The organism is Cellulomonas sp. C5510 (assembly GCF_019797765.1).
GTDB lineage: Bacteria > Actinomycetota > Actinomycetes > Actinomycetales > Cellulomonadaceae > Cellulomonas.
In genome coordinates this window covers 115,344-172,664 of sequence record NZ_CP081862.1, presented here as the reverse complement: position 1 = coordinate 172,664, position 57,321 = coordinate 115,344, and the positions used below count along the sequence as shown (strand labels likewise).

Sequence of the window (57,321 nt, the reverse complement as noted above, 5' to 3'; positions counted from 1 at the left end):
CTCCCCGTCACCACCATCACCTCGGTGCCCGTCGGGTCGGGTTCCGTGGAGCTGCGCGTCGTCCTCGACCGCCTGCCCGAGGGGTTCGTCGGGGTCTGGGACGACGTCACCGCCCAGCACGTGCAGCAGCGCACCACCGTCGAGGTCGCCGACGAGCTCACCGGGTCGGCGTCGACGCTGACCGCGCTCGCCCAGCGCCTCGCCGACGACGCCGACGGGGTGTCCGACCGCGCCGCGTCGGCGGCCGCCGCGTCGGAGCAGATGTCCGCGAGCATCCACGAGATCGCGTCGGGCTCGACCGCCGCGTCCGCCGGGACGGCCCGGGCGGTCGAGTCCGCGTCCACCGCCAGCGATCGGCTCGCGGCGCTCACCGAGGTGGTCGAGCGGATCGGCACGGTGAGCCGCCTCATCACCTCCATCGCCGAGCAGACCCACCTGCTGGCGCTCAACGCCACCATCGAGGCCGCACGCGCCGGCGAGTCGGGCCGCGGCTTCGCGGTGGTGGCCGGGGAGGTGAAGTCCCTCGCCGACCGCACCCACGAGGCCACCGACGAGATCACCGGCATGGTCGACGCGATCACCGAGACGACCGCGCACGCCACCCAGGCGATCGGCGAGATCGTCACGCAGATCGAGGACGTCCGGGAGCGGCAGGCCGGCATCGCCGCCGCCGTCCAGGAGCAGTCGGCGGTGGCCGACGGGATGAGCCGGGACGTCGGCACCGTCGCGGAGGCCGCCGCGGCCACGGCGCGCGCGGTCGACGGGCTGCGGTCCTCGGCGGACTTCGTCGCCGGCCGCGCCACCCGGCTCGAGGAGCTGTTCCAGGCCTGAGCCCCGCACGGGCGCGGAACCGTCGAGATTGCCGTAGCTGCGGGCTTCGCGGGCCGGAACCCCGCATCTGCTGCAACCTCGACGGCGGCCGAGCGGGCTCGGTGTAGCCCCAGCCGAACACCGCGGCGGCGGCGAGGGCCGGTGCTGTCGCGCCCGGGACGAGGGCGAACCCGGCCGTGGCGGCGGCGACCGCGAGCACCGTGACCCCCCACGCGGTGCGCGGTCCGGCGGCGGTGAGCAGGCGGGCGGTGCCGATGACCGCCGCACCTCCGCCGCCGACGGCGATCCACGCCGCGCGGGACGTCGATGCTCTTCGTCGTCCTCGTGCTCGGCCAGGGCGCCGGCTCGGCGCTCGCCGGTGCGCTCGTCGACGGGTGGGGCTACCGCGCGACGTTCCTCGCGTCCGCCGCCGTCGTCGCCGGGGCGGCCCTCGTCGCGGCCCCGGCACGGTCCGGCGGCGGCAGGGCGCCCGGTGACCGGCCCGGGGACCCCGTCAGTGCTCGACCACGACCTCCGCGAGCGGTGCCCCCGGCAGCACCAGCTCGCAGAACGTGACGAGCCCGTCGGTGGTGAACACCTCCACGACGCCGCCGTCCACCACCGCGCGCAGCGCGACCGGGTCGTCACCGGGCAGCGGCGCCACGGCCGGGACGGTGAAGTGCGGGTCGAGCCCGGCGGCCGGCGCCGGCCGCGTCACGACGAGACCCTCGGCGTCGGACGCGACCGTCAGGACCGCGGCCCCGGTCTCGTCCCGCACCGCCAGGCGGGCGCCGCGCGGCAGCACCACGTCGACCACCGCCGGCCCGTCCAGCGCGACCGCGCCGGGCCCGGGACCGACGGCGTGCACCGGCGCACCGGCGGGCAGCACCGGGCGCTGCGCCAGCACGAGCGCGCCGTCCGCGCCGCGCACCAGCCGGAGCTCGCGGGCCAGCGACATCGCCGACCGCCACGGCGCCGTCGGGACCTGCGCGGCGTACTGCCACGACGAGGCCCACCCGATGGTCAGCGCCCGGCGGTCCGGCGCGTCGCTCCATGCCACCGCGGCGTAGTAGTCGTGGCCGTGGTCGAGCCACCGCGGCTCGCCGTCCCGCAGGGGCGCCGGCGTGAACGTCGTCCCGTCGAAGTCGCCGACCAGGTACTGCATGCCGGAGCCGCCGGTCGGCCCCCCGGGGTTGAGCGACAGCAGCAGCACCCAGGCCCGCTCGCCGGGCGCGCCGTCCGCGACCGGGACCTCGAGCAGCGCCGGGCACTCCCAGACGCCGCCGACCGCGCCGACAGGACCGACGTGCGAGGCGAACGTCCAGCCCCGCAGGTCGGGCGAGGTGTAGAGCGCGACGCGCTGCCGGTCGGCCTCCACCACGGCCATGACCCAGTGGGCGCCGTACCGCAGCACGTACGGGTCGCGGAACTCCGCCGACCCGATGTCGAGCACCGGGTTGCCGTCGAACCGGGTGAACGTCCGCCCGCCGTCCGCCGACCAGGCGAGCGCCTGCGACTGGTTGCCCGGCCGGGCCGCGGTCCACACGGCGACCAGCGCGCCCGGGCCGAAGCCCGCGGTGCCGTCGTGGTCGACCACCGCGGAGCCGGAGAACACCAGCTCGCCGTCCCGCGCGGGGATCGCGGTCGGGTGCTCGGTCCAGTGCACGAGGTCCGTCGACGTCGCGTGGCCCCAGGAGATGTCACCCCACGTCGTGCCGTGCGGGTTGGTCTGGAAGAACAGGTGGTAGACGCCGTCGGCGTGGACCAGACCGTTCGGGTCGTTGAGCCACCGGTCGGCGGTCGTGAAGTGCCACGCGGGGCGCAGGTGCGGGGTCGGGGCGGGCGGCGCGTCGGCGACGGTGGCGCCGGAGGATGCGGGAAGAGTCATGTCAGCCCTTCACCCCCGAGGACGCGATGGACCCGATGAACGCCTTCTGGAACGCCAGGAACAGCGCCAGGACCGGCAGGGTGATCATCGACGCGTACGCCATGATCTGGCCCCACGACACGTTGAGCTGGAAGAAGTACTGGATGCCGATCATCACGGGACGCAGCTCCTCGGACTGCACGACCATCAGGGGCCACAGGTAGGAGTTCCAGGCGGGCAGGAACGTCAGGATCGCGACGGTCGCGATGGCAGGACCGGACAGGGGCATCACCACGCGGCGGTAGATGCGGAACCACCCGGCGCCGTCCATCCGCGCCGCCTCGTCGAGCTCCGTCGGGATGGACGTGAAGTACTGGTAGAAGAGGTAGATCGAGAACGCGTTGGCGAGGAACGGGACCACCTGCACCTGGTAGGTGTCGAGCCACCCCTGGGTCAGCTCCAGGTGGAAGCCCTCCGCACGCAGGTTCGGCAGCTTGTTCACCCACCACACCAGCGGCAGCGCCAGGGTCTCGAACGGCACGATCAGCGTCGCGATGATCGCCGTCAGCACGAGCTGCTTGCCGCGCCACCGCAGCCGGGCCAGCCCGAACGCCGCGAGGGAGTTGATGACGAGCCCGAGCGCCACGGTGACCGCGGAGATGCCGATCGAGTTGAGCAGCAACCGGGCGAACGGCACCCGGTCGAACACCGCCGTGTAGTTGTCCAGGGAGATGTCCCCGACGGGCAGGAACGCCCGCCACGACCCGAGGTCCTTGAAGATCTGCAGGTCGGGCTTCAGCGACGACACGAACAGGAACAGCAGCGGCCCGACGAACACCAGGCCGAGCAGCACCCGCCCGGTCTGCGTGAGCCAGGCGGCGCGGCGGCGGCCGGCCTGCCGGCCCGTGCGGGCGGTCGGCGCTGCGTGCGGGGCGGTCGCTGCGCGGTCGTCGGCGGTGGGCGACGGCGACGGGCCGGCGTGCGGGGGCGTGACGGTGGCCATGTCAGTCCTTGTCCCGGGTGAGGAAGCGCTGGACGCCCGACACGACGAGCACCAGCACGAAGAAGACGAGGGAGATCGCGGAGGCGTAGCCCGTCGCGAGCTGCTGGTAGCCGGTGCGCACGGCCATGTAGACGACCGTCGTCGTGGAGTCCAGCGGCCCGCCCTGGGTCATCACGTTGATCTGCGTGAACAGGCTCAGCGCGGCGATCGTGATGGTGATGAGGATGAACGTCCGGGTCGCCGCGAGGCACGGCCACGTGATGTACCGGAACCGCTTCCAGCCCGTGGCGCCGTCCAGGTCACCGGCCTCGTAGAGCTCGCCGGGGATGGTCTGCAGGCCGGACAGCCAGATGATCATGTGGAAGCCGACGGCCTGCCAGATGGACATGAGGATGATCGCGGGCAGCGCGGTGCGCGTGTCGTTGAGCCAGTCGATCGGCTGGTACGACGGGTGGACCACCGCGATCATCGCGTTGAGCAGCCCGTCCTCCTGGTACAGGAACCGCCACAGCAGCGACACCACGACCATCGACGTCACGACGGGCACGAAGTACAGCGTCCGGAAGATGTTCGTGCCGCGGACCTTCGCGTTGACCAGCAGCGCGAGCACCAGGGCCAGTCCGGCCTGCACGGGCACCACCACCGCGGCGAACACCACGGTGTTGCGCAGCGAGGCCCAGAACACCGGGTCGCCCCAGAGGGTCGTGAAGTTGTGCAGCCCGACGAACGACGCGGGCCGCGGGGAGATCAGGCGGGCGTTGGTGAACGCGAGGACGAACGCGAGCACCACGGGGACGACGAGGAACACCACCAGCAGGGTGGCGGCGGGCGCCACCATCCAGGCTGCGGTGCGCGCCTCGTGCCCGCGGCTGGTGCGCACGCCGCCGCGGGACGGGCGGCGCGCGGTGGACCGCGGTCGGAGGCGCGCGGCTCCGGTGGCGAGGGCCATGGCGGGACCTTTCGGGGTGGGCCGCGGCGGCGCGGAGGCCGGGCGCGGGGTCGGGGCATCCGGGGACGCGGGCGCGGACGGTGCGGGACGACGGGGTGCGGCCGGCGCCCCGGCGGTCCGGGACGACGGGGTGCCGGGCGACGGGCGCCGGCCGCGGGGCGTCAGAAGGCGTAGTCGCCGTTCTGCGCGATGTCGTTGTCGATGTCGGAGACGGCCTTGTCGAGGATCGTCGCCGGGTCGCCGCCGGACAGGATGTCCTGCGTCGCCTTCTGGAACACCGACGTGATGTACGGGTACGCGGGCGTCACGGGCCGCACCACCGCGTAGTCCTGCGAGAACGTCCGGAACACCTCCTTGGCGCCGCCGGCGGCGTAGTCCGTCATCGCCGCGGCCGCCTCGTCGGTGGCGGGGATGGTGCCCGTCGCCTCCGCGAGCGCCTGCACGTACTCGGCCTGGTGGCTGAACTCGAGGTAGGCGCGCGCGCCGTCGACGTCCTCGCACTGCGCGCTCATCGCCCACTGCCACGAGCCGCCGCCGATGGTGGGGCCCTCGCCCAGGTCGACCGGCGGGATGACGACCGCGTCCTCGCCGAACGCGTCGGTGACCGTGTCGTACGCCCACGAGCCGCTGTAGAGGATCGCGGACTTCCCGTTGACGAAGTCGGCCGTGGCGTCCTCGCCGGAGCGGGCGGCGATGTGGCCGTCCGCGACGAGGCCCTGCATCCAGCCCGCCCAGTCGAGCGCGGCGTCGCCGTTCAGCACGCCGTCGGCCGTCGTGTAGCCGTCCCGGTCGACGAGGTCGCCGCCGGCGGACTGCAGGAACGGCGAGTACGCGTAGGTGATCCACTCGCCGGTGCCCCCGGTGCCGAGGTCCAGCGGGTAGTCGTACTGCCCCGTCGCCTGGAGGTCGTCGAGCACGGTCTCCAGCTCGTCGCGCGTCCACGGGTCCTCGGGGGTGGGCACGCGGGCGCCGACCGCCTCGAGCGCCGACGTCCGCGTGAAGAACGCCAGCGCGACGTCGTAGTGGCCGAACGCGTACACGTCCCCGTCGACCTCGCCGATCGTGCTGGGCAGCTGGCCGTCGAACTCGTCGTCGGGCAGCCCGAGCGGCTGGATGTAGCCGGCCCACGCCCAGTTCGGGACGTTGGGCGCGTCGATGTCGAGCACGCACGGCAGCTTCCGGGCCGACGCGGCAGCCACGACGGCGTCGTTGTAGGACGCCTGCGGGAACGCCTCGAGCTCCACGCGGTAGTCGGACTGGCTCGCGTTGAAGTCGTCGACGATCTGCTGGTTCACGGCGAGCTCGGCGTCGTTGCCGCCGTTGTGGGTCCACAGGGCGATCGTCGTGGGGCCGTCGCTGCCGCCGGACGAGCCGGAGGAGCAGGCGGTCAGGGCGACGAGGGAGCAGGCGGCTACGCTGGCGGCTGCGAGGCGCCGGACGGTGTGACGAGACACGGAATGGTCCTCCGGATCACTGGATGGTCGTTCATCTGGTGTGCCGCGACGCGCTGCAACGCGTCGCTGGGGCGCCGCCCCGGGCTCATTCCCGGGGCGGCGTTCCGACGGAGGCCCGGTGCACGACCGGACCCCGGAGCCGGACCGTGCGCACCTCGGGCTCGTGGCCCTCGTCACGCGCGGAGATCTGCTGGTACAGCTGCTGCGCCGCCCACGCGCCCATCTCCCGGTGCGGGAGGGCGACGGAGGTCAGCGGCGGGTCGATCGCCTCGGTGAGGATCCGCATGTCGTCGAACCCGACGACCGACACGTCCACGCCGACGCGCAGCCCGAGGGCGTGCGCCGCGAGGTACGCGCCCATCGCCATGCGGTCGTTGAAGCAGAACAGCCCGGTGGGGCGGTCGGGGCCGGCGAGCAGCGCGGTCGCGGTGCGCCGCGCGGCCTCGGTGGTCGGCTCGCTGGGGACGACGACCACGTCCTGCGCGGGGCGGCCGGCCTCGGCGCACGCGGCGCGGAAACCCGCGGGCCGCCCGTGCGAGGCGGGGATGTCGTCGGCGTCGTTGATCATGGCCAGCCGGCGGTGCCCGGCGTCGAGCAGCACCGCGGCGGCGTCCCGGCCGCCGGCGACCTCGTCCGGCGTGACCCACGAGTGCGTGCTCCCGGCGGCCTCCGCGTTGAGCACCACGACCGGCACGTCCGCGAGACCCTCCGGCACCTGGACCACCCGGTGGTACATCGCGGCGTACAGCACTCCGTCGACCTCCCGGTCCAGCAGCTCGCGGACCTCGCGGGCCTCGAGCTCGGGGTCGTACTCGGTGTTCGTCACCAGCAGGACGCCGTCGTGCGCGCGGATGACCTCCTGCGCCCCGGCGATGAGCTCCCCGGCGTACGGGGTGGTCGCGATCTCGTCGCCGACGAAGCCCACGGAGTCGGACCGCCGGGTGCGCAGCGTGCGCGCGACGGCGTTGGCGGAGTAGCCGAGCTCCTCGGCGGCGCGGCGGACGCGCTCCTGCGTGCCGGCCGACGTGCGGGTGCCGGGCGTGCGGTTGAGCACGTGCGAGACCGTCGTCGCGGACACCCCGGCGCGGGCGGCGACGTCCCGGATGCTCACGCGTGCTGCCACGGGCCGCTCACCGCCACTTCGTCGTGTCCGTGGCTGCCAAACCGTTTTGTCAGCCGAGTGCCAAAACGATGAACCACGGGGCGGGTCGGTGTCAACCCCCGGCCCCGCGCGCGGCGTCGGCGCGGGGCCGGGGACGGTTCAGGGCCGCGTGGGTGCGGCGTCGGCGCCGCGTCGGCCGGGCGTCAGCGCAGCGGGCGTCCGTACTGGTCGCGGCCGCCGGAGGCCAGCAGGACGATCCCGTCGACGACGGCCCACAGCCACACGGCCGGGGCGATGACGAACCCGATCAGCACCACCATGAGCAGCCCGCCGAGGAAGAAGCCCAGCAGCTGCATCAGGCCGATCGCCGTCTGCCCCGCGTAGAGCCGACCCACGCCGCACACGCCGACCAGCGGCAGCAGCAGCTGGAGCAGGCCCGCGGTGGAGCGGCTCTTGTCCGACCACGGCAGCCCGGTCGCGGGGTCCACCCCGTACGGCGCGGTCGGGCTCGCGTACAGCGGCGCCACGGGCGGCGGGTACGCGGCGGCGTACGCCTGCACGGCGCCCGGGTACGGCTGCTGCGCGGCGTAGGGGTCCTGCGCGGCGTACGGGTCCTGCGCGGCGTACGGGTCCTGCGCGGCGTACGGGTCCTGCGCGGCGTACGGGTCCTGCCCCGGGTACGGCTGCTGCCCCGGGTACGCCTCGGGTCCCGGGTACGGCGGCTGGTCCTGCGACGCCGGGTACGGGTCGCCCACGGGCTGTGCGCCCTCGGCCTGCTGCGGGGGCTGCTGCTCGTCCGTCATGCGCCGGACACTAGCGCGACGCGCGCCGCCCGCGGACGGGATTCCCGGGCCGTCGTGGGCGCCGGCGGTCAGAACGCGTAGAGGCTCACCACGTCCGGGCGGATCACCAGGCGGACCTGCTCCTCGGCGAGCAGCCCCTCGAGCTCCCGCGCGCGCACCGGGTTCCCGGCACCGCGCCGCGGATCCTGGCCCCGCGCACCCCCGGGCGGCGCGCACGGATTCCTCGCCGGCGGGTGTCGATCCGGGGCCTTCCCGTTCGACCTGGGAGGTGAGAGGGTCCGCGGGAGGCGGGCCACCGACACCGAGGGAGACGACGATGGCCAAGTACATGCTGATCATGCGGGGCACCGACGAGGGCGTCGCGGCCTTCCGGGAGCTGGACGTCCGGGAGGTCATCGCCGCGATGGGCCGGTACAACGAGTCGATGATGCAGGCCGGCGTGCTCGTCGGCGGCGAGGGGCTCAGCGACGCGGACGAGGGCGCGGTCGTCGACTTCTCCGCCGAGACCCCCGTCGTCACCGACGGCCCCTACGGCGAGACGAAGGAGCTCTTCAACGGCTTCTGGATCCTCGACGTGCCCACCCGCGACGACGCCGTCGAGTGGGCCAAGCGCGCCCCGCTGCACGGCGCGGGCAACAAGATCGAGGTCCGCCGCGTCAACGGCCCCGAGGACTTCCCGCAGGACGACGAGTGGATCCAGAAGGAGGCCGTGTGGCGGGAGCAGCTCGGGACGAACTGAGCGCCGCCGACACCGGGCGGCGCGCCGTCGAGGCGGTCTGGCGGATCGAGTCCGCGCGGATCGTCGGCGCGCTCGCCCGGTACACCGGCGACTTCCCGCTGGCCGAGGACGTGGCGTCCGAGGCGCTGGCGGAGGCTCTCGTCGCGTGGCCGCGCGACGGCGTCCCCCGCGACCCCGTCGCGTGGCTGCTGCACGTCGGCCGACTGCGGGCCGTCGACGCGTTCCGGCGCCGGTCCGGCCGGGACGCCCGGTACGCGGCCCTGGGGCGGGAGCTGCCCGAGGGCGGCGCGCACGCGGGGGCCGCACCCGCCCTCCCGGACGACCCCGACGTGCTGTGGGACCCCGACCGGATCGACGACGACCGTCTCGCGCTGCTGTTCGTCGCCTGCCACCCCGTGCTGCCGCGCGAGGCCCGGCTGGCGCTCACGCTGCGCGTGGTCGGCGGGCTCACCAGCGAGCAGGTCGCGGCGGCGCTGCTCGTCCCCGTGCCGACCGTCCAGGCGCGCATCACCCGCGCCAAGAAGACCCTCGCCGCCGCGGGCGTGCGGTTCGAGGTCCCGCCCGCGGCGGAGCGGGCCGAGCGCCTCGGGTCCGTGCTGAACGTCGTCTACGTCCTGTTCACCGAGGGGTCGTCGGCGTCCACCGGAGACTCCTGGATCCGCCTGGACCTCGCGCACGAGGCCGTCCGGCTCGCGCGCGTCCTCGTGCGGCTGGTGCCCGACGAGCCGGAGGCGCAGGGCCTGCTCGCCCTGCTGGAGCTCACCGCCGCCCGCTTCCCCGCCCGGACCGGCCCCGACGGCGAGCCCGTGCTGCTCGCCGACCAGGACCGCCGCCGCTGGGACCGGTCCGCGATCCGCCGCGGCCGTGCCGCCCTCGCCCGCGCCCGCGCCGCCGGCCGGGGACTCGGGCCGTACGGGCTCCAGGCCGCGATCGCCGAGCAGCACGACCTCGCGCCCTCCGTGCCCGGCACCGACTGGGCGCGCATCGTCGAGCTGTACGGGGCGCTCGCGCGGGTCGCCCCGTCGCCGGTCGTCGACCTCAACCGGGCCGTCGCGGTCTCCCAGGCGTCCGGCCCCGCGGCCGCGCTGCCCCTGGTCGACGCCCTCGCCGACGCCGGCGCCCTGCGCGGGACGTACCTGGTGCCGAGCGTCCGCGGCGAGCTGCTCGCCCGCCTCGGCCGCACCGACGAGGCCCGGGCGGAGCTCCTGCGCGCGGCGACCCTGTGCGGCAACGCCCGCGAACGCGCGGTCCTGGAACGCAAGGCGGCGGACCTCCGGGACGCCTGACCGCGCTCCTCCCGCTGACCCCGCCGGTTCCCCCTTCGGAGGCTCCGACCAGTCATCGGAGGAAGGGACGCGGGCTGGGAGGTCTCCGCGGGCACCTCCGATCCCGCGCGGACCTCTCCGATCACGGTGGGAGCCTCCAACGGTGACCACGAGGGAGTGTGTCCCGGACGCCTGCGCCGCATCCGGCTCCGTGCGACGCACCGGCCAGGCTGTCGGTGCGCGCGTGTAGCATCGGTGCTGCAGGACGCTCCACAGCCTCCCGCATCGCCTTGAGCCCCGCACCCCGTGGTGCGGGGCTCTCGTGCTGCTACGGCTCCCAGCACAGCTCGTGCACGATGGCGGGGGCGACTCTGCCCCAGATCTCGTCGTTGGCCCGCTGCGCACGCGGATCCGCTTCTGCGTGGGTGCACCTCCGCCGGTGCAGGAACGTCACGAGGTCGGCGGCTTGCAGGAGCCGCGAGTGCTCCGAGGGCGCGAAGTGGATCGTGTCGATCAGCCGGTACAGCGTCGTACTGCGGTACCCGGGGGTGTCGCCGACCGGGAACTGACAGAAGCCAGTGCCGTGACAGGCGGGGGTTGTGCATCTCACCCGGTGCGAGTTCGAGGTAGTTCCCTCGTTGGGCCCGATGAGTCCAGCAGCCGTCGACCGCCATCCCGAGACACGGCCCTTGTCCTGCCTACACGGCCCTCCTACTCAATCCGACACCCTCATAGCTCCAGATGCGCTATAAAGGCTCCTGAGAGCGTCGAACAAGGAGTTGTACATGTCTCCCGTTGGAGCCGACCATATCAGACTGGCCGCAAGGTCCATCGCACACTTCGGGGACACAGACATATTTCCGTTCCCCTTCGAGAATCACGTGATCAACGACGATCCCGAGGGCCTGATTGGAGTCCTTCAGGGCATCGGCTCAGACTTCGGCGGCAGCCTCTCGTCAAGTCCAGTGCAGGCATACTCGACACTGTCTCCCGTGACTCACACAGGGTTTAGGTGGGCCACCCAGATCGATCCTTTCTGGAATGCATACCTCTTGTCACTGTGCATCTCCCTCGGCGATAACATCGAGGCGGCCCGGGTGACCGTCGACGCGCGGCAGGTGTTCTCCTACCGATATTCGGGCGGCCGGTCTGATCCGAATCGAATCTTTGAGAACGACGGATGGTCGAAGTTCCAGGCAGAGACTCGCGCCCGGGCGGCGAACTGCCAGCACGTCGTATCGCTTGACATATCCGACTTCTACTCCCGCATCTATCACCATCGACTCGAGAACGCCCTGAACGTCGTCGACCCCGACCGAGGCGCGACGAAGCAGATCATGAAGATCCTCTCGGTCCTTTCAAACAACACTTCATACGGCCTACCCGTGGGCGGCGCTGCATCCAGGCTTCTCGCCGAACTAGTGCTGAATCGTGTCGACCGGCTCCTTGGTTACGACGAAGTTACTCGCGACTACTGTCGATATGCTGACGACTACCGATTCTTTGTCGACTCAGTTCCCGATGCATATCGCGTGATCGGCTCCCTCTCCGAGAAGCTACAGCGAAATGAGGGCCTTGCGCTTCAAAAAGGCAAGACGCGAATAATGACGGCGGCCGAGTATCTGGCCATGCTCAGCCCGGAGGACCCGGTTGCAGGTTCCGCGGATGCCTTCATGGCGTTTCACATCCACTATGACCCCTACTCGGCCAACGCAGAGCAGGAGTTCGAAGAACTCAAGGCTTCAATAAGGGAGTTCGATGTATTTGGCCTGCTCAGGGCCGAACTCAGAAAGGGGCAGGTGCACACGACGTTGACCCGACGTCTCGTCCGAGCACTGAAGTTTCTCGAGCCCGACCAGCGCGGCCCGGCGATCCTCTCAGTCATGGACAACATCGAGGCCCTAGCACCGGTACTGCCGCAGACTCTCCTCGCCGTCCCAGAGTCGCTCGACGGCCTTGACGGAGCTTTGGTTGACCGCGTACACGATCGGATTCGCACCATGATCGCGAACGAGCACTATCTTGCCCAGGTAGAGCTAAATCGTTGGTACATGCTGAGAGTCCTTGCAACGCGCCACACGGTCGAGAATGAGATCGCTATTGCGAGACACTACGAGGCCGCACCACCGGGAATCCAGAGGGATATCGTCCTTACACTGGCACGATGGGGTGCCCTGCACTGGCTGAGCGACCTGAAGAATCGCATAGGGCAGGCACACCCATGGGTGCGGCGCGCCTTCATTGTTGCGTCGTACCGATTGGGCGACGAGGGCCAGCATTGGCGGGCCGCGACGAAATCGACCATGTCGCCCATGGAGAAGTTGGTTCGAGACTGGGCCGCAGCCCGAGTGAACCGTTCCGGATGGGAGATACCGCTGTGATCTCCGCCCGCACGTTCGCGCGCCAGTCTGCCGTCTGGTCAGACGTGACGCCACTATTGGAGAACTTCGTTCGGTGGGCCAACCTCAACGAGGGCGCCTACGCCAAGCGCGTTCCGGGGCCCTCGAGCGGGCGGCTCGCAGCGGTGATCTCCGAGCTCGGCTTCGAGTACTCGTGCCTGCACACCGGCCGCACTGCCCACGCCGACCCCTTGGGCTTCGTAGTACAGGCGATGAACCAGCTGCCTGGTGGTAGACAGCTCAGGCGCCCTCACCTCTCAGTTGCACAAGAGGCCGAAGCCAGGGCCCTTGCACGGAATATAGACGCGTTCTGTGTGGACAAGAACGTTCAGTTCCGACCGATCATCCCGGGTTGCGGGGTTGTTGACGTCGCTTCGGCAGACCTCGTAGTCAATGACACACTCATCGAAGTGAAGTCAGTCACACGTGGATTTAGGAGTTCCGATTTCCGGCAGATTCTCACTTACCTAGCGATGAAGCACGCCAGCGGCGACTTTCTGCCACGGGTAACCGTGCTTAACCCCCGATCGGGGGTCCACTGTTCGGTGACGACCGAGTTCCTCGCTCAGAACGCAGCTGGGGCCTCGGCGATCGAGCTTCTCGACGCGGTCGTCGGGTGGATGTCTGAGATGCAGGTATCCGCTTAGGATCGTACTCATGCGCTACTCGCCGTGGCCTCCAGAGAGCGGCGCCCTCAGCGCCAGAGGGAGCACACCGATAATGCGATCCCCTAGACTGCCCAGCGAGGCACAGTTAGCGCCGTCCGGCCGGGGAGGGCCGCGGATTTCCGGGCGGCAACTCGTTCGCGTGAGCGCGCGCGGTCGGTCCAAACCCGGCTAGCGACCAGCACCGAGCGGTTCGCTCAGTCGTGTCTGCGCACATGCGCGTCCAGACCTCCGGTCACAGTTCGACTACCGGCGCACTTGCCCGTCAACGGCACGGTGTCTCGCGACCGGCCGATTGCCACAAGGGCCCCGTCCAGAGCTACGCACCCTCGGAGCGCCCCTCGCGCCAGTAGCCCATGAACGCCACCGCCTTGCGGTCCACCCCGCAGCCGCCGACGAGGTGCCGGCGCAGCGTCTTGATCGCCCCGGCCTCCCCGGCGAGCCAGGCGTAGAGCGCGGCGGACTGCCGCAGGGGCTCGCCGGTGGCGTGGTCGACGGGGACCTCCCAGAGGATGCCGCCGTCGATGTCGACGTCCTCCAGGTCGAGGCCGTCGGGGACGGGTGCCTCGTGCGGCATGAGGCGGGCGCACGCCGCCTGGACGGCGGGGACCAGTAGCGAGCCGTGCGGGGCGCCGTCGCGCGGGAGCCAGCGGACGGTGACGCCGGCGGGGGCGTCGAGGGCCAGCTCGTCGCCGGTGACGGGGACCTCGAGCAGGGCCTCGCCGCGGGCGTCGCGGGGCAGGCGCTCGAGGATGCCGGCGACGGCGGGGACGGCGGTCTCGTCACCCGCGACGAGCAGGCGGTCGGCGTGGGCGGGTGGGACGAAGTCGACGCCGCCGGACGGTCCGGGGTGCGCGCGGTTCGGCCCGAGGACGACCAGGGAGTCCCCGACGCCGGCGGACGCGGCCCAGCGGGAGGCGGGGCCGGCGTCGCCGTGCAGGACGACGTCGACGTCGAGCTCGCGGGCGTCCTGCCGGACGGCGCGCGCCGTGTAGGTGCGGATCGGGTGGCGGAGCTCCTCGGGGAGGTCGCGCCACTGCAGGTACCAGGACTCGCCCTGCGGGACGGTGTCGTAGCCGCACGGCAGCGGGAGCAGCAGCTTGATGCGCTGGTCGTAGCCGTTGTCGGCGAACTGGTCGAGGTCGTCGCCGGTGAACGTGAAGCGGCGGAACGACGGGCTGAGGTCCACGACGCGTGCGACCCGCACGTCGAAGAACCGGAACGGCGTGGTGACGGCCGGCGCGGTGGTCGTGGTCATGGCGCCACCGTAACCCGAAGGCAAGCCTTACCTCACCCCCTGTGTGACACATCCCACTGGGTGGACGGCGATCACGCCACGGACGTCCCGAACGCGAGCCCCAGCAGGTACGTCGCGGCGGCCGCGCCGAAGCCGATCGCCAGCTGCCGCAGAGCGCGCTTCATCGGCGAGGACCCGGACAGCACGCCGACCGTGGCGCCCGTGCCGAGCAGCGCCAGGCCGACGAGCCCGCTCGCGAGGGCGACCGCCGGCCAGCCCTCCATGCCGAACAGGTACGGCACGACGGGCACCAGGGCGCCGGTGGCGAAGAAGCAGAAGCTCGCCGCCGCCGCGCCGACCGCGGAGCCGACGGTCTCGTGCTCGTCGACGACCTCGGCGGGCTCAGCGGGGGCAGCGGCGTCGGTCGACCCGGCCCCGTCGGACGCGCCCGGGTCGGCGGGCGCGACCTCGCCGACCGCCCCCTCGCCCGGCGTGAGCGCGGACGCCGGCGCGGCCCCCTCCAGCACGGCGAGCCCGGCCAGCACGGTGCCGGCGCGCTCCCGCGCGGCGTCGGGCGTCATCCCCCGCGCCCGGTAGACCAGGGCCAGCTCGTTGGCGTCGAGGTCCAGGTGCGGCAGCGCCTCGCGGGCCTGCCGGCTGGGACGCGACGCCTCGAGCAGCTCGCGCTGCGACCGCACGGAGACGTACTCCCCGGCGCCCATGGACAGCGCCCCGGCGAGCAGGCCGGCCAGTCCGGTGAGGAGCACGGTGGACGTGGCGACGCCGCTCGCGCCGATGCCGAGCACGAGCGCGAGGTTGCTCACCAGGCCGTCGTTCGCGCCGAACACCGCGGCGCGGAACGTGCCCGAGATGCGGTTGCGGCCGCGCATCGCGAGGCTGCGGACGACCTCCTCGTGGATGCGCTCGTCGGCGGCCATCGTCGGGGTCGCGTCGGCGTCGTCCGCGTACGCGGAGCGGGACTCGGCGCGCTGCGCGAGCGCGAGCACGAACACGCCGCCGAACCGCCGGGCCAACCAGCCGAGCACGCGCGAGCGGTAGTCACCGCGCAGCGGGCGACCCACCTGGTCACCGAGCAGGTCGAGCCAGTGCTGCTCGTGCCGCCCCTCGGCGTCCGCGAGCGCCAGCAGGATCGCCCGTTCCTCACCCGTGCGGCGCGACGCGAGGTCGCGGTACGCGGCGGCCTCGGCCCGCTCGTCCGCGAGGTAGCGGCGCCAGCGGCGCACCTGCCGGCGGGTCGGTGCGGGTGAGGCCGCTGCGGGGTGGCCCCCGGAGGGGCTGTGGGTCGGTGGCACGGTCCACCATCGTGGGGCCCGCGAGCCCCCACGTCACGCGTTCCGGGCCGATTCGGGCGGCCGAATCGACGGGTCCGCAGGGCCCCTGAGCAGGGCACCGGGCGCCCCCGACCGGCGGTCCGGCGGCCCGGGGCGCCGGCCCCCACCCGGCACGTGCCGGTCAGTCCTCCCAGGGCGGCGTCTCGTCGAGCTTCCGGTAGTACTTCGCGAGGTGGCTCTTGACGCGGTCGACGTCCTTCGCCGGCAGGTCGACGCCGCCGCGCGAGCCCTGCATGACGGCCGCGGCGGCGAACACGCCCCGCGGCACGGCCACCAGCCGGTCGTCCACGACGTCCGCGATGAGCAGCTTGTACGCCGTGAAGTTCCCCTTCGCGTCGGCGTCGTACCAGACGTGCGCGTCGCGGTACGTCTCGTTCGGGTCGTCCTCGGCGCCCGCCCAGGCGCGGACGCGCTTCTCGGCGGCAGCGCCGTCCCACTCGCGGTCGCGGTCGGCGAGCGGCAGGTCCTGGAACGCGGTGACAGCCATGGTGCTCCTCTCGAACCGTGGGGTTGGTCAACCGGCCGGTGGGGTACGGCCGGGCGTGCTCACGACGACGGCGCGGCCTCGCGCAGCTTCTCCAGCAGCGGCCCCGCGGCCTCGTCGAGGAACCGCTGCTGCGCGGCGTCGCCGACCTGCACCAGCGCGATGTCGGTGAACCCCGCCTCCCAGTAGGCGCTCACGCCCTCGACGATCGCGTCGAGGTCCGGGCCGCAGGGGATCGTCTCCGCGACGTCGTCCGGGCGGACGTACTGGCTCGCGGCGTCGAACGCCTCCGTGGTCGGCAGGTCGGCGTTGACGTGCCACCCCCCGGCGAACCACCGGAACTGCTCGTGCGCGCGCTGCTTCGCCGTCTCGACGTCCGGGTCCCAGGAGATCGGGATCTGCCCGATCTTGCGGGACGGGGCGGGCGGCTGCGCGCCGACCTCGGACGCCGCCTGCGCGCGGGCGTCGTCCCAGCCCTGCAGCAGGTCCGCCTCGGGCTCGGTCGTGATGAGGTGGTCGGCCAGCGGGGCGAACCGGGAGATCGACTGCGCACCCGACACGGCGACGCCGATCTCGACCGGCTGGTCCGGGAGGTCCCACAGCCGGGCGGAGTCGACGCGGAAGTGCACGCCGTCGAACGTCAGCCGGTCGCCGTCCAGCAACGAGCGGATGATCTCGACGGCCTCCTCCAGCATGTCGTGCCGCTCGCCGACGGCCGGCCAGCGCTCGCCCACGACGTGCTCGTTGAGGTTCTCCCCCGCGCCGAGCCCGAGCGTGAACCGGCCGTCCGACAGCACGCCGACGGTCGCGGCCTTCTGCGCCACGATCGCGGGGTGGTACCGCACGGTGGGGCAGGTCACGTACGTCATGAGCCCGACCCGGGACGTGGCCTGCGCGACCGCGCCCAGCAGCGTCCAGGCGTACGGCGCGTGCCCCTGCTCGTCGAGCCACGGGAACGCGTGGTCGCTGGAGACGAGGAAGTCGAACCCGAGCCGCTCCGCGTCGACGCCGTAGCCGACGAGCTGCTTCGGGCCGGACTGCTCGGTCATGAGGGTGTACCCGAATCGCGTCATGCTCCGAGCCTCACACCGGGAGGACGACCCGGCATCCGGGGGCGGGGCGGCGGGCGCCGCGACCGGCGTCCGGCCCGCGCCCGCCCGCCCGGCCCCGCCCGCTCAGCCCCGCCCGAGCACCCCGGCGCTCAGCCCTCCGCGAGCGCCGCGCGCAGCCCGTCGACGAGCGGCGTGGTCGGCCGCCCGATCAGCCGCGACAGGTCGCCCGTGCCCCCGGCGAGCAGCCCGTCGCGGGTGTTCTCCTCGAGCGCGACCACGAACCCCGCGGTGCCCTCGTCGAGCCCGGCGGCCAGCAGGTCCGCCCGGCGCTGCTCGGACGTCACCGCGCGGAACACGACCGGACGTCCCAGCACCTCGGAGGCCGCAGCGGCGAGCTCGTCGAACGACCACGCCACGTCGCCGGCCAGCTCGTACACCGCGTCGTCGTGGCCCTCGGTCCGCAGCACGACGGCGGCCGCGGCCGCGAAGTCGTCGCGCGGGGCGCTGGCGACCCGGCCGTCGCCCACGGCGGCGACGATCTCCCCGGACTCGCGGGCCTGCTGGACGTCTCCGAGGTAGTTCTCCGTGTACCAGCCGTTGCGCAGCAGCGTGAAGGTCAGGCCGGACGCCCGGATGATCTCCTCCGTGGCCTTGTGCTCCGGCGCGAGCACGAGCGGCGTCGCGTCCGCGTGCGGGGCCGAGGTGTAGACCAGCCGGCGCACGCCCGCCGCCACCGCCGCCTCGACGACCGCGCGGTGCTGCGGGACCCGGCGGCCGACCTCGCTGCCGGACACGAGCAGCACGACCTCGGCGCCCTCGAGGGCGGCGGCCAGCGTCTCCGGGCTGTCGTAGTCGACGGCCGCCACCCGCACGCCGCGCTCGGCCAGGTCCGCCAGCCGCTCGGTGCGGCGGCCGGTGGCGACGACCTGCTCGGCGGGCACGCCGTCCGCGAGCAGGTGCTCGACGACGAGGCGGCCCAGGTGGCCGGTGGCACCGGTGACGACGATCGACATGGGGGTTCCCTTCCGTAGCGCGCCGGGTGCCGGCGCCACCGGGCCCGCGCCCGGCACCCGCCCCAACCAGCGGTGCCGCGCGAACCTTCCGGATCGCGGGTACCCACTTCTGGGTAAGGTACTGGCATGACGGTGAGCATCGAGGCCAGGACGACGACGGCGACGCCGAGCGTCCTGCAGGACCTGCTGACCGACGGCGTCCTGCCCGCGGCGTGCCCCAGCCGGGTCGTCCTGGACCACGTGACGAGCAAGTGGGGCGTCCTGGTCCTGGTGGCCCTCTCGGAGGGCACCCGGCGCTGGGGCGAGCTGCGCCGGGTCGTCGAGGGGATCAGCGAGAAGATGCTCGCCTCGACCCTCCGCACCCTCGAGGCCGACGGCCTGGTGCTGCGCGAGGCCACGCCGTCCATCCCGCCGCGGGTCGACTACTCGCTGACGCCGCTCGGCCGGGAGCTCGCCGCGCACCTGCTGCCGCTGGTGTCGTGGGTGGCGGCGCACGCGGACGCCATCGTGCGGCGGGGCTGACGCGCGGCGGCGGGCCGCCGTCGTGCGCACCCGCCCCGGGAACGCACAGCCCCGGCGCCTACGATGACCCCTCCGCCAGACCCCGATCGAAGGACGAGCTCGTGCGCCGAACGGCCGCCTCCCTCCTCGCCGTCTCGCTGCTGCTGCTCGCCGGCTGCAGCAGCGACGGCGCGGACGACTCCGCCTCCCCCTCCACGTCCGCCTCCGCGTCGCCCGACGCCGCCGCCACGGCCAGCGCCGAGGACGTCGCCGCCCTCGAGGCCGTCACCCTGACCGGCGAGCCCGGTGAGGAGCCCACGTTCGACTTCGAGCAGCCGTTCTCGGTGTCCGCCGCCGTCGCGCGCGTCGTGACGCCCGGCACCGGCGAGACCGTCGAGGAGGGCCAGCTGATCGGCGTCAACATCGCGGCTGTCAGCGGCGAGGACGGCAGCAGCCAGGGCGGCACCTACGGCAGCACCCCGCAGTCGTACGTCGCGGACGACGCGAACCTCCCGCCCGCCCTGCTCGAGCAGGTGCTCGGCCAGAAGGTCGGTGCCCGGCTGCTGTTCGCGAACCCCAGCACGACCGGCACGCTGCTGCTCGCGGTCGAGATCATGAGCACGCAGTCCGTGCCGACGCGCGCCGAGGGCACCGCCGTCACGCCGCTGCCGGAGGGCCTGCCGACGGTGACGCTCGCCGACGACGGCCGGCCCTCCATCGAGCCGGTCGACGGCGACGCCCCGACGGAGCTCGTCGTGCAGCCGCTCATCGAGGGCTCCGGCCCCGCCGTCGAGGAGGGTCAGACGCTCACCGTGCAGTACAGCGGCTGGCTCTGGGACGGCACGCCGTTCGACTCGTCCTGGGAGCGCGGCGCGTCCTCGACGTTCGCCCTGACCGGCGTCATCGAGGGCTGGCAGCAGGGCCTCGCCGGGCAGCCGGTCGGCAGCCAGGTGCTGCTGGTCATCCCGCCGGACCTCGGCTACGGCGACCAGGAGCAGGACGGCATCCCGGCCGGGTCCACGCTGGTCTTCGTCGTGGACATCCTCGCCGCCTCCTGACGGCACGCACCGCAGCACAGGGACCTCGGCCGCACCAGCGGCCGAGGTCCCTGTCGTCGTGGCGCCCGACGTGGCTACTGTGGCGTTCTGCGGCCCTGCACACCCGGGAGACCAGCGATGGAGACGGCGACGACGCCGTCGGTCCGCAACGTGGCGCTCGTCGGCCACGGCGGTTCCGGCAAGACGACACTGGCTGAGGCCCTGCTGCTGCGCGCCGGGGCGGTCCCCCGGGCGGGCAGGGTGGAGGACGGCTCGACGGTCTGCGACCACGAGCCCGAGGAGGTCGCGCGCGGCTCGTCCGTGAGCCTCGGCGTCGCCGACCTCGACTGGACGTGCAGCCAGGGCTGCCCCCACCGGATCACCCTGCTGGACACCCCCGGGTCGCCGGACTTCGCCGGCGCGGTGGACGCGGCGCTGGCCGTCGCCGACCTCGCGGTGGTGGTGGTCAGCGCGGTCGACGGGGTGCAGTCCGGGACCGAGGCGGTCTGGCGGCGGTGCGACGAGGCGGGGATCCCCCGCCTCGTCGTCGTTTCGCAGGAGGACCGGGCGCGCGCCGACTTCCACCGGGTGCTCGACCATGTGCGCGACCTCGCGGTCCGCACCGGCCGGGACCCGTCGGGCGTCGTGCCGCTCGAGCTGCCGCTCGGGGAGGAGCAGGCGCTGCACGGCGTCGCGGACGTGCTGTCCGACCGGGGGCTGGACTACGGGAGCGACGGCCGCCACCACGACTGCGACCTGCCAGCCGACGTGGCGGACGAGGAGCACCGGCTGCACGGCGAGGTCACCGAGGAGATCGTCGCCCACGACGACGACCAGCTCGAGCGCTACCTGTCCGGCGAGGAGCCCGGCGCCGCCGACCTCGAGCGGACGCTCGCCCGGGAGGTCGTGGCCGGCGAGGCCGTGCCGGTGCTCGTGGCGTCCGCCGCGACCGGCGTCGGGGTCGACCGGCTGGCGGACCTCGTGTGCGAGATCGGGCCGTCGCCCGCGGACCGGCCCGCGCAGCTCATCGTCGGGGGCGGCCCGGGCGACGGGAGGGGCGCCGCGACCGGGCCGGGGCACGGGGCTGTGTCGGAGCTCCCGGCCGACCCGGACGGCGAGACCGTCCTGCACGTCTTCCGGACGGTCGCCGACCCGTTCGTCGGTCAGGTGTCCGTGTTCAAGGTGCTGTCCGGCACGGTGCGCTCCGGCGACCGGCTCGTGAGCCCCACCACGGGTGCGGAGGAGCGGCTGCACGGGCTGTTCCGGTTGCGCGGGCGCGAGCACCTGCCCGTGGACGTGCTGCCCGCCGGGGCGATCGGCGCGGTCGCCAAGCTCGCCGGGGCGCCCTCCGGGACCCTGCTGGCGTCCCGGGCCCAGCCCGTGCGACCCGCCGCGCTCCCGGCGCGCGAGCCCGTGCTGGCGACCGCGCTCGTCCCGGTCAGCCAGGCGGACGACGACAAGCTGTCGGCCGCGCTGACCCGGCTCGCCGCCGAGGACCCGACGCTGCGCGTCGACCGCACCCCGCACCAGACCGTCCTCCGGGGGCTGGGCGACGCGCACCTCGCGGTCGCGGTCGACCGCCTCGCCCGCGTCTTCGGCGTGCACGTCACGACGGAGCCCGTGCGGATCGCCTACCGCGAGACGCTCGCCGGGCCGGCGGAGGCCGAGGGCCGGCTGAAGAAGCAGTCCGGTGGCCACGGGCAGTTCGCGGTGGTGCAGCTGCGGCTCACCCCGCGACCGCCCGGCAGCGGGTTCGCCTTCGTCGACTCCGTGGTCGGCGGCGCCGTGCCGCGGTCGTACCTGCCGGCCGTCGAGCGCGGGGCCGCGGAGGCGCTCGCCGCCGGCGGGCCGCTCGGGCACCCCGTGGTCGACGTGCAGGTGGAGGTGCACGACGGCAAGGCGCACGCGGTCGACTCGTCCGACATGGCGTTCCGGACGGCCGCCGCCGCGGGGGTGCGCGCCGCACTCGCGTCCGCGGGGACCGTGCTGCTCGAGCCCACGCTGCGCGTCAGCGTCGTCGTCCCCCCGGCCGCGCAGGGCGACGTGCTCGGCGACCTGTCGGGGCGTCGGGGGCGCATCACCGCGACCGGCACCACGGACGACGGCCGGGTCCGGGTCGAGGCCGTCGTGCCGGAGGCCGAGCTGGTCCGGTACGCGCTCGACCTGCGGTCGCTGACCGGCGGGCACGGGGAGCTGACGCTCGCGCCCGGGGAGTACGAGGTCCGGCCGGGGCACCTGACGCCGGCGTGACCGCGGGCGGGCGGGTGGCGGACGGACCGGTGGCGGACGGGCGGGTGGCGGGACGGGGTCCCGACCCGGCCGGGCACCCGGGCTCCGCACGCGTCTAGGCTCGGTCGCGGTCCCGTCCGACCCGAAGGAGCACCGTGCGTCAGCCCACCCGCTGGGAGCAGATCGGCCAGCAGAACCCCGACCGGTCCGCCTGGTACGTCGAGCGGTTCCGCCGCATGGCCGCCGACGGGGCCGACCTCGCGGGCGAGGCCCGGACGGTCGACGCGATGGTGCCCCGCGGTGCCCGCGTGCTCGACGCCGGCTGCGGCCCCGGACGGGTGGGCGGCGAGCTCGCGCGGCGGGGGCACGCCGTCGTCGGGGTCGACGTCGACCCGGTGCTGATCGAGGCCGCGCGCGCCGACCACCCCGACGGCACCTGGCTGGTCGGCGACCTCGCGGAGCTCGACCTGCCCGCGGCGGGGATCAGCGAGCCGTTCGACGTCGCCGTGATGGCCGGCAACGTCCTGACCTTCGTGGCGGAGGGCACGGAGTCCGAGGTGCTGCGCCGCATCCGCGCGCACCTCGCTCCGGGCGGGCGGCTCGTCGTCGGGTTCGGCGCCGGGCGCGGCTACCCCTTCGAGGCGCTCGAGGCGGACGCCGCCGCCGCGGGCCTGCGGATCGAGCACCGGTTCGCCACGTGGGACCTGCGGCCGTTCGACCCTGAGGCCGACTTCCTGGTCGCCGTCCTCGCGTGAGAACCGCGGGCGCGGGTGGTCCGGCCGCGTGCTGCGTGCCAGGCTCGACGTCATGGCCCGGTACTTCGACGTCCACCCGCACGACCCGCAGGCCCGCTCGGTCGGCCAGCTCGTCTCCCTGCTGCGCGACGACGCGCTCATCGCGTACCCGACGGACTCCGGCTACGCGCTCGGCTGCCGCATGGAGAGCCACACCGGCGCCGACCGGATCCGGGCGATCCGGCATCTCGACGACCGGCACCACTTCACGCTCATGTGCCTGGACTTCGCGCAGCTCGGGCAGCTCGTCCGGCTGGACAACGCGCCGTTCCGGGCGATCAAGGCGGCCACGCCCGGGCCGTACACGTTCATCCTGCCGGCCACCAAGGAGGTGCCGCGGCGGCTGGCGCACCCCAAGAAGCGGACCGTCGGCGTGCGCATCCCCGACAGCCGCGTCGTGCAGGCGCTGCTCCGGGAGCTCGGAGAGCCGCTGCTGTCCTCGACGCTCATCCTCCCCGGGGACACCGAGCCGCAGACCGACGGCTGGACCGTCAAGGAGGAGCTCGACCACGTCGTCGACGCGGTCGTGGACGCCGGCGAGTGCGGGACCGAGCCGACCACCGTCGTCGACTGGTCCGAGGGCTACCCGGAGGTCGTCCGCGCCGGCGCCGGCGACCCGACCCGCTTCGCCTGACCCCGCGCCCGGCACCTCCCGGCACCTCCGGCACCTCCCGGCACCTCCCGCGAGTTCGGCACTCCGAGGCGAGTTCGGCAGCTCCACGTGCCGAACTCGCACGCCAGGTGCCGACTTCGGCGGGAGGTCATCCCGGCAGCGGCGGGCGCCGGGCCGCGGGCTGCCGGCGGGCGGGCGGAGGATGGGGGCGTGCAGATCGACGAGCGGACGCCGGACGAGCCCGGGTACCCGGCCGTCGCCGCGCCGGCCGCCCGCGACCTCGCCACGCTGGACGGCGCCGTCGTCGAGTGCCGGGCGTGCCCGCGGCTCGTGGCGTGGCGCGAGCACGTCGCGGACGTGAAGCGCGCGGCGTTCCGCGACCAGGAGTACTGGGCCCGGCCGGCCCCCGGCTTCGGGGACCCGGACGCGTCGGTGCTGGTCGTCGGCCTGGCGCCCGCCGCGCACGGCGCGAACCGCACCGGCCGGATGTTCACCGGCGACCGGTCGGGGGACTTCCTGTTCGCGGCGATGCACCGCGTCGGGATGGCCTCGCAGCCCACGTCCGTGCACCGCGGGGACGGGCTCACGCTGACGGGTGTGCGGATCACCGCGCCGGTGCACTGCGCGCCGCCGGACAACAAGCCGCTGCCCGAGGAGCGCCACCGCTGCGGCCCGTGGCTGGCCCGCGAGCTCGAGCTCGTCCGCCCGCGGGTCGCGGTGGTGCTCGGGGGGTTCGGGTGGGACGCGCTGCTGCGCACCCTCGACGAGCAGGGCTGGGCCGTCCCGCGCCCGCGACCGCGGTTCGCCCACGGCGCCGAGCACGTCGTCCACCACCCCCGCGGCGACAGCCTGACCCTGCTGGGCTGCTTCCACGTCAGCCAGCAGAACACCTTCACGGGCCGCCTGACGCCGGACATGCTCGACGCGGTCCTCCGCCGCGCCCGCGCCCTGACACCTCCGGTGCCCTGACACCCCCCGCCGCACCCGCGGCCCGCCCCGCCCGCCGAGTTCGGCACATCGGCGCCGAGATCGGCAGCTCGGACTGCCGACCTCGCCTGGGACTGCCGAACTCGCGGCGGAGCGTGGGGGCGCGCACCCGGGGAGCGGGTCAGCTCAGGGGGCGGCCGCCCGTGACGCCGATGCGGTCGCCCGTGATGTAGCTCGACTCCTGGCTCGCGAAGAACACGTACGCCGGCGCGAGCTCCGCGGGCTGGCCGGCGCGGCCGAGCGGGGTGTCGCCGCCGAACTGCTCGACCTTCTCCGCGGGCATGGTCGCCGGGATCAGCGGCGTCCAGATGGGCCCGGGCGCGACGGCGTTGACCCGGATGCCCTGCTCGGCGACCTGCTGGGCGAGCGCCTTCGTGAAGTTGAGGATCGCTGCCTTCGTCGCGGCGTAGTCGATGAGCTCCGGGCTCGGCTGGAACGCCTGCACCGACGTGGTGTTGATGATGCTCGCACCCTCGCCCAGGTGGGCCAGCGCGGCCTTCGTGATCCAGAACATGGCGTACAGGTTCGTCCTGAACGTGCGGTCCATCTGCTCGGTCGTGAGGTCCAGCAGACCGCCGTCCTGGGCCATCTGGTAGGCCGCGTTGTTGACGAGGACGTCCAGGCCGCCGAGCTCCTGCACGGCCCGCTCCACGAGCGCGCCGCAGAACGCCTCGTCGCGGATGTCGCCGGGGCACGTGACGGCGCGCCGCCCGGCGTCCTCGATCAGGCGGACGGTCTCGCGCGCGTCGTCCTCCTCCTCGGGGAGGTAGGAGATCGCCACGTCGGCGCCCTCGCGGGCGAAGGCGAGCGCGACCGCCCGGCCGATGCCGGAGTCGCCGCCGGTGATGAGGGCGCGCTTGCCGTCGAGGCGTCCGGAGCCCACGTACGTGTCCTCGCCGTGGTCGGGCTGCTGCTGCATGTCGTCCGTGAGACCGGGGTGCGCGAGCTGCTGCGCGGGCTGCTCCGGCTCGGGGTGCTGGGTGCTCGGGTCCTGGGGTGTGGTCTGGTCGCTCATGCTCATCCATCGTCCGGGTCCTCGCGCCGCCCGCCACCCGAGCGGGGCCCCGACGGCCCCCCGAGTTGCCGCCCCGGCTCACGTCCCCCCACAGTGGCCCCGGCCGGCGCGCGCCCCACCAGCACGTCCACCCCGCGCGCACACCGGCCGCACGGGGTCCGCCCACGCAGGATCTAGGGTGGCGGACCGTGGCCGACAGGAGGAACGTGACCGACGACGAGCAGTACGTCGAGATCTGGGGCGACCGCGTGTCGCTGCGGGACCTGGTCGTGGCGCTCGCCGTGTGCGCCGCGGCGACCGTCGTGGCGGTCGTCGCCGGGCGCGCCCTCGGGTCCTCGGAGTTCTTCTGGGGCCTCGGCGGCGCCGTCGCCGGGTTCGGCCTCGCCGTCCTCCTGGTGCGACCGAAGCGTGACGTGCAGATCGTCGCCGACGACGCGGGCGCCGACGACGCGCACGACGAGCCGGGCGCCTCCACCGGCCCTGCCGCCTGAGCCGCCGACCGTGGACCTCACCCTCCTGCTGCCGATGGCCGGCGCCTCGCTGGCCGCCGTGCTGCTGTACACGCTGATCGGGTTCATCCCCGGCACCGACGAGACGTCGGTCCTGCTGCCGGTGACGCTCGCGCTGGTGCTGGCCGGCACCGACCCGCAGGTCGTCCTGGCGTTCTTCATCGCCGCGGTCGTGACGCTCAACCTCACGAACTCGATCCCGACGGCGCTGGTCGGCCTGCCGGGCGGTGTGCTGTCCGCGCCGATGATCGACCACGCCCTCACCCTCAAGCGCGAAGGCCGGGCCGCGGAGACCATCCGCAAGATGGCCGCGGGATCGGTGGTCGGCACGCTCGTCGCCGTCCCGCTCGCCCTGCTGATCGCGGGCGCCATCACGCCGTGGGCGGAGCAGCTGCGCGAGTACGGGTCGCTGCTGTTCGTCGGCGGCGCGGTCGTCCTGGCGCTGCTCGGGCGGAACCGGGTCCTGTCGCTGCTCGCGATCATCCCGCTGGGGCTGCTGTTCCAGGGGGTGCAGGCGCTGTACCGGCAGACCGGCGTCCTGCCCGAGGACGGCACGATCACGGTGTCGTTCTTCCTGTCGATCACGGCCGGACCGCTGCTGCTGAGCCTGGCCACGCTGCTGAACCCGACCCTGCGGGAGGCGCTGCCCCGCGGTCCACGCACGCCGGTGCGGATCACCCGCGGGGAGCTGCGGGGTGCGCCGCTCAGCCCCCGGCGCCTGCTGACCCGCGCCGAGCTGGGGGCGAGCGCGACCGTCTCCGCCGCGTCCACGCCGCTGTTCTTCCTCAGCCCTGTCGCGCTGACCCTGCTCATGGGCGAGGCCGCCGGGGCCCGGGCGAAGCGGACGAGGGACCGCGCGTCCCGTGCCGTGACGGCGATGGCGGCACTCGCGCACTCCACCTACCTGGCGGGGGTCATCATCCCGCTGGTCGCCGTCGGGCTGCCCCTGTCCCCGGTCGCCGTCGGGCCCGCGAACGCGCTGTTCAACGCCCCGCCGGTGCTCACGCTGGACCGCAACGTGCACCACCTGCTGTCGACGCCGCAGCTGGTCGCCGCGATCGTCGTGGGCACCGTGATCGCGCTGCTGCTGTCGTACGTGCTGGCGGTGAGGTACTCGTTCCGGCTGACCGCGCTCGTCACCCGCTACGTCCCGCACGAGGCCGTGCTCGCGCTGTTCATCGTGTTCGTGCTGCTGCTCGCGTACCTGGACGCGGGGGTGGTCAACGTCTTCGCCGTGCTGCTCGTCGGGCTGACCTGCGGCACGCTGAACCGGCTGGGCGTCAACTTCGGGGTGCAGTTCATGTCGCTGTACGCGGCCCCGTGGTTCGTGGCGCACCTGATGTGAAGGAGCCGACCATCCGCACCGACCGCAGCACCGGCACCGGGCACACCCGCGCCAAGGCGATCCTCGTGGGCGAGCACGCCGTGGTGTACGGCGAGCCGGCGATCGCCCTGCCGCTGGCCAGCCTGCCGATGCGCGCCACCGCCCGCCGCGAGGACGGCCCGCTGACGCTGGAGTCGGTGCTCTACTCCGGCCCGCTGGCGGAGGCCCCGGAGCAGCTCGCCGCCCCGCGGGCCGCCGTCGAGGCCACGCTCGACCTCCTCGGTCTGCCGCACCGCGGGATCGTCCTGGCGACGGAGTCGACGATCCCGGCGGCCCGCGGGCTGGGGTCGAGCGCCGCGACGGCCGGCGCGCTGGCGCTGGCGCTCGCGGACCTGGCCGGGCGCACGCTCACCCCGCAGGAGCACTTCGACCTGGTGCAGGTCGGCGAGCGGGTCGCCCACGGCAACCCCAGCGGGCTCGACGCCCGCACGACCGCCTCGACCGAGCCGGTCTGGTTCCAGGCGGGCGAGATCCGCCCGCTCGACCTGCGGCTGCGCGCGCACCTGGTGGTCGCCGACACCGGCGTGCACGGCCGCACCCGCGTGGCCGTGGCGGACGTGCGGTCGTTCCGCGAGCGCCACCCCGCCCGCGGGGACGAGCTGATCGCCGAGCTCGGCCAGATCACCCGTGACGTGGTGCTGGACCTCGCGCGCGACCGCCCCCGTGAGCTGGGCGCCCGGATGACCCGCGCGCACGGCGCCCTGGCGGAGCTGGGCGTCTCGTCGCCGGAGCTCGACCGGCTGGTCGGGGCCGCGCTCGCCGCAGGCGCCCTCGGGGCGAAGCTGACAGGCGGTGGCCAGGGCGGATGCCTGCTGGCGCTCGCGGCCGACGCGACCTCCGCTGGTACGATCGCCGCTGCCCTGCGCCGCGCGGGCGCGGCGCGCACCTGGCTGCACCGGACCGACGCGCGGCGTCCCGCCGCTCCCTCCGCCCAGGTGTCCCTCGGATGACGAACTCCGCGACCGCCGTCGCGCACGCCAACATCGCCCTCGCCAAGTACTGGGGCAAGCGCGACGAGGCCCTGGCGCTGCCCGCGACGTCCAGCCTGTCGCTCACGCTCGACGCGTTCCACGCCACGACGACGGTGACGCTCGACCCGGCCGCGGACGCGGACACCGCCACCCTCGACGGCCGGCCGATGTCCGACGGCGAGCTGGCGCGGGTCTCCCGGTTCCTCGACCTGGTCCGATCGCTCGCGGGGTCCTCGGCGCGCGCGGCCGTCGACTCGGTCTCCACCGTCCCGACGGGCGCCGGGCTGGCGTCGTCGGCGAGCGGGTTCGCGGCGCTCGCGGGGGCGGCCGCAGCGGTCTACGGCCTGGACCTCGACGCGCGCGGTCTGTCGCGGCTGGCCCGGCGCGGCTCGGGCTCGGCGTCCCGGTCGGTGTTCGGCGGGCTGGTGGTGTGGCACGCCGGCACGGACGACGCGACCTCCTACGCGGAGCCCGTCCCCGGCGGCGAGCCCGGCGGCCCGCTCGACCCGGCGATGGCCGTCGTCGTGCTGGACGCGGGCCGCAAGGCGGTCTCCAGCCGCGAGGCGATGCGCCGCACCGTCGAGACGTCGCCGTTCTTCCCGGCCTGGGCCGAGGCGACGGAGCGTGACGTCGCGCTCATGCTCGACGCCGTGCGGGCGGGCGACCTCGCGGCGCTCGGTGAGCTCGCCGAGTCCAACGCCCTGCGGATGCACGCCACGATGCTCGGTGCCCGCCCGCCGGTGCGGTACTGGACGGCGCACACCGTCGCCGTCCTCGACCAGGTGCAGGCGCTGCGGGCCGACGGGCTGCCGTGCTGGGCCACCATCGACGCCGGCCCCAACGTCAAGGTGCTGTGCGCCGCACCTGACCTGCCCGCGCTCGCCGACGCGCTGTCCGACGGCGGCACGCGCCGGGTCGTCACGGCCCGTCCGGGGCCAGGCCTGCGCGTCGACGCGGGGGGCGCGTCGTGAGCGGCGGGACGACCGGCGGGGTGCCCGGCGGCGCGATCGAGGTCTGCGCCCCGGGCAAGCTCTTCGTCGCCGGGGAGTACGCGGTCGTCGAGGCCGGCTACCCGGCGGTGCTCGTCGCCGTGGACCGGCACGTCACCGTGCGGCTCGCCCCGGCGGAGGGTGCGGGGTCCATCGCCTCCGACCAGTACGGCCGGCTGCCCGTCGTCTGGCGGCGTCGCGGCGACCGGGTGGTGCTGGACCACGACAGCCGCCCGTTCGACTACGTGCTCGCCGCGATCGACGTGGTCGAGCGGTTCGCAGCCGAGCAGGGCCGCACGCTCGGGTTCTACGACATCACGATCACCTCGGAGCTCGACGACCGGTCGGGCCGCAAGTTCGGTCTCGGGTCGTCCGCGGCGGTGACCGCGGCGACGGTGCGGGCGCTCGACCGGTTCTACGACCTCGGGCTGCCGACGGACCGGCTGCTGCGCCTCGCGCTGCTCGCGACCGTCGCCGTCAACCCGATGGGCTCCGGCGGGGACGTCGCGGCGAGCCTCTACGGCGGCTGGATCCGGTACGCGGCGCTCGACCGCGAGTGGCTGCGCGCGTCCCTGGCGGCCGGCGAGGAGTCGGGGGCGGACCGCCCGCTGACCGCGCTGCTCGGGGCCGACTGGCCCGGCCTGTCGGTGCGGCGCCTGCCCGAGCCGCGGACGATGCGCCTCGTCGTCGGCTGGACGGGCGTGCCGGCGTCCACCATGCGTCTGGTCGAGGCGATGCAGTCGCGCAAGGAGGTGGCCGAGAGCCACTACCCCGACTTCCTCGCTGCGTCCCGCGCCTGCGTGGACGCCCTCGCGGACGCCATCGAGCGGGACGACGCCCCGGCCGCGAAGGCGCAGATCCACCGGGCGCGCGGGCTGCTCACGTCGCTGGCGCGCGCCGCGGGCGTCGACATCGAGACCCCCGCCCTGCGGACGCTCTGCGAGACCGCGGAGAGCGTCGGCGCGGCGGCCAAGTCCTCCGGCGCGGGTGGCGGAGACTGCGGCATCGTGCTGGTGGACGCCGGCACCGACCTCGAGCCGATGCTCCGCGACTGGGAGCTGTCGGACGTGCGGCACCTGTCGCTGCGGGTGCAGCCGCCCCGGGAGGAGCACGCCGATGACCGCTGAGGACCCGGACGGCCCCGGCCCCGCGCGGATCGGCGCCCAGGACGAGCCCGGCGCCGCGGCGCAGGACGCGCGCCGCAAGGACGACCACGTCCGCCTCGCCTCCGCCCAGCACGCCGAGCCGCGGGCCCACGACTTCGACCACGTGCGGCCGCTGAACCACCCGCTCGCGGCCGGCAACCGGAGCGAGGTCTCCCTGCGCGCCACGGGCCGGGTGCTCGACTGGCCCGTGCCGCTGTACATCAACGGCATGACCGGCGGCACCGCCCACACCGCGACGATCAACCGCGCCCTCGCCCTGGCGGCCCGCGAGACCGGCGTGCCGATCGCCTCCGGGTCGACGGGGATCCTGCACCGCGAGCCGGCCGCGATCCCCTCGTTCCGGGTGCTGCGCGAGCTGAACCCCGACGGCTTCGTCATGGCGAACGTGAACCCGAACCTCACACCCGCGCAGGCCCGCCGGTCCGTGGAGATCCTCGAGGCCGACGCGCTCCAGGTCCACGTGAACCCGGCGCAGGAGATCGTGATGCCGGAGGGCGACCGCGACTTCACCCGGTGGTCCGACAACATCGCGGCGGTCGTCGCGGAGGTCGGCGTGCCGGTGGTCGTCAAGGAGGTCGGCGCCGGGATGAGCCGCGGCACCGTCGCCCTGCTGCGGGACCTCGGCGTCGCGGCGGTCGACGTGTCCGGCCGCGGCGGCACCGACTTCACGGCCATCGAGTCCGCGCGTCGCACCGACGGCGGCATGGACTACCTCGCCGGCTGGGGGCAGTCGGCCGTCGAGGGGCTGCTGGACGCCGCCCCGGTGGACGGGGTGGACCTGCTGGCCTCCGGCGGGGTGCGCCACCCGCTCGACGTCGTGCGCGCGCTCGCCCTCGGGGCGACGGCTGTGGGCGTGGCCGGGGGCTTCCTCCGGGTGCTGCTCACCGAGGGTGAGGCCGCCCTCGTCGCGCGCATCCAGGCGTGGCTCGAGCAGCTCGGCGACATCATGACGCTGCTCGGCGCGCGCACCGTGACCGACCTGCGCCGGGTGGACCTGCTGATCACCGGGCCGGTGCGGGAGTTCTGCGAGCTGCGGGGCGTCGACGCCGCGGCGTACGCGCGGCGCAGCGGGCTCTGAGCGGAGTCCCGCTGCGAGCGCCCCGGGTCGCCGCCCGGCCGTGACCGCTCAGGTCCGGGGTGGTGGCGGCCGATAGGTCCCTACGGGGTGAGGCGGATGGTCCACGGGTACGAGCCCGGCCGGCCGGCGGCGCGACGAGCGCGGCGGCTGGCCCGGTGGCGCGTCGCCGACCCCGCACGCACGACCGCGGACGGCACCGCGCCCCTCGGCACCGGTGACGCGGCACCCACCGACACCTGGTTCGACGCCTGGCTGACGGGCGACGAGGACGCGGTGGTGCTCGACCCGCCCGACGGCTGGACGACCCTGCACGACCTCCACCGCCCGGGCAGCGTCTCCCGCACGCTCGACTGCCTCGCGATCGGACCGGGTGGCGTCGTCGTCATCCAGTCGCTGCACGGGGACGGCTCCGCGACGGTCGTCGACGGCACCCTGCGGCACCGCGGCTACGGCCGGACCCCGGACGTGGCGGCCGCCGCCGACGCGGCCGGGGCTGTCACGTCCCTGCTCGCGCCCACGCACCGCCGTGCGGTCCGCGCCGTCGTCAGCCTCGTGGGCCAGGACCTCCCGGCCGCGACCGTCCGCGGCGGTGCCGTCGCGGTGGGCGAGCGCCGGCTCGCCGGGTGGCTGGCCGACCTGCCGCCGGTGCTGGCGCCCGCCGACGCCCGCCTGGTCCGCGACTACCTGGCCGCGGAGCTCACCGGCCCGGTGAGCCCGGAGCTGCTCACCGTCGACGACGTGTTCCGGCCCCGCGAGGTCTGGGCGGCGCCGGACGTCCCCGCCCAGCGCCCCGGGCAGCCCGACGTGGACGACCGGCCCGTCGGAGGCTCCGACGGCGAGGTCGGCCCGGCCCCGGAGACCGTCGGAGGCTCCGACGGGGACATCGGCAACCGCATCGACGACGGGTGGCCGGAGCACGGGCGGGAGGCCGACCGCCGCGCCGCCCCGGCCCGCGGCGCGATCGGGGACGGCGCGCTCCGCGTCGGGATGCTGGTCCTGGGGCTGCTGACCGTCGGGAACGTCCTGCTCGCCTGGCTCGACGCGGCAGGGTGACCCCACCGCGCCCCCTGTGAGCCGCACCACTCCGCCGGCGCGGAATGCCCGGCGTGCCGAGAAGGGTTCCTGCTGCACGTGAGCCTCCTGATGTCGCCCCTGACCCTGCGCGGGACCACGTTCCGCAACCGCGTCTGGCTGGCGCCCATGTGCCAGTACTCCGCCGGACCGGACGGCCTGCCCACCGACTGGCACCTCGCCCACCTGGGTGCCCGCGCCGTGGGGGGCTTCGGTCTCGTCATGGCCGAGGCGACGGCCGTCGTCCCCGAGGGGCGCATCTCGCCGCAGGACGTCGGCATCTGGGGCGACGAGCACGTAGCCGCCTGGCGGCGCGTCACCGACTTCGTCCGGAGCCGCGGGGCCGTCGCGGGCGTGCAGCTCGCCCACGCGGGTCGCAAGGCGTCGACCTACCGCGGTTTCGGGGACGGCTCCGGGTCCGTGCCCGAGTCGTCCGGCGGCTGGTCCACGGTCGCGCCCTCGGACCTCGCGTTCGAGGGGCTCGCCGCGCCGCGCGAGCTCACCGCCGACGAGGTCGCCGCCGTGCCCGGGCAGTTCGCCGCAGCCACCCGCCGGGCCCTGGCCGCCGGGTTCGACGTGGTGGAGGTGCACGCCGCGCACGGCTACCTGCTCCACCAGTTCCTCTCGCCGCTGTCCAACCAGCGCACCGACGTGTGGGGGGGCGACCTCGCGGGGCGCGCCCGGCTGCTGCTCGCCACGGTCGACGCGGTCCGGGCGGAGCTGCCCGACGACAGCCCGCTCCTGGTGCGCGTCTCCGCCACCGACTGGACCGAGGGCGGCCTCACGGTCGACGACACGGCCCAGGTGGCGGTCTGGCTGCGCGAGCACGGGGTCGACCTCGTGGACGTCTCCACCGGCGGCAACGTCCTGGCCCGCATCCCCGTGGGCCCCGGGTACCAGGTGCCCGCCGCGCGGCAGATCCGCGAGACCGCCGGGATCGCCACGTCGGCCGTCGGCCTGCTCACCACCCCCGAGATCGCGGAGCAGGTGCTCGCGGACGGCTCCGCGGACGCCGTGATGCTCGGGCGCCCGGCTCTGTTCGACCCGCACTGGCCGCTGCGCGCGGCGCAGGCCCTCGACGGCGACCGCCCGGTGCTGGAGCACGCGGGCGACCCGGCCGCGACGGTCGTGCCCGCGGGCGCCACGGGATGGCCCGTGCAGTACGCCCGCGGGTCGTGGGGCTGAGCGTCCCGCCACCGCGGACATCCGGGACAGAATGCGTATCCGGGACGAATCAGCGCGGCCGCCGCGCGATTTGTCGAGAATGTGCCTGATGGTTTCCACAGGCGTGTGAGGTCGTTCCCGGCAATGCGTTCCTGACGGCTACGGTCATGCCACTTCCACGGCAGGGGAGATGGCATGACCGTCCAGATCGAGATGTCCACCGCCGACGTCGAGGCCGCCGCCTCGGCGGTCGGCACCGTCGCCGAGGCCGTCCTGGCGAGCCACCACGCCGAGCACGTCGGCGCCCTCGCACCGGCGCTGCCCGGTTCGCAGAGCGCCGAGGCGGCCCTCCGGCTGCGGGGCGTGTGGTCCGCGCAGGCGCGCCGGTGGTCGTCCGACGCCGCCGCCCAGCGCGACCGCGTGCTCGCGTCGGTCCGCGCGGCCGTCCGCACGGATCAGGCGGTCGCCGAGTCGTTCGCCCGGATCGCCAGCCGGGGCGGGGCGGTGCACCCGTGACCGCACTCGACACCGTGCTCGCCTGGCGGCCGGACGCCGTCGCCGGCCTCGCCGACCACCTCGCCGGGTGCCGCCGCCTGCTCGTCACCCTCGACGACGACCTCGACGCGGCCGCACCGCCCGCGACCTGGGCCGGCCCGTCCCGTGACGCCGCGCTCCGCGCCCACGACGCCCTGCGCCGGCGCCTCGCGACGACCGTCGCCGAGATCGCCCTCGTCGCCGTCTCGGCCGACGACGCCGCCGCGTCGCTGACCACCGCCCGCGCGGAGCTCGACGCCACACTCGCCTGGGCCCGCGCCCACGGCTACCACGTCGACCACGGCACCGGCCGTGCCACCGACGCCCGCTGCGTCGCCGACGACGACGAGGCCCGGGACCGAGCCCTCACCGCGCGCGAGCTCACCGACCGCGTCCAGCAGGCGCTCCGCACCGCCCAGCACGCCGACACGCTGCTCGCCGACGCCCTGCGCCGGGCCGCCGACACCGACGACCCGCTCCCCGCCGCGGGCCTCGCAGCAGCCGGCCACGCCGGTGCGGCCCGGGGACGCCACCGCCTCCTGCGCCCACCGGGCGGGACCCCCGCCGACGCCGCCGCGTGGTGGCGGTCCCTCACACCCGAGCACCAGGCCCGCGTCCTCGCCCGGCACCCCGAGTGGGTCGGGAACCTCGACGGCATCCCGTTCGCCGTCCGGGACCAGGCGAACCGCGTCCTGCTCGACCGGTACCGCGACGAGCTGACCGCCCAGCGCGAGGCGCTGCTCGCGGACGCGGACTCCTGGGACGCGGACACCGCAGGGATCCTGATCGTGCTCGACGAGAAGCTGGCCGGCCTCGAGGCCATCGAACGGGCGCTCGCCACCAGCGGCGACCGGAGGCTCCTGCTGCTCGACACCACCGGTGATCATCAGCTCAAAGCCGCGGTCGGTGTCGGCGATGTCGACTCCGCGGCGCACGTCGGGGTGTTCGTCCCGGGCTTCACCACAACAGTGAGCGGCAACCTCGAGGACCACGTCGTGAGCATGGAGGACCTGGCCTCGCGTGCGCGTGCGGAGTCACGAGCGCACGGAGACCAAGGCGGGGTCGCCACCGTGGCCTGGCTCGGCTACGAGGCACCGCAGTGGTCCGACGTGACGGATCCGACGGGCCGCTTCGTCACCAGCGACACCCTGGCGCGGCAGGGGGGCGAGGATCTCGCGCGGTTCCTGCAAGGAGTGGACGCCGCCCGCGACTTCGAGCACCCGAGGCTGACGGCCCTCGGACACTCCTACGGGTCGACGACGACGGGGTTCGCCATGCGAGAGGAGACCGGGCTGGACGCTGCCGTGGTGTTCGGCTCCCCGGGCTTGGCCACCAGCTCCGCCGAGAGTCTCGACGTGCCTGCCGGCTCGCTGTACCGCGTCGAAGCACGGCTCGATCCGGTTGCCGACGCGGGCCACTTCGGGGTCGATCCCTCTCACCTCCGCGGCGTCACCGGACTCTCGTCCCGAGCAGGCGAGGTCGGAGGCGTTCCGTACGAGGCGTCGACTGGCCACTCCGACTACCTGCGAGACAACACGATGAGCCAGCACAACATCGCGTCGGTGGTCGTCGGACTGACGGACCGCGCGGTTCTCCACTCCGGCGTGGGCGCCGGCGATTTCGTCAGCCACCTCCGGGCAGTGACCTCGTGACGCGCGGGGGACGACTACCGGTCGCGAGGAGACGATCCCTCCCGTGGGGGTTCATCGCCCTGCTGAGCGCCGCCTCGCTCCTCGCGTCCTGTGAACCATCGATCTCGACCGAGGAGCTGCACGAACGGATGATCGCCCGCCCCACGATGGAGCAGATGCTCGACCACTACGAGCCCATGCTCCGCGAGATGGTCGCCACCCTGGACAACGAGATCGGCGGCCTGGACTGGTACGCCGCTCCCGACATCCTCCCGATGGGCTGGGCGAACTGCAGCACGCAGGGGGCGATCACCGAAGCCCAGGAGTTCCACCCGGTCGGTCTCACCGCCGACGGCACGTACGACCGGTCGGACTGGGGGGCCGTGGTGGCGATCATCCGGGAAGTCGGCGGACGCTACGGCTTCGAGTCCCAGGGGTACCTCGTCGACCGCCCCACGGACATGACGTTCATCGGGAGGGACCGGTACGGCGCAAGCTACTCGTTCGACATGGGGCGCCACTCGGTCCTCGTGCTACGCACAGGCTGCCACCTGTGGGAGAACAAGCCCGGACTCGACTACACCCGCCGCTCCCCGCTCGATGGTCCGGCACCGACCCCTGCCCCCGGCACATCGACGAGCCCGCCGGCATGACGACCCGTCCCGCCGCCCGGCTCCGGAGGAGTCGCACCGTCGGAGCGGCGCTGGTGATCGCTTCGCTGACTGCGGGCTGCTCGGGCGAGATCACCACGACGGAGCGGGAGGCAGAGACGACCGCTCGACCGTTGATGGAGCAGATGCTCGACCACTACGCGGCCATGCGAACGCGAGATGGTCGAGGTGCTCGACGCCGAGATCGGCGGTCTGCGCTGGGTCGCAGACCCGGTGCAGATGGGCGCGAGCCGTTCGGGATGCAGTACCGGGGGCGCCATCACGGAGGCACAGGAGGTCGAGACCCTCGGCCCCGGGCCTGGATCACGAGTGGCCCTTGACGCTGCAGGATCCGTCCTCGCCACCAGCTCCGACGGGGTGAGGGCGACCGACGTCAGTGTCTCGGCGCAGCTGCTCCTGGAAGCCGCCCGCCCGCCGTAACCCGCCGGACACCTCCGCCGCGTACGGTCCGTCCACCGGCCGCACCGCGGCGCGCCGGCCGGACCATCGCGACCGTCGGGGGAGGGAGCCGCGTGTTCGAGCACGTCGACCCGTTCATCGGCACGGAGGCCACGGCGCTGCCGCCGCAGACCGGCCTGGCGGCGACCTGGTGGTGGCCGAAGCCGCAGGTCGGGAACACGCACCCGGGGGCCACGTATCCGCTGGGGATGGTGAGCGCGTGCGCGTACTCCGGCGCGTACCCGACGGGGTACGGGCGGTACGACCTGTCGACGGAGGGGCTGCCGCCGGAGCTGCACGCGGGGACGCGGGCCTCGGGGTTCACGCACTTCCAGCAGTCCGGCACGGGGGCGATCCGCAAGTACTACAACTACGTGCGGGTCACGCCGATGCTGCTGCCGCTGGACGACCTGGGGCTGCTGTACGACGTCGTCGAGGAGGAGGCGGAGCCCGGCTGGTACGCCGCGACCCTCGACTCGGGCATCCGGTGCGAGGTGACCGTGGGCCCGAAGTCCGCGGTGCACCGGTACACGTTCCCGGCGCACCGGGACGCGCGGCTGGTCATCGACCTGAGCCTCGGCGGGCTGGACATCCCGTACGGCCGGACCGTGCCGCTGCGCGCGCACCTGCAGGCCCTCGCCCCGGGCGTGGCGCAGGGCGAGATCACCGTCGAGGGCGCGCCGCTGGCCGTGCACGTGGAGTGCGACGCGCCGGCGTCGGCGCAGTGGCGGCAGCTGCTCTGGTACGACCGGCGCCTCATGCCGGGCGGCACACGGCTGGACTTCGACCGGATCCGCCCGACGACGCTGCGCCCGTTCGGGTTGATGTGGGCGGGTCGCGCGGAGCCGGGCCAGGTGGTGGAGCTGCGGTTCGGGTTCTCGCTGCGGGGCGTCGACCAGGCGCGCGAGAACCTCGAGCGGGAGTGCGGCCCGGGGCCGGGGTCGTTCGCCACGCGGCGCGCCCGGACGGCCCAGGACTGGCGGGAGCACCTCGGCAGGGTGCAGGTCGACACGCCGGACCCGGGCAAGCACACGGTGATGGCCACGGCGCTCTACCACTCGCTGGTGAAGCCGTGCCTGGCCCCGGACGAGAGCCCGTTCTGGCCGACGGACACACCGTTCGCGTTCGACATCGCGACGATGTGGGACATCTACCGCACGCAGCTCCCGCTGCTCACGGCCCTCGTGCCGGAGAGGGCCGTCGAGCTGGCGACCGCGATCCTCCACATCGCCGAGGAGGAGGGCAACTTCCCGATCGGCTACCGCATGGCGCGCGGCGCGGACCGGTTCTCCCGACAGGGCAGCGCGCTGGCGCACACGTTCTTCGCCGACCTGTGCGCCCTCGGCATGCCTCTGGACTGGGACTGGGCGCTGGTTCACCTGCACAACGACCTGCGGCGCACGTACGGCGAGGAGTTCCTGCTGCACGGCCGCGCGCACCCGATCAGCCACACCCTCGACCTGGCGTTCGGCTACTTCTGCACGGCGGTGATCGCGCAGCAGGTCGGCGACCGGACGCTCGTGGCGCAGTTCGCCCCGCTCGCGGACCGGTGGCGCAACGCCTTCGACCCGGGCACGGGCCTGCTGCGGGACTCGACGTTCTACGAGGGCGGCCGGTGGAACTACTCGTTCCGGCTGCTGCACGACATGGCGTCGCGCATCGGGCTGGCGGGCGGGGACGCGGCGTTCGTGGCGCTGCTGGACCGGTTCTTCGGCTACGGCGCCGCCCCCGTGACGCAGCCCGGCCTCGCGCCGGACGCTGACGAGATGCTCGCCGGGTACGCGCTGCACCGGTTCGAGGGCCTGAACAACGAGCCGGACATGGAGGCGCCCTGGGCGTACCAGTACGCCGGCCGCCCGGACCGCACCGCCGAGGTGGTGCACGCCGTGACCCAGCAGCAGTTCGGCACGGGACGCGGCGGGCTGCCGGGCAACGACGACTCCGGCGGGCTGTCGTCCTGGTACGTGTGGGCGAGCCTCGGCCTGTTCCCGGTCGCCGGGCAGAACCTGTTCCTCGTCAACGCCCCCGCCTGGCGGGAGGCCCGGGTCGACGTCGGCGGGCGGCCGTTCACGATCGACACCCGCGGGTTCGTCGAGCCGGAGCCCGGCGGCCCCGCGCAGTATGTGCAGCGCGTCCTGCTGGACGGCGCGGAGCTGGACCGGACGTGGCTGACCGGCACCGAGCTGCACGCCGGCGGCCACCTGCGGGTGGACCTCGGGCCGGAACCCGGGCCCTGGACGGCGGCGACCCGGCCGCCGTCGCACCCCGGCAGACCCACCGGCTCCCCCGCCTGAGCGCGACCGGGCGCCGACCCCGCACCGGCCCGGCACCCACCGGGCACCGACCCGGCACCCTCCCGCGCGGACCCCGACCGGGACGCACCCGCCCCGGGCACCGGTCCCGCCACCCCAGCAGCAACCCCCGACCGTCACCCCCGCACCAGCCGCGCCGCACCCCCGGAGGTTCCCGTGACCGACACCGTCCTGACCCCCGCGTCCGACTCCCCGCCACGCCGCGTGGACCGCCGCCTGGTGATAGTCGTGCGCGCCGACCCGGTGATCTGCGGGCACTCCGGGGAGGCCCGCAACCTCGCGGAGGCCGCGCTCGACCGCGGGTTCGACGAGGTCCGCATCGTCACGTGGCCGATCGACCGGCTGCAGGCCGCCGGGCTGCCCCTCAAGCCGCTGGACCGGGTGCTGCCGTACCGGGAGGGCGTGGTCGTCGAGCGACCCGACCCCGTCGGCGACTACAAGGTGCCGGACGGCCGCTGGGTCGCGGGCCTGATCGGCCGGCTGGTCGAGCTGTTCACCGACGGGGTGCCGACCGTCGCGCTCTCCCTGTACCTGAGCCCGCACGCGACGGCCGTCGCGGACGCGGTGCACGTCGCCCGCCGCACCGGGCTGCCGGTGCGGGTGACGACGGTCGCCGAGGCGGTCGGGTCCGACGTGACGAATGTGGTGCGGGCGTGCGTCGAGGCCGACCGGTTCGGCGCGGCGGCGCACGTCCTGTCGGCCTACCTGGAGCACGACGTCTGCCTGGCCGTGTCGGAGTACACCCGCGAGCTCATCGTCGCGGAGGCTCAGGCGGTGGACGCGAAGCACGGCACCACGTTCGCCCAGCAGTGCCGCGAGCGGGTGCGCATCTCCTACCCCGCGGTGGACGTCGCGCGGTACCTCGCCCGCGACGACGCCGAGACGGACGCGGTGCTCGCCGGCCGGGGCCTCGACCGCGGCGGGTACGTGCTGTACCTGTCCCGGCTGGCGGCGGCGAAGGGCGTCGACGACCTCATCGACGGCTACGCGGCGAGCAGCGCGCCCGGCACGCACCGGCTGGTGGTCGCCGGCAACGGCCCCGACGCGGGCCGCCTGCGCGCGCACGCGGCGGCGTCGCCCGTCGCGGACCGCATCCTGTTCCTCGACGACGTGTCGGACGACGAGAAGCCGCACCTCATGGCCGGCTCCGCCGCCTACGTGCTGCCCAGCAAGCCGCGGCCGGAGTTCGTCGAGACGTTCGGCATCGCCCTGGTCGAGAAGATGCTGTCCGGCGGCGGTCCCGTCATCACCACGGACACCGGCGGGATCCCCGAGGCGGTCGGCGACACGGCGACGATCGTGCCGGTCGAGGACCCCGCGGCGATCGCTGCGGCGATCGACGAGGCGCTCGCCCTCGGTCCCGTGGAGCGGGAGCAGCGCGCCGACGCGGCCCGGGAGCTCGCACTGCAGTTCGACCGCGCCGTGGTGCTGGACAAGATCCTGGAGGCGGTCGCGGAGGTGGCACCCGCGACGGCCCCGTGACCGCGCCCGCGACGGCCCGCGCGGTGGGCTCCCGGCGGGCGGAACCGAGCCCGACCCGGTAGGAACGACGGCATGACCCGCGTCGGCTTCCACAACTCGCACGAGCAGGTCCACCCGAGCGCGCTCCTCGCGGCGACGCAGCGCGCCGAGCGGGCGGGCTTCGACGCGGCGATGTGCTCCGACCACTGGGCGCCGTGGAGCGTGCACCAGGGCCACTCCGGGTTCGCCTGGACGTGGCTCGGGTCGGCGCTCGCCACGACGCGGCTGCCGTTCGGGGTGGTGAACGCGCCCGGGCAGCGGTACCACCCGGCGGTCGTCGCCCAGGCCGCCGCGACCCTCGCCGCGATGTACCCGGGTCGGTTCTGGGTGGCGCTGGGGTCGGGCGAGAACATGAACGAGCACATCACCGGCGACCCGTGGCCCCCCAAGCCGGAGCGCGACGCGCGGCTGCGCGAGTGCGTGCAGGTCATCCGGGCGCTGCTCGCCGGCGAGGAGGTCACGCACCACGGCCTGGTGACCGTCGACCGCGCGCAGCTGTGGACGCTGCCGGAGGTGCAGCCGCGTCTGGTCGGGCCCGCGGTGACCGCTGAGACGGCCCGCGCGCACGCCGACTGGGCGGACGGGCTGGTCACGGTGAACCAGGACCTCGAGACCCTGCGCCGCGTCGTCGGGGAGTACCGGGACGCCGGCGGGCGCGGGCCGGTCGCGCTGCAGGTGCACGTGTCGTACGCGACCGACCCGGACGAGGCGTGGCGGCTGGCGCGCGAGCAGTGGGCGGGCAACGCCGCGGGGCCGCCCGCCGCCTGGGACCTCGCGACCCCGGAGGCGTTCGACGAGCTCGCGGCGACGGTGGACGACGAGACGCTGGGCACCGCGGTGGTCGTCGAGCACGACCCGGAGCGGCTGCGGGACCGGCTCGTCGAGCTGGCCGAGGTCGGCTTCGACGAGGTCTACCTGCACCAGGTCGCCACCGACGTCCGGCCCGACCACGGCAAGCACGACGACGCGACGCCGACCGTGACCCGCCCGCCGTCATCGCTGGACGCGTTCATCGACCTCGCGGCGGAGCACCTGCTCCCCGCGCTGCACGCCGTCGACGCCGGTACCGGGGAGGACGCGGCATGAGGATCCGCGACACGGGCGACCTGTGGTGGAAGAGCGCGGTCGTGTACTGCCTCGACGTCGAGACGTACATGGACTGGGACGACGACGGCATCGGCGACCTGCCGGGCCTGGTGCAGCGGCTCGACCACCTGGCCGACCTCGGCGTCACGTGCCTGTGGCTGATGCCGTTCTACCCGACCGCCGACCGGGACGACGGCTACGACATCACCGACTTCTACGGCGTGGACCCCCGGCTGGGCGACGCCGGCGACCTCGTCGAGCTGATCCGCACGGCCCGCGACCGCGGCATCCGCGTGATCGCCGACCTCGTCGTCAACCACACCTCCGACCGGCACCCGTGGTTCCGCTCGGCGCGCAGCAGCCCCGACAGCCCGTACCGGGACTTCTACGTCTGGCGCACGGACGAGCCGCCGCCGACCGGGGACGAGGTGGTCTTCCCCGACCAGGAGACCGGCATCTGGACGTTCGACGAGCGGGCGGGGGCCTGGTACCGGCACCGGTTCTACCGGCACCAGCCGGACCTCAACACCGCCAACCCGGCCGTGCGCGACGCCATCGCGAAGGTCGTCGGGTACTGGGCGGAGGTGGGCCTGTCGGGGTTCCGGGTGGACGCCGTGCCGTTCATGCTGGCCGACACCGCGAAGTCCCCCGCCGACGACATCGAGCACCCGCACGAGTTCCTCAAGGCCCTGCGGTCGTTCCTGTCCCGCCGCGAGGGCGACTCGGTCCTCATGGGCGAGGTCAACCTCCCGTACGAGGAGCAGCGGCTGTTCTTCGGGGACCAGGACGGCGACGGCGCCGCGGAGGGCGACGAGCTGACGCTGCAGTTCGACTTCGTCCTCATGCAGCAGATGTACCTGGCGCTCGCCCGGCAGGACGCCGGACCGCTCGCGCAGGCGCTGCGGGACCGCCCCGCGATCCCGCACGACGCCCAGTGGGCCACGTTCGTGCGGAACCACGACGAGCTGACGCTGGACAAGCTGAGCGACGACGAGCGGGCCGAGGTGTTCGCGGCGTTCGGGCCGGACGAGGACATGCAGCTCTACGGCCGCGGTCTGCGGCGACGCCTGCCCCCGATGCTGGACGGCGACCCCCGCCGGGTGCGGATGGTCTACTCGCTGCTGTTCACGCTGCCCGGCACGCCGGTGCTGTTCTACGGCGAGGAGATCGGCATGGGCGAGAACCTCGCCGCCGACGGCCGCCTCGCCGTGCGGACGCCGATGCAGTGGACGTCCGGCCCCAACGGCGGGTTCTCGGCCGCGGCGCCCCGGAAGCTGGCCGGGCCGGTGGTCGGGGGAGGCTTCGCGCCCGAGCACGTGAACGTCGCCGACCAGCGGCGCGACCCGGACTCCCTGCTCGCGTTCCTGCAGCTGCTCACGCGCCGGTACCGGGAGTGCCCCGAGCTCGGGTGGGCGGAACGCGCGGAGATCCTCGACCAGCCGCACGCCGCCGTGCTCGCGCACCGGTGCACGTGGCAGGACGCGTCGATGGTCGCGCTGCACAACCTCGGGCCCGAGGCGGTGACCGTGCCGCTGCAGCTGCGCGACCTCACGCGCGCGGCGGGCGAGGCGGGCCCGGCGGACGACACCGCGTCGCCGGCCAGCGGCGTCAAGGACGACCGGCCGGTCCGGCTGGTCGACCTGCTCGACGACGGGGCCTGCGAGGTCGGCCCCGACGGGCGGGTGGAGCTGGAGCTGCCGGCGTACGGGTACCGGTGGCTCCGCGTGGTGCAGCCGGGGTCGCGCCGGCTGCTCTGACCCCGGCTGCTCCGACCCCGACGGCCCGACCCCGGCGGCCCCGACCCCGGCGGCTCAGCGCCGGGTCACCGACCACCGGCCCGCGGCGAGGTCCACGAGGCGCGGCAGGATCACGTCCCCCGCCGCGCGCAGGCCGTCGTGCAGGTACTCGTTGGTCACCCAGACCTGGGCGCTGCCGACCCGGTCGGCGGTGCCCAGCGCGAGGTCGAGGTCGACGTACGGGTCGTCGACGTACTGCACCGCCGCGAGCGGCACCTCGTTCGACGCGAGCCGGGCGGGGTCGTACAGCGCGGGCCACGACGTGCGGGCCGTGAGCACCTCGGCGGCCTCCCGGAACGGTCGCAGCGCGCGCACCTCCGCGAACATCCACGGGAAGACGGCCTCCCCCGTCAGCCCGAGCGGCCGCGCGTCGGCGTCCAGCCCGGGGTGGCGCTCCCGCTCCGCCTGCGCCGCCCAGCCGCCGGCGCGCTCCCCCTGGTGGTAGATGACCTCCTGGAGCACCGCGTACAGCGGGTTCGCGTCGAAGCCGGTCTGCGCCTGCACCGCGAGCGCCGTCGCGTCGTCCGGCACGCCGTCCGCGTCGGGGTCGAGCGTGTCGAGCAGCCAGTGCAGGGCGTCGACCCCGGTGCTCATGCCCAGCGGCATGCCGAGCGTCTGGAGCCGGCGGACCGTGAACGGGTCGCCGTCGGGCAGTCGGACGTCCCCGGCGGCGAGCCGGTCCGCGAGCGCCCCGAGCCGTGCGACGTCGTCGGGGTACCGGCGCGCGAACGCGGCGACCCGGGCCGCCTGCCGCGGGAACGTCCGGGCGTAGACGTCCTCGGCGGTCGCCGTGATCCCGGGTAGCCCACCGGTGACGTAGCAGGCCGTCAGCGCCTCCGGGTGCCGCGACAGGTACGTGAGGGTGAGGAACCCGCCGTACGACTGCCCGAGCGTCGCCCAGCGCCGTCCGCCGAACACCCGGTGCCGCACCGCCTCCGCGTCCTCCACGATCGCGTCGGCGCGGAAGCACGCCAGGTAGTCGGCGAGCTGCTCGCCCGTCGCGAAGCGCGCGGCGGTCCGTCCGTCCACCCGCGACGACCGGCCGGTGCCCCGCTGGTCGAGCAGCACGACGCGGTGGGTGCGCAGCGCGGTCGACCACCAGCCGCCGCCGAGCGGACGCGGGCCCATGCCGCCGGGGCCGCCCTGGAGGAACAGCAGCAGCGGCAGGTCCTCGGCGTCCCGGGCCGGGTCGACGAGCTCGCGGGCGAACACCTCGATCGCGGGGAACCGGCCCGGGTCCGACCGGTCCACCGGCACCTCGACGCGGTGGTCGCGGACGAGCACGGGAGGCACGAGGCGGGTGCTCGGCAGGGCGGCGGGCTCGGCGGTCGTGTGCGACTCGGTCACGCCCAGCACCCTAGGCGTCGCAGCGGCCGCGGGACGGCCGGGGGACGACCGTGTTTCCGCGGCGTCAGACGCGCACGACGGGCGTAACACCTGCGTGAACTCCGCCCGCCCCGCCTTGTCGACGGCCCGCCCGCCCGCGGAGACTCGCGTCGGGCGCCGGGGCGGACGCCGCGGCCGAGCGGGGGGCACACCATGACGACGGACGACGCGCCGGGCGGCACCGGCCTGGCGGAGCCCGGGGCGTCAGGCCTGCCCGCGGTCGGTGCGCCCGCGCCGGCATGGCTGCACGAGGCGCTCGCCGCCGCCTGGGGCTGGGACGCCGCCGAGACGGAGGTGGACCTGCTGCGGTTGTCACGCAACGCGACGTTCCGGGTGCGGGTGCGGGGCGTCCCGGTCGCGGCCACCCGGGTCGCCGCGCCCCCGTACATGGACGACACGGCCGCCGTGGAGTCGGAGGTCGCCTGGGTGGCGTCCATCGCCGGGACGGGCACGGTGCGGGTGCCGACGACGATCGCGCCGCTCGACGGGCGGACGGTCGCCCTGGTCGCGGACGAGGTGGAGCGGCACTGGGTCTGCCACACCGCGACGTGGGCCCGGGGGACGGTGGCGGACGACGCGACCGCACCGGTCGCGCTGCACCGCCGGCTCGGCACGACCGCCGCGGTGCTCCACGAGCACGCCCTCGGCTTCGCCCGCCCACGTGGTTTCGTGCGACCGGCGTGGGAGCCGGCGGACCTGGTCGGTCCCGGCAGCCGGTGGGGCGCCTGGGAGTCCGCCTGCCTGCCGCCCGCCGACCTCGCCCTGCTGGCCCGGGCCCGCGACGCGGCGCTCGCCGAGCTCCACGACGCCTCGCGGGCGCCCGACGCCTGGGGGCTGGTGCACGCCGACCTGCGACCGGGCAACGTCCTGCTCGACGGCGACGACCTGACCGTCATCGACTTCGACGACTCCGGGTTCTCCTGGTTCGTGCTCGACCTGGCCGCCGCCCTGACCGGCGTCGAGCACCTGCCCGACGCCCCCGATCGCGCCCAGGCGTGGGCCGCGGGCTACCAGGAGGTCCGCCCGCTGACGAGCGCGGACGAGCGGACGGCGTGCGCGCTGTCGATGCTGCGCCGGCTCCAGGTGCTCGGCCGCACCGCCACCGACCCCCGGGGCGGGCCGTCGGGCGCCCTGCGCGCCGAGCAGCCCGCCGGGTCGGTGCTCGTCGCCGAGCGGTACCTGCGGTCGCCGACCTGGCTGCTGCGCTGAGCCGGCGGCCCCCGACCGGGCGCTGCTCCACCCGGGTGATTCCGCTCAGGGCGGCGCCACGGACCACCGATGCCGTGGGGGGTCGGCGCCGTCCGGGCGCCGTCGACTCCTGGGGGCACGATGACTCGCACCTTCAACCCGCCACCGGACTGGCCCGCAGCGCCCGCCGGCTGGACGCCTCCTCCCGGGTGGGAGCCGGACCCGTCGTGGCCACCTGCCCCCGAGGGCTGGGAGCTGTGGGTCGACACGCCCGCGCCGCGCCGGCGCTGGCGGCCGGTCGCCGCGGCGGCGGTCGCCGGACTGGTGCTCGGCGCCGTGATCGGCACCGCCGGGGCGAACGGGGCGCTGTCCGACGAGCGGGCTGCACTCACCGCCGACCAGAGCGCGGCCGACGAGCGCAGCGCGGTGCTCGACGAGCGGGAGACGCAGGTCGTCGAGCGGGAGGACGCCGCGGACGACGCCGAGGAGGCGAACGCCGAGGCCGCCCAGGCCGCCGCCGACGCCCAGCAGCAGGCGGACGCGGACGCGGACCGCAACGCCACCCGGGCCGACGAGCTCGCCGACCAGGCCGCGACGCTCGACCAGCGCAGCGCGGACCTCGACGCGACGGCGGCCGCGCTCGCGGCACGGGAGGCCGAGGTGGCGGCACGGGAGGCGGCGGTCACGACGTCCGCCGCCGGTACGTCGACGGCGGCCGGCAGCACAGGCGGCAGGACGTCCACGTACTACGCGAACTGCGACGCCGCCCGTGCCGCCGGCGCCGCCCCGGTGCTGGCCGGCCAGCCGGGCTACCGCGCCGCGCTGGACCGGGACGGGGACGGGGTGGGCTGCGAGTAGCCCCCATCCACCCGGGGGCGTCGGGGCGGCGAGCGCCGGACGGGGAGCGCCGCCCCACCCCTCCCCAGGGCGGGCAGGTGCGTGCCGTCCCCAGGCACGCGGGCTCCCGACTCCGCGACGCGCCCGCCGCTGTCAGGGTCGGGGGACGGCGGTCCGCACGGGACCGCTACCGACCCGGGAGCACGCCGCCATGACGAGCACCGCCAGCCCCACGCCCGCGGCGTACGCCGCCAGGTCCTGCCACGCGAACGTCGTCCCCAGGACGAACGCCGCCGGCCGCCACCGGTCGACGAGCAGCGCCGGGCCGCCCGTCGCCTGCGCCACCTCGACGACCCAGCAGAGCACGACCGCCGCGACGGCACGGCGCCGCAGGGACCACCGGGGCGCCGCGAGCGACACCAGCAGCAGCACGAGCACCGCGTACAGGGCGTCGCCGAGCACGTCGGCCGCGGCGCCGGCTCCCACCCGGGCCGTGACGAGGCCCGCGGCGACCACGGGCCCGACGGCGAGCGCGACGCCGCGCCGGTGGACCCGATCGGGGACGTGCGGCGCGGCGGGCGCGGCGTGCGCGGCAGTCCCGGCGGGCGGCGCGGCAGGTCCGGCGGGCGCGGCAGGTCCACCGGTGGCGACGGGCACGTCGCGGGCATCGGGGCGGGTCATGGCACCTCCGCGGGTCACGCTAGGCAACCCGCCGCCGTCGCGGGCGTCTCGCGAGGGCAGGTCGCGGGCGGGTGCCGTGTGGGTGCGGTGTGCGACCGTTCCGCCGTGACACCCTCCCCTGCGCGGACCTCGCGGCCCCCGGCGCCCCGCTCGCCGCGCGCACGACGCGGACACGGACACGGACCTCGCGGCGGCACGCGCCTCGGCTGGGCCTGGCTCGTCCTCGTCGTCGCGGTGGCCCTCGGCGCGGGCGTCCCGGCGTGGTCGCAGGCCCAGGACGCCGGTCGGTTCCCGGTCACGCAGCAGGACCTCGACCGCGCCCGGACGGAGCTCGACGCGCTCCCGGTGAAGGGTCGCGCGCCCCGCACCGGCTACGACCGTGACCAGTTCGGGCCCGCGTGGGCGGACGTGGACAGCAACGGCTGCGACACCCGCAACGACGTCCTGGCACGGGACCTGACGGACGTGACCGTCGAGCCCGGGACGCACGGCTGCGTGGTGCTGTCCGGGACGCTCGCCGACCCGTACAGCGGTGTGACCGTGGTGTTCGAGCGCGGGCCCCGCAGCGCGGACGTGCAGGTCGACCACGTCGTCGCCCTCTCGGACGCCTGGCAGAAGGGCGCCCAGCAGTGGGACGCCGAGCGTCGCCGGCAGTTCGCGAACGACCCCGCGAACCTGCTGGCGGTCGACGGTCCGACCAACGGCGCCAAGGGGGACGGTGACGCCGCGACGTGGTTGCCGCCGAGCACCGGCTACCGCTGCGCGTACGTCGCCCGGCAGGTGCGGGTCAAGGCGGCGTACGGGCTGTGGGTCACACGGGCCGAGCGTGACGCGATCGACCGCACCCTCGACGGCTGCGTGGTCGCGGACTGAGCGGGGCTCAGAGCAGCGGCCGCTGCAGGATCCAGGACCCCCCGAGCACCAGGGCGCCGACGCACACGAGCAGGAACGCGGCCACCCAGAACCCACCGGGCAGCGGCGTGAGCCGGGCCAGCGCGTCCGCGTCGGACGTCCCCCGCCCGCGTCCGCGCCGCCGCTGCGCCTGCATCTCCAGCACGGCCCGCGGCGCGCCGAGCAGCAGGAACCACGTCACGGCGTAGGCGACGGCGACCTGCACCGCCGCCGACCCCCACCACGTCACGACGACCAGGACCACGCCCGTGACCAGCACCGCCCACAGGCCGTACCAGTTGCGGATCTGCACCAGCACGAGCGCGAGCGCCACCACCAGGCCCCACAGCAGCCCGACGGCGTAGCCCCGCCCGAGCACCCACGCGGCCGCCAGCCCGAGCACCGCGGGCCCGACGTACCCCGCGAAGGCCGTGGCGACCATCCCCGGGCCGCGCGGACGCCCCACGGAGACCGTCAGCCCGGAGGTGTCGGAGTGCACGCGCACACCGGAGAGCCGTCGCCCGGACAGCACGGCGACCAGGGCGTGCGCGGCCTCGTGCACGATCGTCAGCAGGTGCCGCGACAGGTGCCACAGGGTCGGCACCGCCAGGCACAGCAGCGCCGCGCCGAGCGTGCCGAGCAGCACCGGCAGCCCCGGCGCCGGCTGCACGGTCGTCGCACGGTCCCAGATCTCGCCGGGCAGCGCCCCGAGGTCGTCGAGCACGACGGTCACAGGTCGTCGAGCGTGAGGTCGTCCAGCTCGACCGCGAGGTGGACGCCGTCGGCCTCCACGGTCGCGGCCGTGACCCGGGCGCCGGCCGGGAGCCGGTCCGTGAGGCGCAGCTCGGTGATCCGGGAGGCCAGCCCGTCGGGCAGTACGCCCGCGTCGATCGTCAGCCCGCCGAGCGTCGCCGACTCGATCGCGGCGGTCACTCCGTCGGCGCCGGCGGCGGCGAGCGTCAGCGTGAGCGCCGCGGGCACGCCCGCCGCCACGCCCTCCGCGACGAGCCGGTCCCCGTCGACGCGCAGCGCCAGGTCCCAGCCGGTGCGCTCGCGCAGCAGGTCCTCGAGCGCCGCGGTCGGGACGGTGGCGGTGGCGCGCACGTGCTCGGCGCCGCGCGGCTCCCGTACGGCGACGCCCGTCGCGGCGATCCGCAGGTCCGTCACGTCGAGCCCCCGCAGCGTCGCCGAGGTGGCGCGCACGCGCACGTCGTCGAGCGTGCCACGGGCCAGCTGGGTGAGGAACGGGAAGCCCTCGACGGTGACGCGCACGGCGGTGGCGGACGTCTTCTGCCGCACCGCGTCCGCCGCCACGTCCTCCGCGACGCCCCGCGTCACGCGGTCCGCGAGCAGGGTGCCGCCGACGAGCAGCGCCACGGCGAGGACCAGGCCGACGACGCAGCCGGTGCGCCGACGGCGCCGGACGGAAGTGGTCTGCACGGCCCCGAGCCTACGAGGCCGTGCTGCGTGCGCGCGGGGAGTCCGGCACCAGGTCCCACGGGCCGGGCGAGCTCGTCGTCGGTCGGAGGCGGCGCGGTGCTCCTCCATCTCCGCGGGGATGCGCTCGCGGCCGTCTGGCTCCGAGACCCGTCACCGCTCCCGGCCCGCCCCGCGCGGCCCCGCCGTCCCGTCCGGTTGCGGGCACCGGCACCCCCGCCTTGACTCGGTGGGGCAGGGGCAGGGGCAGCGGAGCGACGGGAGCGGACACATGGGCATCGGGGACTTCGTGGACAGGGCCAAGCGGGCCGTGGCCGGGAACGAGGACAAGATCGCGGGCGCGCTCGACAAGGCGGCCGACGCGGTGAAGTCGCGGACGTCGGACTCGACCGACGCGAAGATCGACCGGGCGACCGGGAAGGCGCGGGAGCTGCTCGAGAAGCAGCGGCGCGACACCGGCGAGGAGCCTCCCCGGCACCACTCCGAGCGGCCCGACCCGCCGGCGCTCTGAGGCGGCCCGCGTGACGTCGCAGACCCCGGTGCTCCTGGTCCTCCACGGCGCGCGGGGCGACCTGGCGCGCCGGATGGTCTACCCCGGCCTCGCCGAGCTCGCGCAGCGCGGGCTGCTCCCCGAGCGGTGGCTGCTGCTCGGGACCGGCCGCCGCCCGACCGACGAGGTGGACCTGCCCGACCTGGTGCACCAGTCGCTCGCGGAGCACGGCGACGACGACCACGCCGGCCTGCTCGACGGGCACGTGCGGTACGCCACCACGTTCCACGGCGACGACCCGGGGGACCTGGTGGGGGCTGTCGACGACGCCCGCCGCGAGCTCACCGCCGACGGCGACGCCGCCGACGTGGTCGTCGTGCACTACCTCGCCGTCCCGCCGTCGTCGTTCGCCCCGATCACGCGGGCGCTGCGGCAGCACGGACTCGTCGACGGCGCGCGCGTGGTGTACGAGAAGCCCTACGGCACGTCTCCGGAGTCGTTCGCCGAGCTGGACTCCCTGGTGCACGAGGTGCTCGACGAGGACCAGGTGTTCCGGATCGACCACTTCCTCGGCAAGGAGGCGACGCAGAACCTGCACGTGCTGCGGTTCGCGAACGAGCTGTTCGGCGGGGTGTGGAGCCGCGAGCACGTCGCGGAGGTGCAGGTCGACGTGCCGGAGACGCTGGACGTCACGGATCGCGTGGACTTCTACGACTCGACGGGCGCTGCGCTCGACATGCTCGTGACGCACCTGTTCCAGGTCGCCGCGGAGGTCGCGATGGAGCCGCCCGCACGGATGGACGCCGCGCACCTGGCGACGGCACGCGAGCACGTGATCGGCTGCTTCCGGCCGCTCGACCCGGCCGAGGACGTCGTGCTCGGGCAGTTCGCGGGCTACCGGGACATCGAGGGCGTGGCGGAGGGCTCGCAGACCGACACGTTCGTGGCGGCGCGGCTGTGGGTCGACAACGACCGCTGGCGCGGGGTGCCGTTCCTGCTGCGCACGGGCAAGCGGATGGCGGTGTCGGCGCAGCGGGTCACGCTGGTGCTGCGCACCCCGGACGAGCTGTTCGGCGAACCCACGGGGCCGGGCCGCATCAGCCTGTCCCTGTCGGGCGACGGGGCGATCGACGTCACGACCACGGTGAAGCAGCCGGGCGCCGAGCTGCGCCTCGCCACCGGCACCGCGTCGCTGTTGCTGGACGACGTCTCGCCGGGCGAGCCGCTGCCGCCGTACGCGTCGCTGCTGCACGACGTCCTGGCGGGCGACCGCACGCTGTTCACGACGCCGCAGGGGCTGCGCTCGGCGTGGGAGGCGTTCGCGCCGCTGCTGGGCCCGGACCGGCCGGAGCCGGAGCCGTACGCCCCGGGCACGTGGGGGCCCGCCCGGGCCGACGCGCTGGCCGGCCCGGACGGGTGGGTCCTCACTCGTAGCTGACGGCGTCCAGCACCTTCATCCGGGCGGCGCGGGTCGCCGGCCACAGCGCGGCCAGCACCCCGACCACCACGGCCAGCGCGAGCATCCCCAGCAGGTTGCCCCACGGGATGACGAGCTCCGAGAGCCCGTCGCTCGCGTACACGGTCGGCAGCGCGGAGGCCAGGGCGACCCCCACGCCGAGCCCGACGACCGTCCCGAACACCGCCGTGAGCACCGACTCGACGGTCACCGTCCCGGCGAGCTGCAGCCGCCCGAGCCCGACCGCGCGGAGCAGGCCGATCTCCCGCGTCCGCTCGATGACCGACAGGGCGAGCGTGTTGACGATGCCGAGCACCGCGATCACGACCGACAGGCCGAGCAGCGCGTACAGGATGACCAGCACCTGGTTCACCTGGTCGGCGAGGGTCGACACGAACTCGTCCTGCGTCATCACCGAGACGACCACGTAGGGCGAGACGGCGGCGGCGACCGCGTCCTGCAGCTCGTCGACACCGACGCCGGGCGCCGCGTCGACGAGCACCGTGTCGATGCTCTGCTGCTCCGCCGGCACGAGGCCGTCGAGCACGGCGGTCGGCACGACCACCGGGGCCCCGATGACGTTGCTGGAGAACACGGCGCCGACGCGCACGTCGCGGTCGCCGGTGAGCCCCTGGACCGTGAGCGTGTCGCCCACCTGCCAGCCGTGCGTCTCGGCGTCGGACTCCTTGACGATCGCGCCGCCGTCCGCGAGCGCGGCGGAGACGTCCCCGTCCACGGTCTCGACATCGATGGCGCGGTCGAACAGGTCGGCTGCGAGGCCGGCGACGTACACGACGGCCTGGTCGTCGCCGCCCTGCTCCGCGACGGGCAGCGGGGCGAACGCGAACGGGTCGGCGGTCCCGACCTCAGGCAGCGCCCCGACGTCCGCGACCGCGCCCGCCGGCACCTCGCGCGTCGCCGACTGCAGCACCAGGTCGCCGTGGAGCTGCGACTCGACCACGCCGGCGACGGACTCCTGCGTCGACACCGCGATCACCGACACCCCGCCGACGAGCGCCATGCCGACCATGAGCGCGCCCGCGGTGTTGGCGGTGCGCCGCGGGTTGCGGACGACGTTCCCGCGGGCGAGCCGGCCCACGGGCCGCAGCAGGCGGACGAACGGCCAGGCCAGCGCACCGACGACCCAGCGGGCGAGGGACGGCGCGAGCATGAGCACCCCGAGGAGCACCGCGCCGGCACCGACCCCGAGCACGGTGCCCGCGGCCTCGGACTCCGGCCGCACCATGGCGGTGACGACCCCGGCCACGCCGAGCGCCGTGAGCACGGTGCCGATCACCGCGCGGACCCGCATGGAGCGCTCGGGCACCGTCACGTCGTCGCGCATCGCCTCCACGGGCGGCACGAGCGCCGCCCGTCGGGCCGGGACCGCCGCGGCCAGCACGCTGACCACCGTGCCGACCACCAGCGAGACGCCGATGGTGGCGCCGTCGACCGGGATCTCGCCCGCGAGGTCCATGCCGACCGCCTCGAGGCCGACCTTGAGCACCTGGACGAGCCCCAGACCGCCGGCGACGCCGACCGCGGACCCGAGCAGGCCGACGACGGCCGCCTGCACCAGGATCGACGCGAACACCTGCAGGGGCGAGGCGCCGACCGCCCGCAGCAGCGCGAACTCCCGCATGCGCTGGCGGACGGACATCGCGAACGTGTTGGAGATGATGAACGCGCCGACGAACAGCGCGATGCCGGCGAACACGAGCAGGAACGTCGTGACGAAGCCGAGCATCTCCCCGATCTCGGCCTTGTTCTCGTCGCGCAGCTCCTGGCCGGACACGGCCTCGAGCCCCGACGGGACGACCTGCGCCACCTCGGCCACGAGGTCCTCCGGCGTGGTGCCGTCCGCCGCGTAGACGGCGATGTCGTTGACGTTGCCGTCCGGGGCGAACAGCCCGTAGCCGGTGTCGGGGTCCACGACGACGATCGTCGCGCCGGCCATCGGGCCGCCGAGGTCGAACGACCCGACGATCGTCACGTCGGTGACCTGCCCGGCGATGACGGCGGTGGTCGTGTCGCCCACGTCGAAGCCCGAGGACTCCAGGGTGTTGGACTCCAGGGCGACCTCGCCGGCCCGCTCCGGCCCCCGCCCCTCGACCATGTCGATCGACGGGTCGTCGGTGACGTAGGGGAACGCGAAGCTCGGCGCCTGCGTGCTCTGCACCGCGGTGCCGTCCGCGCCGACCAGGACGATCGAGCCCTGGATCTCGGGGATGGCGTGCGCGACGCCGTCGAGGTCGGCGACCTGGGCCGCGAGGTCGCGGGGGACGCCCGCCCCGACGGACGACCCGTTCGTCACCGAGGCCCCCTCCGCCGGGGGCACGCGCACGTACACGTCGCCGGGGGCCGCCGCGTCGACGATGCCGTCGAAGGTGGAGGACATCATCTCGCGGAGCGAGAACGTCCCCGCGACGAAGGCCACGCCGAGCGCCACCGCGAGCAGCGACAGCAGGAACCGGACCAGGTGCGCGCGGATGCCCCGGAGCGCGACCCGGCCCATCAGCGCACCCCGTCGGCGACACCCGCGGCGACGGGGGACGGCCGCAGCGACGTGAGGGTCGCGAGGACGGTCTCCGGGGTCGGGTCGGTGAGCTCCCCGACGAGCCGGCCGTCCGCGAGGAACAGCACCCGGTGCGCGTAGGACGCGGCCGTCGGGTCGTGCGTCACCATGACGACGGACTGCCCCAGGCCGTCGACCGAGCGGCGCAGGAACCCGAGGACCTCGCCGGAGGACGTGGAGTCGAGGTTGCCGGTCGGCTCGTCCGCGAACACCACCGCCGGGCGGGACACCAGGGCGCGGGCGCACGCGACGCGCTGCTGCTGGCCGCCCGACAGCTCGGTGGGCTTGTGGTCCAGGCGGTCCGCGAGCCCGACGGCCTGCACGACCGCGTCGAGGTGCGCGCGATCGACCGGGCGGCGCGCGATGTCGAGCGGCAGGGTGATGTTCTCGAGGGCCGTGAGGGTCGGCACCAGGTTGAACGCCTGGAACACGAACCCGAGCCGGTCGCGGCGCAGGCGGGTGAGCTGTCGCTCGTTCATCGCGCTGACCTCGAGGCCGTCGACGACGACCGAGCCGGCGTTCGCGCGGTCCAGGCCGGCCATGCAGTGCATGAGGGTGGACTTGCCGGAGCCGGACGGCCCCATGATCGCCGTGAGCCCGCCCCGGGCGAAGTCCACGTCGACGCCCGCGAGGGCGTGCACGGCGGTGTCGCCCGATCCGTAGGTCTTCACCAGACCGCGTGCACTCGCGATCGGGGTGGCGTCGGTGGAAGTCATGGTCTCCAGTTCCTGTGCGTCGGATGTCAGCAGGACGATCGTGGCCCGGGTGGTGGTGCGGGGGGCATCCGGGACCACCCTGGTCCGCCCCTGACCGACCCCCGGGAGATCGGGGCCGCGACCCTGAGTGTGCAGGTCACGAGGGTGCGGGGACTGGGTCGGAGGGCCCGCGCCGCGTGCCGCGGTGGCCCGGCTCCGCGGGCGCGACCGCCCCGGATACAGTGTGGCGCACGTCACAGCTGGCGCCTAGGCTGGTGGGCGGGGTGCTCCGATGCCGTGGTCCCTGCTGTTCTGGTTGCTCGCGCCGTCGCTGGCGTTCGTCGTCGTGCTCGCGCTCGTGCCCGGCGGTGAGCCGTCCCCCCGGCGGCGGGCGGTGCAGGCGCGCCTGCGGGCGGGCGTCGCCGGTCAGCTCGACCGCGTCGCCGCGCGGGTCCGGCACGGGCGCTCCGTGCCCCCGCCCGACCCGTTCGACGCGCTGCACGTGCAGCTGAGGCTCGGGATCGTGACGCAGCACCTGCAGCAGCTGGAGGCCGATCCGCACGCCTGGGCGCGTGCGGAGCGGATCATCGCGAGCCAGCTCGCGTACGACGCGCTGCTGGCGGACGCGTGCCGCCTGGCGGGCGTCGAGGTGTTCCCGCGCGCGAAGGGCGACCCGTGGGAGCGGATGCGCGAGGAGGTCGAGCTCGCGGCGCGCGGCTGGACGTGGTGACCGACGACCCGTGCAGCAGGGCCGTGCACCCCCGGGCGCCACCCCGGGCTCCGACGGCGTCCCGGGCCGGCTCAGCCCGCGACGACCGTGAGCGTGCTCGACCCGTCGGGTCGGCGGCGCACCTCGATCCGCTCGGCCACCGCCTGCTTGAGGGTCTCCACGTGCGACACGACGCCGACGACCCGGCCGCCGGCACGCAGCCTGCCGAGCTCGGCGAGGACGGCGTCGAGCGTGTGCGGGTCGAGGGTGCCGAAGCCCTCGTCGATGAACAGGGTGCCGAGCTCGACCCCGCCGGCTTCCGCCATGACGACGTCGGCCATCCCCAGCGCGAGGCACAGCGACACGTAGAACGTCTCGCCACCGGACAGCGTCCGCGGGTCACGGGCCGACCCCGTGGTGTGGTCGAGCACCCGCATCGCGAGCCCGGTGCGCCGGCTGCGCACGTCCTCGCGCTCGTCCGACCGCTCGAGCTCGTAGCGCCCGTCGGACATCTCGCGGAGCCGCTCGTTGGCGGCGGCGACGACGTCCTCGAACCGGCGGACCAGCACGTACGTGGCGAGCGACAGCGCGGCGGCGTTGTCGGCGTCGGTGCCGCCCGCGAGGCGGGCCATCCGCAGCACGGGGCCGGCGTCGCGCTCGGCGGCCGACAGGCCCGAGACGCCCTCGACGACGTGCCGCGCCGCGTCGGCCGCGCGGCCGAGGCGGTCGCGGACCGAGCCGTGGGCGGCACCGGCGGCGTCGGCCGTCGCGGTGGCCTCGGCGAGGGCGGACTCGAGCTCCGCGAGCCGGATCGCGAGGGCGTCGGGCCCCTCGTCGCCGAGGTCGGCGAGCTCGGGGTCACGCAGTCCCTCCTCGACGAGGGCGACGGCCGTGCGGTGCGCCTCGACCGCCCGCTCGACGGCGGCCACGTCCCCCGACGCCGCGACGGCGGCGCGGGCCGCGTCCTCCGCGGTCGTGCCGGCGTCCTCCTCGGCCCCGGCCGCGAACCCGTGCTCGACGAGCAGCAGGCGCAGCTCCGCCTCGCGGTCCGCGGCGACCCGGCCGGCCTGGGCGTGCCGGGCCAGGGCGTCGCGCACGGCGTCCGCGGCGTCGACCCGTGCCTGCTCCGCGCCCTGCCGTGCGACGACCGTCGAGTGGCCGGCACGGGCCTCGGCGACCTCGGCGGCGTCCCGGTCGAGCTCCTCCTGCGCCCGCGTCAGCGCGTGCGCCGCCTCCGCCAGCTCGTCGGCGAGGCGGGACCGGCCCGCGCGCAGCTCCTCGGTGA

The 57,321-nt window shown here is 74.9% G+C and carries 52 protein-coding genes (2 of these 52 running past the window's edge); 32 read left to right on the top strand and 20 right to left on the bottom strand.

The features are described 5' to 3' along the window. A protein-coding gene (locus K5O09_RS00750) for a methyl-accepting chemotaxis protein (RefSeq protein WP_255595945.1) crosses the window boundary here: on the top strand, positions 1-831 show its 3' portion. 237 nt of this gene lie to the left of the window's left edge; the window shows 831 of its 1,068 coding nt (coding positions 238-1,068); its start codon lies off the left edge, out of view; its stop codon occupies positions 829-831. Between the two features lie 493 nt (positions 832-1,324). Here K5O09_RS00750 and K5O09_RS00745 read toward each other — a convergent pair whose 3' ends face one another. From K5O09_RS00745 to K5O09_RS00720, 6 genes are all read right to left on the bottom strand, one after another. Continuing rightward, positions 1,325-2,698: a glycoside hydrolase family 32 protein gene (locus K5O09_RS00745; protein WP_222171005.1), complete on the bottom strand. Its 1,374-nt coding sequence runs from the start codon at positions 2,696-2,698 to the stop codon at positions 1,325-1,327. A gap of 1 nt (position 2,699) precedes the next feature. After that, positions 2,700-3,680 (bottom strand): carbohydrate ABC transporter permease, encoded by a 981-nt coding sequence (locus K5O09_RS00740; protein WP_222171004.1) that lies wholly within the window; start codon positions 3,678-3,680, stop codon positions 2,700-2,702. A gap of 1 nt (position 3,681) precedes the next feature. Next, entirely contained in the window at positions 3,682-4,629 is a 948-nt protein-coding gene (locus tag K5O09_RS00735) for a carbohydrate ABC transporter permease (protein ID WP_255595944.1), read from the bottom strand. 161 nt (positions 4,630-4,790) lie between these two features. Next, on the bottom strand, positions 4,791-6,083 hold the full coding sequence (locus K5O09_RS00730) for an ABC transporter substrate-binding protein (RefSeq protein WP_222171003.1): 1,293 nt from the start codon (positions 6,081-6,083) through the stop codon (positions 4,791-4,793). 85 nt (positions 6,084-6,168) lie between these two features. After that, positions 6,169-7,206, bottom strand: coding sequence for a LacI family DNA-binding transcriptional regulator (locus tag K5O09_RS00725; RefSeq protein WP_222171002.1), 1,038 nt, complete (start codon positions 7,204-7,206; stop codon positions 6,169-6,171). A gap of 182 nt (positions 7,207-7,388) precedes the next feature. Beyond that, positions 7,389-7,988, bottom strand: a complete 600-nt coding sequence (locus tag K5O09_RS00720) for an NINE protein (RefSeq protein ID WP_222171001.1) — start codon at positions 7,986-7,988, stop codon at positions 7,389-7,391. A 316-nt stretch (positions 7,989-8,304) separates the two neighbouring features. Between K5O09_RS00720 and K5O09_RS00715 the strand changes: the two genes are divergently transcribed. Together K5O09_RS00715 and K5O09_RS00710 are read left to right on the top strand one after the other, a co-directional pair. After that, positions 8,305-8,727 carry a YciI family protein gene (locus K5O09_RS00715; protein ID WP_222171000.1) on the top strand — a complete coding sequence of 141 codons (423 nt, stop codon included), beginning with the start codon at positions 8,305-8,307 and terminating at the stop codon, positions 8,725-8,727. Beyond that, positions 8,700-10,013 carry an RNA polymerase sigma factor gene (locus K5O09_RS00710; RefSeq protein WP_255595943.1) on the top strand — a complete coding sequence of 438 codons (1,314 nt, stop codon included), beginning with the start codon at positions 8,700-8,702 and terminating at the stop codon, positions 10,011-10,013. The genes K5O09_RS00715 and K5O09_RS00710 overlap by 28 nt, the downstream gene beginning before the upstream one ends. A 307-nt stretch (positions 10,014-10,320) precedes the next feature. Here K5O09_RS00710 and K5O09_RS19480 read toward each other — a convergent pair whose 3' ends face one another. Continuing rightward, the gene (locus K5O09_RS19480; protein WP_222170999.1) at positions 10,321-10,602 is read right to left on the bottom strand and encodes a DUF3800 domain-containing protein; all 282 of its coding nucleotides are present in this window, start codon (positions 10,600-10,602) and stop codon (positions 10,321-10,323) included. Positions 10,603-10,777: 175 nt separating this feature from the next. Here K5O09_RS19480 and K5O09_RS00700 point away from each other — a divergent pair, with 175 nt between their 5' ends. Both K5O09_RS00700 and K5O09_RS00695 read left to right on the top strand, forming a co-directional pair. Continuing rightward, the gene (locus tag K5O09_RS00700; RefSeq protein WP_222170998.1) at positions 10,778-12,373 is read left to right on the top strand and encodes an RNA-directed DNA polymerase; all 1,596 of its coding nucleotides are present in this window, start codon (positions 10,778-10,780) and stop codon (positions 12,371-12,373) included. Then, the gene (locus K5O09_RS00695) at positions 12,370-13,038 is read left to right on the top strand and encodes a hypothetical protein (protein ID WP_222170997.1); all 669 of its coding nucleotides are present in this window, start codon (positions 12,370-12,372) and stop codon (positions 13,036-13,038) included. The genes K5O09_RS00700 and K5O09_RS00695 overlap by 4 nt, the downstream gene beginning before the upstream one ends. A 337-nt stretch (positions 13,039-13,375) precedes the next feature. Here the strand turns inward: K5O09_RS00695 and K5O09_RS00690 are convergent, their stop codons facing one another. The 5 genes from K5O09_RS00690 to K5O09_RS00670 form a co-directional block, all read right to left on the bottom strand. Continuing rightward, complete coding sequence (locus K5O09_RS00690; RefSeq protein WP_222170996.1) at positions 13,376-14,314, bottom strand: siderophore-interacting protein; 939 nt, start codon at positions 14,312-14,314, stop codon at positions 13,376-13,378. 71 nt (positions 14,315-14,385) lie between these two features. Beyond that, positions 14,386-15,606 (bottom strand): VIT1/CCC1 family protein, encoded by a 1,221-nt coding sequence (locus K5O09_RS00685; protein WP_222170995.1) that lies wholly within the window; start codon positions 15,604-15,606, stop codon positions 14,386-14,388. Between the two features lie 160 nt (positions 15,607-15,766). Beyond that, entirely contained in the window at positions 15,767-16,132 is a 366-nt protein-coding gene (locus tag K5O09_RS00680; protein ID WP_222170994.1) for a hypothetical protein, read from the bottom strand. A gap of 59 nt (positions 16,133-16,191) precedes the next feature. Then, positions 16,192-17,202 (bottom strand): TIGR03557 family F420-dependent LLM class oxidoreductase, encoded by a 1,011-nt coding sequence (locus K5O09_RS00675; protein ID WP_222170993.1) that lies wholly within the window; start codon positions 17,200-17,202, stop codon positions 16,192-16,194. A 128-nt stretch (positions 17,203-17,330) separates the two neighbouring features. Continuing rightward, positions 17,331-18,194: an SDR family oxidoreductase gene (locus K5O09_RS00670; protein ID WP_222170992.1), complete on the bottom strand. Its 864-nt coding sequence runs from the start codon at positions 18,192-18,194 to the stop codon at positions 17,331-17,333. Positions 18,195-18,320: 126 nt separating this feature from the next. On the opposite strand from K5O09_RS00670, the gene K5O09_RS00665 reads away from it, so the two are divergent. From K5O09_RS00665 to K5O09_RS00640, 6 genes are all read left to right on the top strand, one after another. Then, complete coding sequence (locus K5O09_RS00665; protein ID WP_222170991.1) at positions 18,321-18,716, top strand: helix-turn-helix domain-containing protein; 396 nt, start codon at positions 18,321-18,323, stop codon at positions 18,714-18,716. 101 nt (positions 18,717-18,817) lie between these two features. After that, positions 18,818-19,753 (top strand): FKBP-type peptidyl-prolyl cis-trans isomerase, encoded by a 936-nt coding sequence (locus K5O09_RS00660; RefSeq protein WP_222170990.1) that lies wholly within the window; start codon positions 18,818-18,820, stop codon positions 19,751-19,753. Between the two features lie 117 nt (positions 19,754-19,870). Continuing rightward, entirely contained in the window at positions 19,871-21,982 is a 2,112-nt protein-coding gene (locus tag K5O09_RS00655; protein ID WP_222170989.1) for a translation factor GTPase family protein, read from the top strand. A 134-nt stretch (positions 21,983-22,116) separates the two neighbouring features. Next, on the top strand, positions 22,117-22,716 hold the full coding sequence (locus tag K5O09_RS00650) for a bifunctional 2-polyprenyl-6-hydroxyphenol methylase/3-demethylubiquinol 3-O-methyltransferase UbiG (protein ID WP_255595942.1): 600 nt from the start codon (positions 22,117-22,119) through the stop codon (positions 22,714-22,716). Positions 22,717-22,768: 52 nt separating this feature from the next. Then, positions 22,769-23,389 carry an L-threonylcarbamoyladenylate synthase gene (locus K5O09_RS00645; protein ID WP_222172494.1) on the top strand — a complete coding sequence of 207 codons (621 nt, stop codon included), beginning with the start codon at positions 22,769-22,771 and terminating at the stop codon, positions 23,387-23,389. Between the two features lie 195 nt (positions 23,390-23,584). Next, on the top strand, positions 23,585-24,337 hold the full coding sequence (locus K5O09_RS00640) for a uracil-DNA glycosylase (protein ID WP_222172493.1): 753 nt from the start codon (positions 23,585-23,587) through the stop codon (positions 24,335-24,337). 139 nt (positions 24,338-24,476) lie between these two features. Here the strand turns inward: K5O09_RS00640 and K5O09_RS00635 are convergent, their stop codons facing one another. Continuing rightward, positions 24,477-25,370: an SDR family oxidoreductase gene (locus K5O09_RS00635; protein WP_222170988.1), complete on the bottom strand. Its 894-nt coding sequence runs from the start codon at positions 25,368-25,370 to the stop codon at positions 24,477-24,479. A 188-nt stretch (positions 25,371-25,558) separates the two neighbouring features. On the opposite strand from K5O09_RS00635, the gene K5O09_RS00630 reads away from it, so the two are divergent. The 15 genes from K5O09_RS00630 (at position 25,559) to K5O09_RS00560 (ending at position 43,652) form a co-directional block, all read left to right on the top strand. Next, a complete protein-coding gene (locus K5O09_RS00630) occupies positions 25,559-25,861 on the top strand; it encodes a hypothetical protein (protein WP_222170987.1) in 303 nt (100 codons plus the stop codon). A gap of 10 nt (positions 25,862-25,871) precedes the next feature. After that, positions 25,872-27,224: a tripartite tricarboxylate transporter permease gene (locus K5O09_RS00625; RefSeq protein ID WP_222170986.1), complete on the top strand. Its 1,353-nt coding sequence runs from the start codon at positions 25,872-25,874 to the stop codon at positions 27,222-27,224. Then, the gene (gene mvk, locus K5O09_RS00620) at positions 27,221-28,213 is read left to right on the top strand and encodes a mevalonate kinase (RefSeq protein WP_222170985.1); all 993 of its coding nucleotides are present in this window, start codon (positions 27,221-27,223) and stop codon (positions 28,211-28,213) included. The genes K5O09_RS00625 and mvk overlap by 4 nt, the downstream gene beginning before the upstream one ends. Continuing rightward, positions 28,210-29,205, top strand: a complete 996-nt coding sequence (gene mvaD / locus K5O09_RS00615; RefSeq protein ID WP_222170984.1) for a diphosphomevalonate decarboxylase — start codon at positions 28,210-28,212, stop codon at positions 29,203-29,205. The genes mvk and mvaD overlap by 4 nt, the downstream gene beginning before the upstream one ends. Then, positions 29,202-30,350, top strand: coding sequence for a phosphomevalonate kinase (locus K5O09_RS00610; RefSeq protein WP_255595941.1), 1,149 nt, complete (start codon positions 29,202-29,204; stop codon positions 30,348-30,350). The genes mvaD and K5O09_RS00610 overlap by 4 nt, the downstream gene beginning before the upstream one ends. Continuing rightward, positions 30,340-31,467 (top strand): type 2 isopentenyl-diphosphate Delta-isomerase, encoded by a 1,128-nt coding sequence (gene fni, locus K5O09_RS00605; protein WP_222170983.1) that lies wholly within the window; start codon positions 30,340-30,342, stop codon positions 31,465-31,467. The genes K5O09_RS00610 and fni overlap by 11 nt, the downstream gene beginning before the upstream one ends. A gap of 96 nt (positions 31,468-31,563) precedes the next feature. Further along, positions 31,564-32,520 (top strand): nuclease-related domain-containing protein, encoded by a 957-nt coding sequence (locus K5O09_RS00600; RefSeq protein WP_222170982.1) that lies wholly within the window; start codon positions 31,564-31,566, stop codon positions 32,518-32,520. Between the two features lie 78 nt (positions 32,521-32,598). Beyond that, on the top strand, positions 32,599-33,723 hold the full coding sequence (locus K5O09_RS00595) for an NADH:flavin oxidoreductase/NADH oxidase (RefSeq protein ID WP_370635500.1): 1,125 nt from the start codon (positions 32,599-32,601) through the stop codon (positions 33,721-33,723). Between the two features lie 174 nt (positions 33,724-33,897). Further along, a complete protein-coding gene (locus K5O09_RS00590; protein ID WP_222170981.1) occupies positions 33,898-34,218 on the top strand; it encodes a hypothetical protein in 321 nt (106 codons plus the stop codon). Beyond that, the gene (locus tag K5O09_RS00585; RefSeq protein ID WP_222170980.1) at positions 34,215-35,888 is read left to right on the top strand and encodes an alpha/beta hydrolase; all 1,674 of its coding nucleotides are present in this window, start codon (positions 34,215-34,217) and stop codon (positions 35,886-35,888) included. The genes K5O09_RS00590 and K5O09_RS00585 overlap by 4 nt, the downstream gene beginning before the upstream one ends. Next, complete coding sequence (locus K5O09_RS00580) at positions 35,885-36,520, top strand: LppA family lipoprotein (protein ID WP_255595940.1); 636 nt, start codon at positions 35,885-35,887, stop codon at positions 36,518-36,520. Before K5O09_RS00585 ends, K5O09_RS00580 begins: the two co-directional genes overlap by 4 nt. A 530-nt stretch (positions 36,521-37,050) precedes the next feature. Next, positions 37,051-39,270: a glycoside hydrolase domain-containing protein gene (locus K5O09_RS00575; protein ID WP_222170978.1), complete on the top strand. Its 2,220-nt coding sequence runs from the start codon at positions 37,051-37,053 to the stop codon at positions 39,268-39,270. Between the two features lie 174 nt (positions 39,271-39,444). Then, positions 39,445-40,770, top strand: a complete 1,326-nt coding sequence (locus K5O09_RS00570) for a glycosyltransferase (protein ID WP_255595939.1) — start codon at positions 39,445-39,447, stop codon at positions 40,768-40,770. A gap of 72 nt (positions 40,771-40,842) precedes the next feature. Continuing rightward, positions 40,843-41,895 (top strand): TIGR03885 family FMN-dependent LLM class oxidoreductase, encoded by a 1,053-nt coding sequence (locus K5O09_RS00565; protein WP_222170977.1) that lies wholly within the window; start codon positions 40,843-40,845, stop codon positions 41,893-41,895. Further along, on the top strand, positions 41,892-43,652 hold the full coding sequence (locus K5O09_RS00560) for an alpha-amylase family protein (protein ID WP_222170976.1): 1,761 nt from the start codon (positions 41,892-41,894) through the stop codon (positions 43,650-43,652). Before K5O09_RS00565 ends, K5O09_RS00560 begins: the two co-directional genes overlap by 4 nt. A gap of 54 nt (positions 43,653-43,706) precedes the next feature. Here the strand turns inward: K5O09_RS00560 and K5O09_RS00555 are convergent, their stop codons facing one another. Next, positions 43,707-45,038 carry an alpha/beta fold hydrolase gene (locus K5O09_RS00555; protein ID WP_255595938.1) on the bottom strand — a complete coding sequence of 444 codons (1,332 nt, stop codon included), beginning with the start codon at positions 45,036-45,038 and terminating at the stop codon, positions 43,707-43,709. Between the two features lie 192 nt (positions 45,039-45,230). Here K5O09_RS00555 and K5O09_RS00550 point away from each other — a divergent pair, with 192 nt between their 5' ends. Together K5O09_RS00550 and K5O09_RS19385 are read left to right on the top strand one after the other, a co-directional pair. After that, positions 45,231-46,286 carry a phosphotransferase enzyme family protein gene (locus tag K5O09_RS00550; protein ID WP_222170975.1) on the top strand — a complete coding sequence of 352 codons (1,056 nt, stop codon included), beginning with the start codon at positions 45,231-45,233 and terminating at the stop codon, positions 46,284-46,286. 120 nt (positions 46,287-46,406) lie between these two features. Then, on the top strand, positions 46,407-47,123 hold the full coding sequence (locus K5O09_RS19385; RefSeq protein WP_304518595.1) for an excalibur calcium-binding domain-containing protein: 717 nt from the start codon (positions 46,407-46,409) through the stop codon (positions 47,121-47,123). 132 nt (positions 47,124-47,255) lie between these two features. On the opposite strand, the gene K5O09_RS00540 is transcribed toward K5O09_RS19385, so the two are convergent. Then, positions 47,256-47,783, bottom strand: coding sequence for a DUF2809 domain-containing protein (locus tag K5O09_RS00540; RefSeq protein ID WP_222170974.1), 528 nt, complete (start codon positions 47,781-47,783; stop codon positions 47,256-47,258). Positions 47,784-48,017: 234 nt separating this feature from the next. Between K5O09_RS00540 and K5O09_RS00535 the strand changes: the two genes are divergently transcribed. Next, positions 48,018-48,656 carry an HNH endonuclease family protein gene (locus K5O09_RS00535; protein ID WP_370635499.1) on the top strand — a complete coding sequence of 213 codons (639 nt, stop codon included), beginning with the start codon at positions 48,018-48,020 and terminating at the stop codon, positions 48,654-48,656. A gap of 7 nt (positions 48,657-48,663) precedes the next feature. On the opposite strand, the gene K5O09_RS00530 is transcribed toward K5O09_RS00535, so the two are convergent. Beyond that, positions 48,664-49,407, bottom strand: coding sequence for a M50 family metallopeptidase (locus K5O09_RS00530; protein ID WP_255595935.1), 744 nt, complete (start codon positions 49,405-49,407; stop codon positions 48,664-48,666). Continuing rightward, positions 49,404-50,114 carry a DUF2993 domain-containing protein gene (locus K5O09_RS00525; protein WP_222170972.1) on the bottom strand — a complete coding sequence of 237 codons (711 nt, stop codon included), beginning with the start codon at positions 50,112-50,114 and terminating at the stop codon, positions 49,404-49,406. The genes K5O09_RS00530 and K5O09_RS00525 overlap by 4 nt, the downstream gene beginning before the upstream one ends. Positions 50,115-50,382: 268 nt before the next feature. Between K5O09_RS00525 and K5O09_RS00520 the strand changes: the two genes are divergently transcribed. Both K5O09_RS00520 and K5O09_RS00515 read left to right on the top strand, forming a co-directional pair. Continuing rightward, a complete protein-coding gene (locus K5O09_RS00520) occupies positions 50,383-50,622 on the top strand; it encodes an antitoxin (RefSeq protein WP_222170971.1) in 240 nt (79 codons plus the stop codon). A gap of 10 nt (positions 50,623-50,632) precedes the next feature. After that, entirely contained in the window at positions 50,633-52,039 is a 1,407-nt protein-coding gene (locus K5O09_RS00515; protein ID WP_222170970.1) for a glucose-6-phosphate dehydrogenase, read from the top strand. On the opposite strand, the gene K5O09_RS00510 is transcribed toward K5O09_RS00515, so the two are convergent. Together K5O09_RS00510 and K5O09_RS00505 are read right to left on the bottom strand one after the other, a co-directional pair. Continuing rightward, positions 52,026-54,572 (bottom strand): ABC transporter permease, encoded by a 2,547-nt coding sequence (locus K5O09_RS00510; RefSeq protein WP_222170969.1) that lies wholly within the window; start codon positions 54,570-54,572, stop codon positions 52,026-52,028. The genes K5O09_RS00515 and K5O09_RS00510 overlap by 14 nt on opposite strands. Continuing rightward, positions 54,572-55,348, bottom strand: a complete 777-nt coding sequence (locus K5O09_RS00505; protein WP_222170968.1) for an ABC transporter ATP-binding protein — start codon at positions 55,346-55,348, stop codon at positions 54,572-54,574. The genes K5O09_RS00510 and K5O09_RS00505 overlap by 1 nt, the downstream gene beginning before the upstream one ends. Before the next feature lie 271 nt (positions 55,349-55,619). On the opposite strand from K5O09_RS00505, the gene K5O09_RS00500 reads away from it, so the two are divergent. Next, on the top strand, positions 55,620-56,057 hold the full coding sequence (locus K5O09_RS00500; protein ID WP_222170967.1) for a hypothetical protein: 438 nt from the start codon (positions 55,620-55,622) through the stop codon (positions 56,055-56,057). A gap of 71 nt (positions 56,058-56,128) precedes the next feature. Here K5O09_RS00500 and K5O09_RS00495 read toward each other — a convergent pair whose 3' ends face one another. Continuing rightward, positions 56,129-57,321 carry the end of an AAA family ATPase gene (locus K5O09_RS00495; RefSeq protein WP_222170966.1) on the bottom strand. It continues 2,011 nt past the right edge of the window, so the window shows 1,193 of its 3,204 coding nt (coding positions 2,012-3,204); its start codon lies off the right edge, out of view — the gene reads right to left on this strand; its stop codon occupies positions 56,129-56,131.

Coding starts and splice junctions, on each gene's coding strand:
- K5O09_RS00645 (WP_222172494.1), top strand. CDS start 22,769: ATGGCCCGGTACTTCGACGTCCACCCGCACGACCCGCAGGCCCGCTCG.
- mvaD (WP_222170984.1), top strand. CDS start 28,210: ATGACGAACTCCGCGACCGCCGTCGCGCACGCCAACATCGCCCTCGCC.
- K5O09_RS00700 (WP_222170998.1), top strand. CDS start 10,778: ATGTCTCCCGTTGGAGCCGACCATATCAGACTGGCCGCAAGGTCCATC.
- K5O09_RS00735 (WP_255595944.1), bottom strand. CDS start 4,629: ATGGCCCTCGCCACCGGAGCCGCGCGCCTCCGACCGCGGTCCACCGCG.
- K5O09_RS19385 (WP_304518595.1), top strand. CDS start 46,407: ATGACTCGCACCTTCAACCCGCCACCGGACTGGCCCGCAGCGCCCGCC.
- K5O09_RS00505 (WP_222170968.1), bottom strand. CDS start 55,348: ATGACTTCCACCGACGCCACCCCGATCGCGAGTGCACGCGGTCTGGTG.
- K5O09_RS00590 (WP_222170981.1), top strand. CDS start 33,898: ATGACCGTCCAGATCGAGATGTCCACCGCCGACGTCGAGGCCGCCGCC.
- K5O09_RS00635 (WP_222170988.1), bottom strand. CDS start 25,370: ATGAGCGACCAGACCACACCCCAGGACCCGAGCACCCAGCACCCCGAG.
- K5O09_RS00720 (WP_222171001.1), bottom strand. CDS start 7,988: ATGACGGACGAGCAGCAGCCCCCGCAGCAGGCCGAGGGCGCACAGCCC.
- K5O09_RS00665 (WP_222170991.1), top strand. CDS start 18,321: ATGACGGTGAGCATCGAGGCCAGGACGACGACGGCGACGCCGAGCGTC.
- K5O09_RS00715 (WP_222171000.1), top strand. CDS start 8,305: ATGGCCAAGTACATGCTGATCATGCGGGGCACCGACGAGGGCGTCGCG.
- K5O09_RS00670 (WP_222170992.1), bottom strand. CDS start 18,194: ATGTCGATCGTCGTCACCGGTGCCACCGGCCACCTGGGCCGCCTCGTC.
- K5O09_RS00500 (WP_222170967.1), top strand. CDS start 55,620: ATGCCGTGGTCCCTGCTGTTCTGGTTGCTCGCGCCGTCGCTGGCGTTC.
- K5O09_RS00740 (WP_222171004.1), bottom strand. CDS start 3,680: ATGGCCACCGTCACGCCCCCGCACGCCGGCCCGTCGCCGTCGCCCACC.
- K5O09_RS00600 (WP_222170982.1), top strand. CDS start 31,564: ATGGTCCACGGGTACGAGCCCGGCCGGCCGGCGGCGCGACGAGCGCGG.
- K5O09_RS00745 (WP_222171005.1), bottom strand. CDS start 2,698: ATGACTCTTCCCGCATCCTCCGGCGCCACCGTCGCCGACGCGCCGCCC.
- fni (WP_222170983.1), top strand. CDS start 30,340: ATGACCGCTGAGGACCCGGACGGCCCCGGCCCCGCGCGGATCGGCGCC.
- K5O09_RS00655 (WP_222170989.1), top strand. CDS start 19,871: ATGGAGACGGCGACGACGCCGTCGGTCCGCAACGTGGCGCTCGTCGGC.
- K5O09_RS00675 (WP_222170993.1), bottom strand. CDS start 17,202: ATGACGCGATTCGGGTACACCCTCATGACCGAGCAGTCCGGCCCGAAG.
- K5O09_RS00680 (WP_222170994.1), bottom strand. CDS start 16,132: ATGGCTGTCACCGCGTTCCAGGACCTGCCGCTCGCCGACCGCGACCGC.
- K5O09_RS00690 (WP_222170996.1), bottom strand. CDS start 14,314: ATGACCACGACCACCGCGCCGGCCGTCACCACGCCGTTCCGGTTCTTC.
- K5O09_RS00540 (WP_222170974.1), bottom strand. CDS start 47,783: ATGACCCGCCCCGATGCCCGCGACGTGCCCGTCGCCACCGGTGGACCT.
- K5O09_RS00565 (WP_222170977.1), top strand. CDS start 40,843: ATGACCCGCGTCGGCTTCCACAACTCGCACGAGCAGGTCCACCCGAGC.
- K5O09_RS00560 (WP_222170976.1), top strand. CDS start 41,892: ATGAGGATCCGCGACACGGGCGACCTGTGGTGGAAGAGCGCGGTCGTG.
- K5O09_RS00510 (WP_222170969.1), bottom strand. CDS start 54,572: ATGGGCCGGGTCGCGCTCCGGGGCATCCGCGCGCACCTGGTCCGGTTC.
- K5O09_RS00550 (WP_222170975.1), top strand. CDS start 45,231: ATGACGACGGACGACGCGCCGGGCGGCACCGGCCTGGCGGAGCCCGGG.
- K5O09_RS00520 (WP_222170971.1), top strand. CDS start 50,383: ATGGGCATCGGGGACTTCGTGGACAGGGCCAAGCGGGCCGTGGCCGGG.